The following is a 57,049-nucleotide window of genomic DNA, read 5'->3' as shown; positions in this document are numbered from 1 at the left end:
TGTCTTAGCCTATAATGACTTGGTAATAAGCCCAAGCCGCGGAAAATGGACGACTACACAAAAAAGAGTTAAAATGTCTTCTTAAAACGAAAAGTAACGTAAATGGATAGCATAAAAAAGCACACGAGATACTCTCGGTGCTTTTTGTTTGTCAAAAAATTAAGTCCGGCCATGGACTTGATTAGTGATTTGGTTATATTCTTGTTCACTTATGATGCCGAGCTTTCTAAAAACATATGAATACATGAAAATTCTCCGCTGCAATCGAGGGGTAATAAACATATGCATCATCCTCCTAATTTACTTTATTTATATTCTCCTCTTCAAACAAAGTTTCCTTCAACCAAAAAAAATTCTTCTGGTTAATATTTTAAACTGTTATCAAAATTCCCAATGAAATAATGCGACCGTCCAGGTCAAAATAGGGATATGGCTTAACTGCTCAGTCTCTCGACTCCATTTGACAGATTTAAATAGTATGGTAGTATATTATTATAGAAAAATACTTTAGTACTTAAAAGCGTTTAAGCAAAAAAGTTTAATAGGAGAAGATATGAAAAAAAATCATCAGAACTTACAAAAAGGATTATTATCAAGGCATGTCCAGTTTATTGCTTTGGCTGGTATGATTGGGACGGGGATATTTAAAGGCAGTTCCGATACATTAGCCATTGCTGGACCTAGTGTAGTCGTGGCCTATTTACTTGGCGGTCTATTACTATTTATCATAATGGCTGCCCTTGGGGAAATGGCCCTTGCTTTTCCAAATTTAAATGTACAGCATTTAGTAAACAAAGCATTTGGTTTCCAAGTCTCTTATATCGTCGGATGGCTGTACTGGATCAATTGGACTCTTGTTACGATTGTTGAATTACTAGCCGCGGGAAGTTTTCTACAATTTTGGTTTCCTACGATACCTTTATGGCTGTTAAGTTTCCTTTGTGCAGTTGTAATCGTTGGAATCAATTTAACTCAAGTAAAAAATTATGGGGAGCTTGAATTTTGGTTTGCAGGAATTAAAATCATTGCACTTGTGGCCTTTATTATCTTAGGCTTTTCACTCCTTTTTGGTATTATTCCCAGCTCGATTCAGGACCCACTCTCTAACTATACAGCTCATGGCGGATTTTTCCCGCACGGAATGGGTGGAATGTTCAGCGCATTTTTAGTGGTCATGTTTTCTTATGGCGGTGCGGAATTAATCGGGGTAGCTATAACCGAAACAAAGGATGCCGAGCGAGTATTGCCAAAAATTATTAAAGGTGCCGTATGGCGTGTCATGATTTTTTATATTTTACCCATTCTAATCATTTGTGGACTTATGCCTTGGGACAAAGTTACTGGTACAGACAGCCCCTTCGTTCAGGTCTTTAGCGCAACCGGGTTACCGGGAGCAGCACACATTATGAACTTTGTGCTTTTGACAGCTGTCCTATCGGCTGCAAATTCAGGAATCTATGCGACATCAAGAACGCTATTTTCGATGGCACAAAGTGGTGTTGCGCCTAAGGTTTTGGCAAAACTCTCTGCAAAGGGAATCCCATTAACAGGAATTTTCCTTACGAGTGTCTGTATACTAGCAGGAGTTTTTCTAGCTTATTTAACACCTAGTCAGGTTATCGGCTATCTTATGACCATTCCAGGATTTACAGTCATGTTACTCTGGAGTAGTATTTGTGCAGCGCAGTTAAAATTAAGACCACTTTACAAAAATCAACCAGCGTTCCAAATAAAATGGTTTCCATATACGACCATATTCGCACTTGTATCTTTAAGTATTATCTTTATTGGATTTGTGTTTAATCCAAATAATATTATTGGTTCATCGGTAAGCCTAACAATAATAGGCTTGCTAATCATCCTCTCATTTCTTGTTAGAAAAAATGGGTTGAATGAAATTACTGTTTAATATGAACTTAAAAGGCCACCAAATATTGGTTGGCCTTTTTGCTTTTTCAATCTCAATCCTTTGGATCCGTTGGGGTATCTTGATCATCTGACTCTACAAATAGCCTAAGTGCGGATAATTTATTTTCCCAAAATAGCTCAAAATATTGGAGCCAATCTTTTAATTCATATAACGGTTCTGGCTCCAGCTTGTACCTTGTTTCCCTGCCAGCTTTTCGTTCCTTAACCAGCCCAGCCTCCGCTAAAACACGAAGATGCTTAGACACGGCGGTACGGCTTATCGGGAAGTGTTCACTTATTACCGTTACATGCATCTCTTCTTTGCTAAGCAGTTTTAACAGCTTTCTTCTTGTTGGATCAGCGATTGCTTGAAAGACATCATGCTTTGCCGAGGAAGCCGCCATTTATGCCTCAACATATCCCTGCAATTTTTTCACAATACCTGCCCAGCCCTGATTCATATGATCACGGATTGGAGTATGCGGTTGACCAAATTCAGTGACTTTATTCGCGTCCCAACCTCCATGGATTAATGTTAACTCCGTTTTATCATCCAGTTCTTTTAATTCAAATGTTAGTGTCCAATCTTTCCCCCAATTAAAGGATAGACGGTTTGGAGGATCAACATGGGTGACCTTACATGGCGACATGCCAAATTGCGCTGCATTTAAATGAAACTCATGTCCCTCAACTGCCTGTAGATCATTTGGCATAAACCAGGCACTTAGACCCTCTGCAGTCGCTACTGCATCCCATACTTTTGCAATCGGAGCATTATAAACAACCGTATACTTTATATCCTCTAATGTTGCCTGTGACTCGTTACTCATATTAATTGCCTCCTCGAATTTTGCTGCGATATTTTTCAATACGAAACCATTTGGTTTCATATAAAAACTATATAACACCATTTGGTTTCACGTCAAGCGATTTTTTTAAGGCTGCTAACCTCTCCGTGACCTTCGTCTTTATTCTGACATGATTTAAGTCACGTAGACTCCTTCTACGTGACCTTCGTCTTAATCAATTATTTTTTGAGCCACCTAAGAACTGACCACACCTCTGTTCCAGTGACCTTAATATTACTGCTCCTTTTCCTGTTATTGAACAATATTTTTCCCATAAAATATTTCATCCATCTCTATCTTTAACCGCTCAGTGATTTCAATATGTTCTTCAGGTGTTAAAGTGTCTTTGCTATATCCAAATAAATAATTATTTAAATCGAATTCACGCAGTTTGCATTTCGTGTGAAAAATATGCTCCTGATAGACATTGACGTCAATCATATCGAATAGTTCACCAACATCTTCCGGGATATAATTCTGAATCGAATTGATTTCATGATCAATAAAGAGCTTGTGTCCCGATTTATCCCTTGTAAACCCGCGCACACGGTAATCAATTGTCATGACATCCGTTTCAAACGATCTAATTAAGTAATGAAGAGCCTTAAGCGGCGAAATCTCCCCGCAAGTGGAAACATCAATATCCGCTCTAAATGTACTGATTCCTTCATCGGGGTGAAATTCAGGATATGTATGAACCGTGATATGGCTCTTGTCTAACTGCATAACCACCGATTCTGGCAGTGGTCCCGGTGATTCTTCAAATGATTCATCTGGTGCATTCGCAACCGGCCCCTCAGAAACCAACAGGGTCACACTCGCCCCAGCCGGTTCAAAGTCCTGACTCGCAACATTTAATACATGGGCACCAATGATATCTGAAACATGCTTTAATATATTTTGCAGCCTTTCCGCACTGTATTGTTCATCAATATACTTTAAATAAGCTTCACGCTCTTCCCTCGTTCTCGTAAAACAAATGTCATACATATTAAAGCTTAACGATTTCGTTAAGTTATTAAAGCCGTGTAACTCAATTGCCTGCTCGTGTGTAAGTTTCATGACAGTTCCCCCTTAATATTAAGGTATCCTTTTCAAGTAAATATTATTAAGATACCCAGAGAACCGTATAGTTAATTATTTTTCTCATTATTTATAATTATTATAATTTAATATTTACTTTTAACTAATATGTGTTATAATTAATTCAGATAAGAAATTAGGAGGAATGTTAAATGACAGTCGAACAAATGCTCAACCTACAAATCGCTAACTGGAATGTCCTATATACTAAATTACATCGTTTTCACTGGTATGTGAAAGGTCCTCACTTCTTTACCTTGCACGGAAAATTTGAAGAATTATATGAAGAAGCAGCCGCTTCCATTGATGAATTTGCAGAACAATTATTAACGATTGGAGGCCGTCCTGTTTCTACCCTAAAAGAGTATCTTCAACTTGCAACGATTGAAGAAACGAACGAAACACTAACAGCTGAGGAAATGGTACAAGCAATCATCCATGACTTTTCTTTACTCATTGATGAGTTAAAAGTTGGGATGGAAGTCGCCGAGCAAAATGATGACGAAGTCACTAGCGACATGTTTTTAGGCTTAATTGGAAAACTTAAGAAACATAACTGGATGTTACAATCTTTTTTACAGGCTTAATACTGTAAGGACAAGCTATAAAAAGAGAAAAAGCAGCTTCAAATGAGGCTGCTTTTTCATATATAAGTCTATTTCACTTGATAATTTCGGAGTAACTCCACTTCTTCATCTGTTAGTTCTCGATATTCACCTAATTCAAGTGTCTCATCGAGTGGTAATGGACCCATCGAAATCCGTTGGAGATAGACTACTCTTTTCCCAACAGCTTCAAACATTCTTTTCACCTGATGAAATTTCCCTTCAGTAATTGTTAATTCAATGTCGGATCGGATTCCAGACTTTAAGATTTTCAATTCACCTGGCTTGGTTTCATAGCCATCATCCAAGGTAACGCCGTTAGCAAACGCTTCAATATCGTCCTCAGTCACTTCACGATCAATTACCGCAAAATACGTCTTCGGAACATGCTTTTTCGGAGAAAGCAAACGGTGGGCCAATTGGCCATCATTGGTGATTAGCAGCAACCCTTCAGTATCCTTATCCAATCGTCCAACCGGAAAAGGCTCATAAACTTGGTCTTCGAGTTCTAATAAATCGATGACTGTTTCGGTAGAACTATCTTCTGTAGCAGATAAGACTCCTTGTGGCTTATTCATCATCAAATAAATAAATTCTTTGTATTCGATAATTTCTCCGTTTAAGGTTACAGTTTGTGAGGATGGATCCACATGCTGTTTTGCATCTTTTACTACCACATCATCCACTTTAACCGCACTGCTTTTTAACAATTGCTTAACTTCTTTTCTGCTTCCATAGCCTAGGTTTGCAAGCATTTTATCAATTCTCAACGCTTCTCTTCCTCCCAGGTAATTTTAATTTGTTCATGATCCGATCAAGTTTATCCCCAAATAAACGGGTCGCAAGTCCTGATTTTAAGCCAAGATAAAAATAAATTCCAGCTCCCACTGCAGCACAAATAACAATTATTATAACGGATTGAACTTTTAATGCTGGAGAAAGGAATAACAATAATAGTTTGTACATTAATTCTGTGCCCACCCACATGAATCCAGCAAAGATAACAATTAACAAGCTTCTTCTCCATACAAGTCGGAATGGATAACGGGCATATATCTTAATAACAATAAAATTGATGAGAATGGCTGCAACATATCCAAGTGTTGTTGCTAATACTGCCCCTCTTGTTTCCATCATTTTTATTAACGGAATATTTAGAGACAGTTTAATTAATAATCCGACAAGTAAACTTAACACCGTAAATCGTTGTTCGTTGATTCCTTGTAATATGGCTGCAGTAACAGAATATAAGGAAAAAAGAATGGCTACAGGTGCGTATGCCCTTAATACTTCCGTACCAATTACATCATGCTGATAAAACGCTGTATATACAGGTTCTGCCAATAACGAAAGACCGATAGCTGCTGGTAATGTTAAAAATAGCAGGACCTGAAATGTCTGATTTAGCTGTTGGTTTAAGCTTGCTCCTTCCCCCTCAACGAAGGCCCTCGTTATACTTGGTACAAGCGTTAACGAAAATCCTGTTGCCAGAGATACTGGAATAATGACAATTTTATGGGATTCAAAGTTCAAAATAGAGAAAAAGGATTCTGCAAATTTCGCTTTCCCGATTTCTGCCATTGCCTGACTAAAGGTGAATTGATCAATCGCCTGAAATAAAGGGTTGGCAATCCCCACTAACACGAACGGAAACGCATAAATAAGAATTTCCTTATAGATATCCCTAAGAGAGATATCTATTGTGCCCTTATCATGTGAAAGGAGTTCGTCTAAATACGGTTTTCGTTTATACCAATACCAAAATAAAACAAATAAACCGCCAATGGCGCCAATAAAAGCAGCAAATGTCGCCACACTTACCGCTGTTACCATTTTTCCATTAAAAATGTGTAAGACGGCAAAAGCCCCTAGAAGGGTAAAGGCAATCCTGACAATTTGCTCCACGACTTGTGAAAGTGCAGAGGGGCCCATCGATTGATGCCCTTGAAAGAATCCTCGAATGAGGCTCATAAACGGAACAACAATTAACGCAAAGCTTACAGCTCGCATAACCGTGGTGACCGAATCTAAATTTGCCTTTTTATCACCAACACTCATTTCCGCTAATGTCGGTGCCGCAAGATACATCACTAAGAAAGCCATAATCCCTGTTAACATCATAATGACTAAACCCGATTTAAACAGCTTCCTGCCAACTGCATATTCCTCTAGAGCATTATATTTCGAAATAAATTTGGAAACGGCGAGCGGCACACCGGCTGTTGCAACGCTAATAAAAATCGTATACGGTACATAGGAAAATTGATAAAGCGTAGTCCCTTCCCTACCGACAATTTGAAAAAATGGTATAACATAAATTAAGCCGATAACCTTTGAAAGTATCGTTCCTAGCGTTAATATAAATGTTCCTCTTAATAGCTTAGACTGCATAAAATCCCTTCCTACCCGAAGAAATACGTGCGCTCTTTCACAAATATGAAAACTACTTTTTTTGCACACTATAGTAGTTTACAACTTCTTGTCCCCAGACGCTACTAACAACCAAGTGAAATTTATGAAAATATGGGCACATTCGTTTTATTTTGATGATAAATGTTTATAATGGAGTGATGGATTAATAAAAAGTTGGTGTAAATATGGAATATGATGTTATTGTCATCGGCGGCGGCCCATCAGGTTTAATGGCCGCTATTGCGGCTGGTGAAAAAGGCGCAAAGGTCCTTTTAATAGATAAAGGTGACAAACTTGGCAGAAAACTAGCGATATCTGGCGGCGGCCGCTGTAATGTGACCAATCGCCTGCCAATAGAGGAAATTATCAAGCACTTGCCTGGAAACGGGAAATTTTTATATAGTGCTTTTTCTATCTTTAGTAATGAAGATATTATTAAATTCTTTGAGAAATTAGGAATTGCCTTAAAGGAAGAAGATCACGGCCGGATGTTTCCAGTCTCTAATAAAGCACAGTCCGTTGTGGATGCATTACTAAATCAACTAGAAAAACTTCATGTACGTGTCTTTACAAATAGCCCTGTCAGCGAACTCATTTATGAGGATGAGCGTGTTTCGGCTGTGGTACTTAAGGACGGACAAACCATATCTGCTCAATCCGTCGTGATTGCTGTCGGAGGAAAGTCTGTCCCTCATACAGGTTCGACGGGTGATGGCTATGCCTGGGCTGAAAAAGCGGGCCATACCATTACTGAACTTTTTCCCACCGAGGTTCCAGTGACCTCGAATGAACCATTTATAAAAAACAAAGTCCTTCAAGGGTTGTCGTTAAGAGATATCGAATTAAGTGTCTTGAACCCAAAGGGTAAGCCCCTCATCTCTCATCGAATGGATATGATTTTTACCCATTTTGGACTAAGCGGTCCTGCTGTCCTTCGCTGCAGCCAGTTCGTGGTGAAAGCGATGAAGAAATGGAAGTTACAAGAAGTAACCATGAGCCTTAATGTCTTACCAGATAAGAAAGAGGAAGAAGTTTTTCAAGAAATTCTCTCACTTGTAAAAAGTGAGCCTAAGAAAAGCATTAAAAATACACTCAAAGGGCTCGTCCCTGAACGGTACCTCCTGTTTCTATTAGACCAAAATGGAATCGATCCTGCTGAGCAAGCTGGAACGATTTCTAATGAAAAAATACGCAGCTTTTCCAAGAGTTGTAAGCAATTCCTAATTAAAGTTAATGGCACCCTGCCTCTTGAAAAAGCGTTTGTCACGGGCGGCGGTGTGTCAGTTAAAGAAATTGAGCCGCAAACGATGGGCTCGAAACTTATGAATGGTTTATATTTTTGCGGTGAAATCTTAGATATCCATGGGTACACCGGAGGGTATAATATTACTTCTGCACTTGTAACCGGAAGATTAGCTGGAAGTAATGCAGCCATATATGTGAAAAATAAAAAGGTCTGACAAGTTGTCAGGCCTTATAAATAATCATCGCTGAAAAACAATAAATCTGTTCCTCTTCTTCTTCCTCTGCCATTGCTGCCACATTATATTTAATATCAAGCAGACTTGTTTCATCCAGTCCCTTTAAAAAACGATTCATTTCCTTTTCCAGATCCTTCTCATGCTCCCGATCAAACAACTTTACCTGTATCAATGTTCTCTCCCTCTCTTTTTTTACTACTATTCTTACCACTTTTCTGAAATTTTAAAAATTTAATCTTATCTTTATAAAAAGTTAAGATTATTTTGAGTGGAGGCTTTGATACAACTACTGGTGGTACTTAATGAATACCTACATTGTCACCAGCAGACTTGATTTGCCGCCGCACAAAAAAACCGATTCCATTGTGGAATCGGTTATTCTGTGTATTCTGTTTCACCAGTCCAAGCGAGCATGCCGCCTGCCATATTACGAACCTTATAGCCTTGATCCTGCAAATAATGGCAGACATTTCCGCTTCTTGCGCTGGAGCGGCAGATAAAGATATATTCTTTATCCTTGTCAAAGTAGTCGAGTTTATCAGGGATATCTCCCATGCGAATATGCTTTGCTCCTGGGATCATCCCGAAAACGACCTCATGATCTTCCCTTACATCGACTAGCTCAAGTTTTTCCCCTGACTCAAGCTTCTTTTGTAATTCTTCTGGTGTAATTGTTTGAATTTCTTCCATCAAGTCCATCCCCTTTAGGAAAAACAGCCCCGAAAAAGGGGCCATTCTATAGATTAATTTGCGACGATATTTACAAGCTTGCCAGGAACAGTAATGACTTTGCGGATTGTTTTCCCTTCAATTTGTTCCTTAATTTGGGCATCCTCCATTGCGATTCCCTCAAGGGACTCTTTGCTTGCATCCACTGGTACCAAAAGCTTTGCTTTTACTTTACCATTGACTTGGACAACAATTTCAACTTCATCATCTACTAGTTTTGCCTCATCATAGGCTGGCCATGCTTCGTAAGATATTGTTTCACTATGACCTAACTTCTCCCAAAGCTCCTCAGCAATATGCGGGCAAACAGGTGCAAGCATTTTAACAAAACCTTCAATATATTCTTTTGGCAGTACGGTTGCTTTATAGGCCTCATTTATAAATACCATCATCTGTGAGATCGCCGTATTAAATCTTAAGCCTTCGTAATCCTCAGTCACTTTCTTCACCGTTTGATGATAAACTTTTTCCAAATTTGAGGCTTCTTCATTTACTTGGATCTTTGGATTTAATTCCCCGTTTTCTTCAACCAATAAACGCCAGATGCGATCTAAGAAGCGGCGGGAACCATCCAGTCCATTTGTTGACCAAGCAATCGATGCATCAAGCGGTCCCATGAACATTTCATAAAGGCGAAGGGTATCAGCACCATGGCTGCCAACGATATCATCAGGGTTTACGACATTCCCTTTTGATTTACTCATTTTTTCATTTCCTTCACCTAAAATCATGCCTTGGTTAAATAGCTTTTGGAATGGTTCTTTGGTTGGAACAACACCAATATCATACAGGAATTTATGCCAGAAACGCGCATAAAGTAAATGTAAAACAGCATGTTCAGCCCCGCCAATGTAAATATCAACAGGAAGCCAGTGGTTTAATTTTTCCTGAGAAGCAAGTGCTTGATCATTTTTCGGATCAATGTAACGTAAATAATACCAGCAGCTGCCTGCCCATTGCGGCATTGTATTGGTTTCACGACGGCCTTTTTTACCTGTTTCTGGGTCCACCACGTTGACGAAATCAGAAATAATTGCAAGCGGTGATTCACCTGTTCCAGATGGTCGAATTTCTTTCGTTTTTGGTAACATCAATGGAAGCTGATCTTCAGGAACCGCAGTCATTGTGCCATCTTCCCAATGGATAATTGGAATCGGTTCGCCCCAATAACGCTGGCGGCTGAATAGCCAGTCACGCAAACGGAAAGTGACTTTCTTCGTTCCGATTCCCTTTTCTTCTAACCAAGCAATCATCTTTTGAATGCCTTCTGCTTTATCCAAGCCATTTAAGAATTCAGAGTTAATATGTTCACCATCGCCAGTATAGGCTTCTTTGTCAATATCTCCACCAGCGACAACGGCTTTAATCGGCAGGTTAAATTCTTTAGCGAATTCATAGTCACGCTCATCATGAGCTGGAACTGCCATAATTGCTCCTGTACCGTAACTTACTAATACATAATCAGCAATCCAGATTGGCATTTTTTCACCATTTGCAGGATTGATGGCATATGCCCCAGTGAATACGCCTGTTTTCTCTTTTGCAAGATCGGTACGCTCTAAATCGCTCTTTGTTTTCACTTTATCCAAATAAGCATCAACCGCAGCACGTTGTTCAGCTGTTGTAATTTTATCTACAAACGCATGTTCCGGAGCTAGCACAGCATAGGTAGCACCAAATAATGTATCGGGACGTGTTGTGAATACCGTAAAAGTCTCTTCATGACCTTCGATCGAGAATGTTACTTCTGCACCTTCCGAGCGGCCGATCCAGTTACGCTGCATTTCCTTTAAACTTTCCGGCCAATCAAGTTCTTCTAAGTCTTCAAGTAAACGATCACCATAAGCAGTGATTTTTAACATCCATTGCTTCATCGGACGGCGTTCAACGGGGTGTCCGCCACGCTCACTTTTGCCATCAATGACTTCTTCGTTTGCGAGAACTGTTCCAAGCGCCGGACACCAGTTTACCGCAACCTCATCAATATATGCTAAACCTTTTTCGAATAACTTTAAGAAAATCCATTGGGTCCATTTGTAGTATTCAGGGTCGGTAGTATTAACTTCACGATCCCAATCATAAGAGAATCCTAATGATTTAATTTGGCGGCGGAACGTGTTGATATTCTGTTCAGTAAATTCCGCTGGGTCGTTCCCCGTATCTAATGCATACTGCTCTGCCGGTAAGCCGAACGCGTCCCAGCCCATTGGATGAAGCACATTGTATCCCTGCATCCGCTTTAATCGTGAAAGAATGTCGGTTGCTGTATAGCCTTCAGGGTGCCCTACGTGTAGTCCTGCTCCTGATGGATATGGAAACATATCTAAAGCGTAGAATTTTCTTTTGTCATATTCCTCGCTTGTTTTAAATGTTTTTTCTTCTTCCCATTTCTTTTGCCACTTTTGTTCGATGTGATTATGATCGAAACTCATATCTGTTGCCTCCTTAAAATAAAGGCTGTGTTAACCTGTCTGTTGATTTCCGTTCCAGTCACTTCGCTTTCCGCAGGCGTGCCGGGGAGCCTCCTCGTCGCTTTGCTCCTGTGGGGTCTCCCCTGCCCCGTACTCCTGCAGGAGTCTTCGTGCCTTCCACTCCAATCAACAGAGTGCTAAAATCAACATTTAACTTTAACACAGCCAAAATAAAAAAACCCCTCATCCCAAAAAGGGACGAGAGGATTGTATGTATCTTCCCGCGGTACCACCCACATTAGTGTTAAAAACACTCGCTTCATTCATCCTTAACGCGGAATACGGCAAGCCTTACTATACTTTCACACTTGCAACTCAAAGGCGAGTTCATGATGTACCCGGTTGACTTCCACCAGCCGTCAACTCTCTATTTCGGGTGTGTACCACTACTACTCCTAATCACAGTCATTTCATTATTAAGTATTACGGTTATTGTAATAAATTTTCAACAAGTATGCAAGGCAAACAAACGCCTAAATTCAGGATAGACAAAATATCGGGATAATAAACAAAAAGACAAAGAAGAGTTACTTCTTCGTCCGCATGGAATGGACAAATAACTAGATTTGTCCATGGACGGTGCCTGACACCATTTTTGTTTTTAGACCTCGATCGTAAAGGAGTGTTGTGATGATTGCGATGAGGAATAACACTATTAGTACAATGAATAGTGCTGATATGTTGTACATGTCTACGATTATTCCGCCCATTAGGGGACCAATCATTCTGCCGCCTGTGGCCGTACTGTTGACGATTCCTTGGTAGAAGCCTTCACGTCCCTTCGGTGCCAGGCTAAAGGCAACTGTTGGAACTGCCGGCCAGATAAACATCTCACCAATTGTTAGGATAATCATCCCAACTAGAAACCCAGAAAACAGCGTTGCCTGCCCTGCAACTAAAAATGAAACAACGAAAATACCAATTCCAATAATCATTTGCAGTTTAAGTGATGCTCTCAGATGCTTCAGTACACCATTTAAGAACGGTTGGCCAATGACAATTAGGGCACCGTTGATCGACCATAATAGACTATACTGCGTTAACGAAATATTAATTTCCTGTGTATAGGTGGCAATCGTTGTTTGCCACTGTACATAGGCAACCCAGCAAAGCAAATACCCTGTACACAGTATTAATAAGGCATACAGTTTTTTTCTATTTTTTACAATAGGAACTTTTATATCGTTAGTTGCCGATTTTCCTGACTCTCCTGAAATTCCTTTATAGCCAAATAGCGCTATAAGCAAAAAGAGGACGTACATAATAGTATTGGCTAGGAAGATGAGTTGAAAGGAATAAGCGGCAACAATCCCGCCAAGGGAAGCACCCAAGGCTACCCCAAGGTTTTGGGCAACATAAATCGCGTTAAAGGCTTTCCTTCCACCTTCAACCCAAACGGACCCTGCCATTGCATACATCGACGGAAAAATAATACCGGTACCGAATCCAATAATGATTTGGAAGACAATATAGGCAGGCCAGCCATGCCAAAAAGTTAAACCAATGAGTGCTGCAAGAGTAATCGAGATTCCTATTAAGATAGATTTGTAGCCGCCTATTCTATCAAATAGGCTGCCGCCATATAGGTTACCAATCACACTTGCCCCTGAATTTAGCATTAGGACTATTCCAGCAATCGATAAGGACTTACCCAGGTGATCATGTATATAAATTGTATTTAAAGGCCACAGAAATGATGAGCCTGTGACATTAACGACCATCCCTATTATTAAGAGCCATAAGGCACGTGGCATGTATAAAACGCCCCTTTACATATTACAATTTCAATTACCAAGGATATATTCTATTATTTTTTCTTGGGGCGCGCAATGCTTTTTGTTTTCCAGTGCAATGGAGGAGGTGTGGAGGTGTGGTATTCCCTTTGAATTGATCCAGGATTCCGTCAAACTGGATTGGATTTCGCTGAATTGGTCCAGGATTTCGCCAAACTAGATTGGATTAATTGGCCCAGGATTTCGCCAAGTTTCCCAATTATTTCGCCAAATCTAAAGAAGATATCGCCAAACTCAATTTCTCCTTAAAAAAACCATAAGAAAAAAACACTGTAAATGAAACAGTGTTTTCCTGACCAAAATATTTAAGGTTTTTTCTTTGGTACTCCTGGTACTACCGGTGCTTGTGCAGGGAAATAACTATTCACTGCGGCATCTTTTTTCTTATCATTTTCTGTTTCGTCGAAAACAGCCTTTTTCACTTTTTCAATTTCCTTGTCTACCTCTTCCATGTCAACGCCTTTTTTAACAAGCTCTTCAGTTGCAAGCCGGACCGCTTTGTTGGATTGAACAACAGATTCTCTTAAGGAATCCATCGATCCCTGTGGATTATGGAAACCGGCCGAGTTTTCAGCTGCGATAATATCCCAGAACCATTGGCCCTTCCGAACAAATTCCTGCGCTTGCTTGACTTTCTTCTGATTTACACCTGAAGTAATCATTTTATTTACATAATAGTGTGATGTCGTGGAAATATCCTGTGCTTCGTGTAATGCACTGACATTTGCTTCTTGAATTTCAAGGACACGGTCCTTCAATTTATCTAAATCACGGTCGCCATGACACTGACCGCATGAAGTTTGCATGGTTTTAAGCGGTGAAGTCCACCAGTGTGAGCTGATTTTTCTTTTTCCATCGACACGCTCATATGGCATATGGCAGTCAGCACAAGATACATTCGCTTTGCCGTGTGTACCTGATGAATGTGTTTCATATTCGGGGTGCTGTGACTTTAACATCGGCGTCCCAGAAATATTACTAATCCAATCCTTCTCAAAACCTTTTTCTTTCGCAATGGTGCTGTAATACTCATACATTTCATCAGGCTTAAAACCTTTTGTCCACGGGAATGTTACTTCACTATTATCGGCTGCAAAATAATACTCCACGTGACACTGGCCGCAAACATAGCTGCGCATATCGTTTTTGGTTGGATTGGATGTATCTACGCCTTTCGCTTGTAATGCCTTATAGAAGCTTGGACGAGTGACACGCAAATCCATTGTTTTTGGATCATGACAATCCGAACAGCCTATTGGCGAGTGCCCCATCTCCTCCCCTTTTGGCCAAATATCTTTATTAAAATTAGCACCCCAGTAGTGGTCGCCCATTTCCTCAATCATCTTTGGAACAGCTGTCGATTTACAAGTGTAACACGAGCCAACCGATTTATCGGTAATCCGTTGAATACTGCGTATATCTTCTAAGGCGTATGTATGACCACGTTCTTCGTTATATTCCGTTGCAAATCCATATCCATTAAAGAGGATAGGTAACAGAGGCTCTTTATCTTTTTCAAATTTGCTGCGTTTTTCAGAACCGCCATAAGTAGTATCTTCCATCTTTTCATTCTTTTTGTAACTATTATATTGAAGTGGAAATAAGTCCTTAAACGCTTCATTACGAATTTCATCGGCTGCGAGTCCTGTAGTCTTCTTTCCTGCGGCAGACGCCGTTTTCTCAGTAGATCCATCGCTGCACCCAGTAATGATCAAAACCATCGCTAGCAGGAGAAGATATGCCCCATATCGAAAGCTTCCCATTTCTAAAATCCTCCCTTATTTTCTAATAACTCTCCTGAAACAGGTGGCTTATTATAACGATCATCTTTAAAGCCTTTCCCGTGTGGTACTGTTTTGTGACAGGAAATACACTTTTCCTTTGCATCATGCGATACATTGCTAAGTGTGCTTTTATGACAAGAAATACAGTTGTCATTCATAATTTTTTCAGTTCGTTCGGTCGCCTCAATCACATCCGGAATCTTCTTTGTTCCGAGTGTATTGAAATAAATATGTGTCATCCCTGCGCGGCCTTTAAAAAATAATTTCCCCACTTCACTTTTATGAGGCAGATGGCAGTCATTACACTGTAAATCCGAGTGAGTTGAATCCATAAAAGACTTATGTACGGATTTCATCGTATGACAGTTTTGACAAAAACCAGGAGAATCCAAGTAGGCCATTGTTTTTACAGTGGAAAAAGATAAAAACACACCAATCAGTAGCGCCAGCACAATTAAAAACTTTTTGTCCATTTTAAGGAATCTTTTTAACATTTCCTCACCTCCCATTCTTTTCTCTTTTAGTTTTTCTGCATCGTAATCCTGAGTGGTCTACACCCTTATTTAAACCATGATATAAAAGAGCAAAACTGTGATGTACATCACATATATATCACTACTTGTTACCGACCTGTGAACGAGCGTTTCCTTCTATTTTCAAGGTGTTTTTAATGTAATATTGTTATTCCAAGTGATTTTTTACACTTTTTTCAATAATTTCTGGAAAAATTATTTATAAAAAAGAACCCCTCAATTGAAAAAAATTGAGGGATTCTTCCTTGTTTTATGAAGATTGGTCTTTTTCTTGGTGGAATTTTGATTTTACAGGCTGCCCACCGGATTTTTCATAATTCTTCTTGGCTTGCTTAACAAGATCGAAATCTTGCCCCAACTCTAAATCTTGATTATTAATTCCATTTCGGGTTTTCTGTTCAGGATTTTGTTGCTTAGAACGCTTTTTCAAAGGTTTTCCCCCTCTAGAACCATGGTATTCTGAAGCTGCTGCAGCTGGAGTCTCATTCTATGGAGCTGTTCCCGTTGCTGCGAGTTTGCACTATGTGCCATTTTAGCAATGTCTTGATAAGTATCTTCAAGCTGCTGCAGCGCCTTTGTGTAATCATCGTCATTATAATGCTCTTGGAGACTACTTTGTTTGTATTGTTCTTGGGCAAAGCGAACTGTGTCCTCAACCTGTTGCATTAATTCGTCCATAGAGTCGCGAGTAGCCATTTAAGAACCCCTTTCTATAATAACTGGAAGCCCCGTGTGAGAAGCATAATGCTTCATTTCTTATTTTGTTCTCCATTTTCTTTCCTATAACATAAACAGTTGAATAATTATTACCAGCCAGTTCCGTAAATAATTACATTTGGATAAGCTAGCCACAACATGATAAAATTGATGTTATGCGCTTTTTATTTTTTATAAGGAGGTTTTCTGATTGGTTCAGATGAGACCTTTTATATATGCTTCTGATGATAAACGATACCATACTTGGAATTACCACTTGCGCCAAGAATTTGGTCATAAGGTGTTTAAAGTCGCTCTTGATGGAGGCTTTGATTGTCCGAACCGGGATGGCACTGTCGCACACGGAGGCTGTACGTTTTGTAGTGCGTCAGGTTCTGGAGATTTCGCCGGTAATCGAGTAGAATCCCTAGAAACTCAATTCAATAACATTAAAGAAAAAATGCACACAAAATGGAAAGATGGCAAATACATGGCCTACTTTCAGGCATTTACAAATACCCATGCACCAGTAGATGTACTTCGTGAAAAATATGAATCCGTTCTGGATCATGAAGGCGTCGTGGGTTTATCGATTGCCACGCGTCCTGATTGTCTGCCAGATGATGTGGTCGAGTATTTAGCGGAACTGAATGAACGAACCTATTTATGGGTTGAACTTGGTCTTCAGACAGTCCACGAACGGACAGCCTCGCTCATCAATCGTGCCCATGATTTTCAATGTTATAAAGATGGGGTAAACAAGCTAAGAAAGCATGGGATTCGCATCTGCTCCCATATAATTAATGGATTACCGCTTGAGAACTACGACATGATGATGGAAACTGCTCATGAAGTAGCCAAATTAGATGTTCAAGGAATAAAAATCCATTTGCTCCATTTGTTAAAAGGAACGCCGATGGTCAAGCAATATGAAAAAGGAATGCTCGAGTTTATGTCCCAAGATGACTATGTAAAGTTAGTATGTGACCAATTAGAGATTTTACCACCCGAGATGATTGTTCATCGGATAACAGGAGATGGTCCCATTGATTTAATGGTTGGGCCGATGTGGAGTGTGAACAAGTGGGAAGTCTTAAATGCCATTGATGCGGAACTGAAGAAACGAGGCAGCTGGCAGGGTAAATTTTATCAAGGTCAATTGGTGAAGTATTTATGAAAATAGACAAGGTTCTTCCGTTTGCGAAAAATCTACTTAAAAAAGCGGTTCAACCTGGCGATGTTGTGATTGATGCGACAGTTGGAAATGGCTATGATACAGTTTTCTTAGCAGAACTTGTTGGTGCCTCCGGTCACGTATTTGGGTTTGATATTCAAGAGAAAGCGATTGCCGCAAGCAAAGAACGTTTGATTAATCAAAGCCTGTCTGAGCGAGTTACACTGTTTCACTCTGGGCACGAACAGCTATCCCAATTGATTCCTAACAACTATCAAGGTAAAGTAACTGGTGCAATTTTCAACTTGGGATATTTGCCTGGCAGTGATAAAACGATAGTTACTCAACCTGAAACAACGATTAATGCTCTGCAACAACTACTGGAAATGATTGCTCCTGAAGGAATCATCGTTCTCGTTATTTATCATGGCCACAATGGAGGGGCTGAAGAACGTGATTCCCTGCTTGATTATTGCCAAAAAATTGACCAAAAAACAGCCCATGTGCTCCAATACCAATTTATCAATCAACAAAATAGTCCAGCTTTTATCATTGCAATCGAGAAAATATAAAAACCAGGCCTAAGCGCCTGGTTTTATTTTGAAATTAACCTTGTAACAAAAGCTGGGACTGATTTTTGCACTGAACGGTAGGCAAGACCATTGAAATAGAAGAAATAGCTAATCCAACCGCCCGTTTTAATCATACCTTTGGCTAATTTTCGCACGTTTTTCTGTTTGCGAACCTTGGCATCGGATAAATAAATACCCAGCAGACCACGATTAATCAAGCGATGAAAATTTTTGTGAGGGAGAAATTCCGTGTGCCGATCTGCTTCAATCATAAAATGATTCAAGCGTTGAAAAAGCATTTCCTCATTACGATAATAAGTACAAAAGTTTAAATCTCCCCCAATAAGGTCTTCTTCTTGATCAATAAAATAATCTAAAAGAATATGTAAGCCCTGAATATATGGAAAGTATCCATTTCGAATATTTTCCGCATCACTCAACTGAAAATCATCACGATGAGCGTAGGAAACTAGGCAAAAAATCCCTAAGGTAGAACCCGAACAAGCTGAAAATTCATACCATTCCATATCAGGTAAGTGAGGTTGGTTCTTTTGAAACCATTTTTCAAGACGTGGGACCCGCTCCTCATGGATGACATGTTTGTGAATTTGCAGTTCACAATAGTATTGGCATAGCTCAAGCAAATAATCTTTAATTCCTTCATAATTCTTAATTTCTCTCAGGACAGAGCGGCAGGTTTCCGATAAATCATTTAAATAATTATCATCGTCCTGGTCTTCACGGAGCCGGTAATAATTTTTCTTCTCTGCCTTAAGGACGAGCGCATCTGCCATGGATTCATGGAGCGCTGCAAAATCCTCAGGGTCTAGTGAGGTGGAACGGTCACAAAGATTATCCAAATAATCACTAATCGTTTGATAAGCAACGATAAATTTTATCGCTTTTTGATAATCCCCTTTTGCGGTTAGTGCAAGGATAGCACCACCCTCGCAATGGAACGTTTTATGATTGATACTTGCAAGGGCCTGAGTCCTCAGTTCCTCGTTCGGGATTTTTTCTGCACGGCTTTTCCAATAAGCCAATTCTTTGTGTACTGCTGGAAGTATTTTGCTGTATACCCTCGACATAAGGGTGATTGGCATCATTAAAACCGACAACCTTTCTAAACAATATAACCGATTGCTTTTAATTGACTATAAACAAAATCCTTTGCGTATTCAAATACCACTTCGCGCTCCGGTTCATTAAAAATCTCATGGTAGCATTTCGGCCATTCCTTAAATCTTTTTTCCGAAAGTGGTACATGATTAAACCACTCTTTTACGGTACTTTTATTGACTATTTTGTCATCGCCCGCCTGCATGACTAGCATGGGGATGTCTTGTGTTTTTTCAAGCGCCTGGAAGGCCTCTTTCATGGCACTCACTAATTCCCGATACCATCGAACCGATACCTTGGTTACATAAAGGGTATCATTCGAATCCGCTTCACGGACCTCTTCGTTTCTTGTTGCCATTTGGACCGATAATCCAGAATTGATCCGAAGTGAAGGAAAAACCACATTCAGACCATGCGATAGAATATCTAGAATTTTAGATGGGGTATGAACTAACCCTAAACACGGCGATGAAAGAATCACTCCAGCGACATTCAGCTTCTCTTCCTGTAAGAGCCGAATTGAAATTAATCCCCCCATACTGTGACCAAGTAAGAAAACTGGTAAATTATAGCGGTAGGCTGCCTGAATCCAATCCTTTACTTCAAAGATATAATCATCGAAGGAATGAATATGACCGCGGTTTGCTCTTGTTGTCATCCCTTGGCCCGGAAGGTCTGCCATAATCACATGGAATCCTGCAGAACGCCACATTTCGATTAGCCAGCCATAACGGCGATGATGTTCCATCGCACCATGGACCATCACTATGACTGCTTTCGCTTCCCCTTCTGCTTCCCACTTCCACATAAAGTTCCCCCCTAGAGTAGTTATAACCAATTAGTGAATGAATTCCAATGCACGAAACTTCACTAATTCAAAAAAGACGAATTATTTTTAATTGCTTCCTACTTCCGCTAAAATAATATCATCATGGAAAAGGAGCGAGAAGAATGATCTATCCTTATAAAGATAAGTATCCTCACATAGCGGATACTGCTTTTATTGCCGACTATGTGACAATTACTGGTGATGTTGTAATTGGCGATGAATCAAGTGTCTGGTTTAATACTGTCATTAGAGGGGACGTCGCCCCAACCATCATCGGTAAGAAAGTAAATATCCAAGATAATTCTATATTACACCAAAGTCCCAATAACCCGCTAATTTTAGAGGATGAAGTGACTATTGGACACCAGGTAATTTTACACAGTTGTATCATTAGAAAAAAAGCACTCATCGGAATGGGATCGATTATCCTTGATAATGCTGAAATTGGTGAAGGTGCATTTATTGGTGCCGGCAGTCTGGTTCCCCAAGGGAAAAAGATCCCGCCTAATACCTTAGCATTTGGCAGACCCGCAAAAGTTATTAGAGAATTAACACCTGAAGACATTAAAGATATGGTAAGAATCTCTAGAGAATATGCAGAAAAGGGACAATATTATAAGTCCATTCAACCTTAATAATAAAGCGCAAGCGCCCTGGTCAGCGGCGTATGGCCTCCTCGAAAGAGCTAACGCTCTTTCTTCGTGCGATGCTTATGCTGCCGAAGCCTTCCTTGTGGAGCGCTCCAACTGAGATAAAGGAAACACGAAGAGCGATAGCGATTCGATGTTGACTTATCGTAGGGAGGAGAGCGAAGGACAGTAGCCGCTAGGGCGCTGGAGCTAGACAGTAATCTAAGTTCAAAAACTTATACTATCTTATACTAAATAAAGCACCCAAGAAAACTGAACATATCCCTGTCAAGTAGACAGTAATAAAAATAAACACCCTTCTTCAGCGGCTTACAGGATAGTTGGATGAGGGGCCACTGTCAAGGAAAGCACTTGACAGAACCCCCTCATCCAACTGATTGGTCTGTAAGCTGAAGAAGGAACCAATTTAATCCAATTGTCTTCTAAGCAACTTTTGATTCCCTGTACTCCACAGGACTAAGGTTGCTTAATTTTTTTTGGAAACGCTCGTGGTTATAAAAATAGATATATCGATTGATTGCATTAATTACTTCCTCTTCGGTTTTAAATGAATTAAGATACATAACCTCAGATTTTAAATGGCCAAAAAAGTTTTCCATACTGGCATTGTCTAAACAATTTCCTTTTCTGGACATACTAGGAATAATCTTAAACTTCTTAAGAAGTTTGTGGTATTGGCGAGATGTGTATTGGAATCCTTGGTCACTGTGCAGAGTGACACCACGCACATCTTTCTTTTTTTTGACTTCTTTTATTGTGTTAACAACTAGGCTTAAATCATTGGTATCACTAATTTTAAAGGCAATGATTTCATTATTATATAAGTCTTTTATTGCAGATAAATATAAACGTCTTTGATTAAACATCAGATAAGTAATATCAGTAACCCACTTTTGATTTATATCTGATGCGGTAAATTCACGATTTAGGATATTAGAAACTACAATGTTCTCTTTCCCCTTTTTGTAATTTCCTCTTTTTCTTCTAATTTTGGCCCTGATTCCTAATTTTTTCATTAACCGGTATACTCTTTTGTGGTTTACTGCAATTCCATATTTACGGAAGAGCCAATATTTAACACGGTAATATCCATAAATACCATTAACCTCGTTGTAACACTCCATTATCAATGCTTGTAAATACTCATCTTCTACTTTTTTGAGAGTTATATTATGCTTTCGTTTTAACCATTTGTAATACCCACTTCTTGAAACACCAGCAAATTTACAAAGAAGCGACACCGGATAATCGCTGGATAACTCTTCAACAATAGTAAACAGTATGCCGATATCCTCCATTTTCACCTCCTTTGAAAAGCTCGTAACTTTTTTAAAAACTCATTCTCCATTTTTAAAATTCTATTTTCCTCTTCTAGAGACAATGGCCTGGTTCTAGGTCTGCCTTTAAAAGGGGAATTAGACTTTCCACGACGATCGTCAAGACCCGCTTCACCCAATTCCTTATATTTATTTACCCAACGACGTATATAGGAGTGGTCAGGTAAGCCAAGTTCCTTAGCCAAAGCCTTATATCCCATTTCACCTTCAAAATATTCTTTTACAGCAGCAAGTTTATACTCAAACGAATAGTTTATGAATTTTTGTCCTTTTTTAGCCAAAATAAATCCCTCCTATGTAGCAGTATGGGTTTTTTACATACTGTCTACACAGAAGGGATAATATCAAACTTGGGTGCTTTTATTTATTAATTTTTCGATGATTGCAATGCTTTTTCTAAAGAATAATCCCGTTGAAATGAATAGACATCCTCCACATACACTTGATGCCAAACCATAAACATCAGCACAGTCCAGATTTTCCTGCTGTTATCTGCTTTGCCTTGGCTATGATCTTCAAGCAATTGAAGCACATAGGTTTTATTGATCAAATGATCGGTGTTGCTTTCACGGATGATTTTTTTGGCCCATTCGTTCATTTCATCCTTCAACCAGTGACGGATTGGAACAGGGAAACCTAGTTTCTTACGGTCTAGCACATGGGCAGGCACGATGCCTTCAGCGGCTTTACGCAAGATATATTTAGTCGTTCCATGAGCTGTTTTCAGGCTAGTTGGGATTTTTGACGCCACTTCGAAGACCGCTTTATCGAGGAATGGCACACGTAATTCTAATGAATGAGCCATGGTTACTCTATCTGCCTTCAATAAAATATCACCGCGCATCCAAGTATGAATATCAATATACTGCATCCGATCAACCGGATCGTAGCCCCGCGATTCGGCGTAAAGAGGCTTCGTAATATCCTTATAATCTAATCCTTCACGGTAGACATTTAATAGTTCGCGTTTCTCTTCTTCCAAAAACATTTTTGCATTACCGATATAACGATCCTCCATTGGCGTTACACCACGTTCAATAAAGCTTTTTCCTCTCATTCCTTCAGGCATCATGCCTGCAATCCCTTTTAAAAGCACTTTTCCTGCTCTTGGGATTTTATTAAATACCTCTAATGATTGCGGTTCACGATAAATATTGTAGCCGCCAAATAATTCATCCGCCCCTTCACCAGACAGAACAACGGTTACGTGCTTTCTTGCCTCACGAGCAACAAAATATAACGGAACGCAAGCAGGGTCGGCAAGCGGGTCATCCATATGCCACATGATTTTTGGAATTTCATTCATGTATTCCTGAGGGGAAATCACATAACTGATATTTTCAACACCAAGTTTCTCAGCTGTCTCTTTTGCGACATCAATTTCACTGAAACCATTATGCTCAAAGCCAACAGAGAAGGTTTTAATGGCAGGGTGAAATTCTTTGGCAATGGACGCAATGATGGAAGAATCAATCCCGCCTGATAGGAATGAACCTACTGGAACATCACTGCGCATATGCATTTTGACTGAATCAAAGAGGACATCTTTAATTTCTTTTATAAAATCAGGCTCCGCTTTTTGAACCGGTTTAAAATGTGCCTTCCAATATCTTTTAATTTCCATTGGTGAGCCAATTTTTTTTGTAAAATAATGACCTGGTTCTAACTTCTTAATTCCATCAGATAAAGTGTTTGGTTCAGGAACAAATTGATAGGTTAAATAATGCTGCAAAGAATCATAATTGAGCACATCATTTTCAAGACCCAACAAAATACTCTTTTTCTCAGACGCAAAAAATGTTCGGTCACCATCTTCAAAATAAAAGAACGGTTTAATTCCAAAAGGATCGCGTGCCCCATAAAGACTTTGCTCTTGTTTATCCCAGATAACGAAAGAGAACATTCCACGCAGTTTTTCAACGGCCTTTTCCTTTAAATGGCTGTAAAGAGCAATAATAACCTCCGTATCAGAACTTGTTGCAAACGTTAAACCCTCAGCTAATAGTTCTTCACGCAGCTCAACATAGTTATAAACTTCACCGTTAAAGATAATCCAGTAGCGTTCATTTTCATAGGTTAACGGTTGATGACCGCTCTCAATATCAATGATACTTAAACGTCGGAATCCAAATTGAATATGATCATCATAATAAAAACCATCATCATCTGGACCACGATGAGTGATAATATCGTTCATATTTTTAAATTGTTGTTTTTGTACTTCACTATAGTTTTGTGTTGTATCGTGTACACAACCTATAAAGCCACACATTATGTACCTCACCTCTTCTAAATATCCCTAAATAAAGGATTTAATCCAAAAAACATACTCTCTAATACTACCACTTTTTTTTGAAAAAATGCACTGTGAACAATAGGTAAATTTACTATCCCCATTTTTCACTTCTTTTGACCTGTATAAACATTTCATTTTAGGCAAATACCGATTAAATGTACAGGTAATTAGACGTACAAATAAAAACGGGAGTTACATGTCATATGTAACCCCCCTCTTTATATTTTGCTGTGTTAAACTTGTCTGTTGATTTCCGTTCCAGGCACTTCGCTTTCCGCGGGCGAGCCGTGGAGCCTCCTCGTCGCTTTGCTCCTGCGGGGTCTCCCCTGCCTCGTACTCCCGCAGGAGTCTTCGTGCCTTCCACTCCAATCAATATTAACCTATAACACAGCCTTCTATTTAAATATTTGCTTGCGCTCGTAATGCCTCTACTTTATCCGTACGCTCCCAAGGCAGGTCAACATCTGTCCGGCCAAAGTGACCATAGGCTGCTGTTTGTTTGTAGATTGGACGACGTAGGTCCAGCATGTTGATGATTCCAGCAGGACGTAGGTCAAAGTTTTCACTCACTAGGTTCACTAGAATATCTTCGTTTACTTTACCAGTACCAAACGTATCCACAGCGATGGAAACCGGTCGTGCTACACCAATCGCATAGGCCAGTTGAACTTCACATTTTTCAGCAAGACCAGCAGCGACGATGTTTTTAGCAACATAACGTGCGGCATATGCAGCGGAACGGTCCACTTTTGTCGGATCCTTACCTGAGAAAGCACCGCCGCCATGACGAGCATATCCGCCATACGTATCAACTATAATTTTACGGCCGGTTAAGCCTGCATCCCCTTGTGGTCCGCCAATGACGAAACGGCCAGTTGGATTAATAAAATACTTTGTCTTCTCATCGATAAGTTCTTTCGGTACAACAGGGTTGATGACATATTCTTTTAAGTTACGTTGTATCTGCTCTAACGTTACTTCTGGGTTATGTTGAGTAGAAATAACAATGGTATCAATCCGTACCGGCTTATCATTCTCATCATATTCCACCGTTACCTGGGTTTTTCCGTCTGGTCGAAGGTATTCAAGAACATTGTCTTTCCGCACTTCTGTTAATTTACGAGCAAGCTTGTGTGCAAGTGAGATGGGAAGCGGCATAAGCTCTTTCGTTTCATTACATGCAAAACCAAACATTAACCCTTGATCCCCTGCTCCAATTGCTTCAATTTGCTCATCAGACATTTGGCCTTCACGAGCCTCCAATGCTTGGTCAACACCCATTGCAATGTCTGGAGACTGTTCATCAATAGATGTTAAAACGGCACATGTCTCGGAGTCAAATCCATATTTCGCACGATCATATCCTATCCCTTTAATCGTTTCACGAACGATTTTTGGAATATCCACATATGTAGATGTTGTGATTTCCCCTGCAACTAACACTAATCCAGTTGTTACTGAAGTTTCAGCCGCAACACGAGCATTAGCATCCTTTGCTAAAATAGCATCTAAAATGGAATCAGAAATTTGGTCACAGATTTTATCTGGATGACCCTCAGTAACTGATTCAGAAGTGAACAAACGCGCGTTTCTTGACATCTGAATTCCTCCTTTATTATGAGATCACGAGGATTTTTTTCGAAGGTTACAGGTATACTTCTTAAACCTCGAGAATTTGATACGGTACTCATTCCCTTAGTATGTAATAAACAAAGGATTTTTATTAGAGACTCATTTCATAAAAGGACTTATAAAAAAACAAAAAACCTTACCATAGAGGAAAGGTTGTTTTCGGGCCTTTCGCTCTTATCGTTCAAGGCATTAGCCTTGCGTCAGATTAGCACCTTCGCATTTGAAAAGGACCTTTTAATGTGGTTCATCTTTTCATACTGCAGGTTGCTGGGTTTCATTGGGCCTGTCCCTCCACCAGCTCAGGATAAGAGAGTATCCGTTCAACTTAGAATAATATCATACTGGGTAACAATGTCAATGTATTTTTTAGAAATATCTTCCTCATAAAATGGGAAAAATACGGTGTAAGTCATGAACCTTTTATAAAAATTTTTTATATCTTCATTTAAAGTTTTAAAATATATAAATTCAGATTAATAGGATACATTAATTCAACTAATGTGTTATACTTTTTGTATTATTAACAACATAAAACCTAGACAAAGGAAGGTCTCATTAAATGAATTCTGTTGATACTCCTAATGAATTAAATCAATTGTTGAATGAAAGTCATGTTCATGTACAATTATCTGTTCCACAGTTAGTTGAAAAAGTCTTAACCCGTCATGAAGGGGGACTAACTTCAACTGGGGCAATTAGTGTCGCTACTGGTAAATATACTGGCCGATCTCCACAAGATAAATTCATTGTTGTAGAAGATTCAACGAAAAATAAAATTGAATGGGGCACGACCAATCAACCAATATCAGAGCAGGTTTTCACAAAGCTTTATCAAAAGGTCATTAATTATTTACAACAGAAAGATGAAATCTTTGTTTTTAAAGGCTTTGCTGGTGCAGATAAAAAATCGCGTTTACCTATCAGGGTTATCAATGAATTAGCATGGCAAAATTTATTTGTACACCAGTTATTTATTCGCCCGACAGAAGAAGAGCTCCTTGAACATGATGCTGGTTTCACTGTTATTTCTGTCCCTAATTTCAAGGCAAATCCGGCAATTGATGGTACAAATTCGGAGGCCTTTATTATTGTATCATTTGAGAAAAGAATTGTTCTAATCGGTGGAACAGAATATGCAGGCGAAATGAAGAAATCTATTTTCTCAGTCATGAACTATCTGCTTCCGGAAAATAATATTTTTTCCATGCATTGTTCTGCCAATGTTGGTCTTGAAGGCGATGTTGCATTATTTTTCGGCTTATCTGGTACTGGAAAAACCACTTTATCCGCGGATCCAAATCGTCGATTAATTGGTGATGATGAGCACGGCTGGTCATCTAACGGTGTCTTCAATATCGAGGGAGGCTGCTATGCAAAATGTATTAATCTTTCTCGTGAGAAAGAGCCGCAAATTTTTGATGCGATCCGCTTTGGAACGGTATTAGAAAATGTTACCTTGAATCAAGAATCCAGAATCCCTGATTATGATGATGGCACATTAACAGAAAATACACGTGCTGCTTATCCAATTCATGCGATTGATAATATTGTTCAACCAAGTATTGCTGGACATCCAAACACTATCATTTTCTTGACGGCTGACGCTTTTGGTGTATTGCCTCCTATTTCAAAACTCACTAAGGAACAAGCAATGTATCATTTTTTAAGTGGTTATACTTCAAAACTAGCTGGAACAGAGCGTGGAATTACCTCACCACAAGCTACCTTCTCTACCTGCTTTGGTGCACCATTCCTGCCGCTGCCTGCAACTCGATACGCCGAAATGTTAGGTGAAAAGATTCTTGAGCACAATGCGAATGTATTTCTTGTGAATACAGGCTGGACCGGCGGTGAATATGGGGTGGGGAATCGGATGAAACTTTCCTATACCCGTGCTATGATCCAGGCGGCACTTGAAGGGGAACTAAATCATGTAGAAACAACCAAGGATAAAATTTTCGGCTTAAATATTCCTCTTCATATTGCGGGAGTACCAGATGAAGTTCTTCAACCTAGTAAAACATGGTCTGATCCGTTTGCTTATGAGAAGAAGGCAGAAGAATTAGCAGCACAGTTCCGAGAAAACTTCAAGAAATTCACAAATGTCTCAGAAGAAATTGAACAAAAAGGCGGACCTCTCGCGTAAGCGAAAAGCGCCCTATTTTTCAAAGCCCATATCAATTCGATATGGGCTTTCTTACTTCTACCGCTTCTGATTTATTTAATAAAGTAAACCGATAAGACAATCCTGTCCGAACTTCGGGCCTCTTCGGACTGCTTTCATAACTTCAAGGCTAATCGTGTCCGAACTTCGGTCTTCTTCGGACAGCTTTCGCAACTTCAAAGGCAATCGTGTCCGAACTTCGGGCCTCTTCGGACACCTTTCGCAACTTCATAGGCAATCGTGTCCGAACTTCGGTCTTCTTCGGACAGCTTTCGCGATTTCAAAGGCGGTCGTGACCGAACTTCGGGCCTCTTCGGACACCTTTCGTGACTTCAATGGCAATCGTTTCCGAACTTCGGGCCTCTTCGGACACCATTCGTGACTTCAATGGCAATCGTTTCCGAACTTCGGGCCTCTTCGGACAGCTTTCTCAACTTCAAAGGCAATCATGTCCGAACTTCGGGCCTCTTCGGACAGCTTTCTCAACTTCATAGGCAATCGTGTCCGAACTTCGGGCCTCTTCGGACAGCTTTCTCAACTTCAAATGCAATCGTGTCCGAATTATAATTCCTTCTGTAAATTTTTATGGTTAAATCGGTTCCAAAAACAACAATTATTCAAAAAGAAAAAGCAGGTGGCAAAACCCTGCTTAGTTCGTTGAATTTAATGAGATTAATTGGTAGGTGATGGTCGTGCTGTTATTCTGCAGCTCAACTTTTTTAATGATTGCTGTACCACTTGAATCACTATCCATTGTTTTTCTTACATCAATCGGAATCTCAATAGGATAAAGTCTATACCCTTCTTTTTCTAATGTGAAGACATTTTCCTCTACTCGTATCTCTCTTCCTTTTGTCACAATCATTGTATTTAACTCAAGAGGCATACCCATATCTTTGATCCGCTCCTCTGCTTGTTTTACCTTTATATTAACATCTTTTACGTTGACTTTTCATCCACTTTGATAGATCTGAAACGACTTTTCTATTTACTTCAGGAGGGAAGTAATGTGTAAACTCATCAAAATACCAGCAATCGACTGGCTTTTCTAATTCTCTCAACCTTCTTTCCAGGCGATAGGCATGCTCCACAGAGACATTACCGTCATTTACACCATGGATAATTAGGACTGGAGCAGTCAGTTTTTCTAAGGAATAGATTGGGGTTCTGTCTTGATAACGTTCCGGATATTTCTGTGGGGTCCCTCCAATCACACGTTTCATCATTCTTCTTAAATCCTTCCGTTCCATATAGGTAAGGGACATATCACTGACTCCTCCCCAGGTAACTACAGACGCGGTTTCAGGGAATTCGATCCCAGTCAAGAGTGCCATGACTCCACCACGCGAGAACCCAAAAATATGTACATTAAGAACCCTCGGCAAAGATTTTAACAGCCAAAAGGCCGCAAATGCATCTTCCCGATCGTTTCCGGCGAAATCCTCATTGCCCTCACCACCCTGATTGCCACGATAATAAGGCGCAAAAACAATAAAACCTTCAGCGGCAAATTGGGCAATCCGTGCGGGTCGAACTTTGCCCACATTTTTGATGCCTCCCCGTAAATAAAGGAATCCATCATACTCACCTTCCCCTATAGGTTCTGCCAACATTCCTTTGACTCTTAATCCATTGGAAAGGTAGGTGATGACCTTTAATTCAACAGATGGATTTGGAGAAGGAAACCGCATGATCTCAACGATTTTCCCTTCAATGCTTTGGTTCATCTGCACAACTTCCCTCTTTTTATCAAATTTATAACACTTTGGCATTCACACATTTTTCTTCCGTTCATACGATATCTTAGGCAATTAGCCCAGATTTTTTATGAAATATAAGGAGGCTTGCTTTATGAAAAAATCATTAAAATTCAGTTTCTCCTTTCTGCTCATCACTATACTTATGTTCTCACTAGTGGCTTGTAATAGCACCACAAAAAATGAAACCAAGAAACTTGAAAAGGTTCGAATCGCTGAAGTTACTAGGTCCATCTTCTATGCCCCGCAGTATGTTGCCATAGCAAAGGGATTTTTTAAGGCTGAAGGTTTAGATGTGACGCTAACAACAACGCCAGGCGGCGACAAAACCATGACTACATTAATTTCCGGAGGAGCTGACGTTGCTCTGGTTGGATCGGAAACCTCGATTTATGTATACGCGCAAGGCGCAAATGACCCGGTCATTAATTTTGCCCAATTAACACAGACAGATGGTACATTCCTCGTTTCTAGAGAGAAAATAGATAATTTCTCATGGGATCTCTTAAAAGGAAAAACCTTCTTAGGTCAACGTAAAGGCGGCATGCCGCAAATGGTTGGCGAGTTTGTTTTAAAGAAGCATGGCATTGATCCACATAAAGATTTGAACTTAATCCAGAACATTGATTTTGCTAATATTGCCAATGCCTTTGCCTCAGGAACGGGCGAATTTGTGCAATTATTTGAACCAACTGCGAGTATTTTCGAAAAAGAAGGCAAAGGTCATATAGTTGCTTCCTTTGGGAAAGAATCTGGCCATGTTCCCTATACCACGTTTATGTCCAAGGAGAGTTACATGAACAAAAATAAAGAAACAATTGAAAAGTTTACTAGGGCAATTTACAAAGCACAACAGTGGGTAGAATCCCACAGTGCCGAAGAAATTGCCAAAGCAGTCGAATCATTTTTCCCGGACACAGACCTAGCTATTATGACCACCGTTGTGGATCGCTATAAAAGTCAAGGTTCCTTTGCCACAGATCCAGTTCTCGACCAAGCCGAATGGGAGAATCTTCAAAACATCATGAATGAGGCGGGAGAACTTCCAAAAGAAGTAGATCATCAAACACTTGTAAACACAAAGATAGCTGAAAAAATTATTAACGAATAAAGGAAAGGGAGGCCGTCTCCATGAATTTTTTGTCCGTCCAAAATATTCATCATACCTATTTTACCAAAGCCTCGGCTGCCACGGCCCTCTCCGATATTTCATTAACCGTTGAGGAGGGGGAGTTTGTCTCCCTTCTCGGCCCTAGCGGCTGTGGTAAGACGACTCTGCTCTCCATTATCTCTAGTTTGCTTAAACCTACCCAAGGTACGGTCTTATTAGAGAATAAGCCTGTAACAACCACCAAAAACCAAATCGGTTACATGCTCCAGCAGGATTATTTGTTTCCATGGAAAACGATTGAAGAGAATATTCTGTTAGGATTGAAATTATCGAAGCAGTTGAATGACCAAACAAGAGCGAAGGCCATGAGCCTGTTAGAGCAAATCGGATTAACCGGTGTGGAAAAACAAATGCCTAGGCAGTTATCAGGGGGAATGAGGCAGCGGGTAGCGCTCGTCCGTACCCTTGCCACAGAACCAAAGCTGCTTATGCTTGATGAGCCCTTTTCTGCTCTCGATTATCAAACTAAATTGAAACTGGAGGACCTAGTCTCCCGCACATTAGATGAATTTGGCAAAACCGCCATTCTTGTGACACATGATATTGGTGAAGCGATTGCCATGAGTGATCGGGTCTATTTACTTTCTCCAAGTCCAGGCAGGATTTATAAAACATTTACGATGCCCGATGAACTAAGAAAGATCTCCCCGTTTGAAGCCAGGAATCATGAAGCATTTTCAAGCATCTTTCAAACCATATGGAAGGAGTTGGAGTCACTTGAGCGAGAAAAAGAATAAGCTGGAACTCCTCCATAGAAACTATATTCAATCGTTGATAGTGGAAAAACGTTGGGTTAGATTTTATCAAGCGATTATTTTTATCATCTTTTTCGCAAGCTGGGAATTTTCTAGTCAAAAACAGTGGATTGACCCGCTTCTTTTCAGTTCTCCATCAAAAATTTGGAACTTATTTTTGGAAAAGATTAACGATGGAACTTTAGTTAGCCATATTGGGGTCACCCTCACCGAAACTGTACTAGGATTTATTCTGGGCACACTGCTTGGTACAATATTGGCGGCAATCCTTTGGTGGTCACCAATGATTTCAAAAGTGCTTGATCCGTATCTTGTCATCCTTAATGCTATGCCCAAAGTAGCTTTAGGGCCGATATTGATTGTGGCGCTTGGCCCAGGATATCCATCGATTATTGCCATGGGTGCGATTATCTCCATTATCATTACCACAATCGTTGTTTATACTTCATTCAAAGAGGTAGATCCGAATTATCTAAAAGTGCTTCAAACATTCGGCGCCACCCGTTTACAATGCTTCAAGGAAGCAATCCTCCCTGCTAGTTTTCCGACGATAATATCTACCTTAAAGGTCAATGTCGGCTTATCATGGGTCGGTGTTATTGTTGGGGAATTCCTTGTATCCTCGAGAGGGCTTGGCTACATGATTATCTATGGCTTCCAAGTTTTTAATTTTACCCTCGTTTTCTTATCACTCATGATTATTGCCGTATTTGCCACTATTATGTATCAGCTCGTTGAATTATTAGAGAAAAAACTTATCAAGGAATAGCGGATTGGTTATAAGTACTTTCTGCTATTCTTTTTGTTCTTTTATCCTTTGGATGTGTTTCACACATTGCTCAACAACCTGGTCTTTCATAATAAAACTGTATGTATCCCCAAAGCGCTGAGATAATATATCACCTTGAACTAGCACGGGACCATCGGTTTCGTAATAACCAGACGTTTTTTCTATCCTTTTTACCTTCCCCCAAAAGACCGTTTTCACAAACGACTTCTCTGGATCGGAAATTTTATACTCAGCCAAAAATATAAGCTCAGTTAATATTGCGCCAGTCTCCTCAAAAGCTTCTCGTTGCGCTGCCTCTTCAAGGGTTTCACCTGATTCCATCTTACCTCCTGGAAATTCAAGGCCTCTTTGTTTATGGTTCGTCAACAGCCATTCATCTCCATGTTCGCAGATGACTAACACATGTTTGGCCTTCTCTTGAAATGAATTTGGTCTAAAAGACAGTTCAACTTTATTCCCATTTGCATCTAAAAAATGTATCATTCTAAATTCCGCCTCAATATTTGTTGCTCTTATTATAATCAAAAAAAGAAAAATCCTAAAGGAAGGATTTTTCTTATAAAATACTTTTTAAAAATAAATTTTTTTACCTTGGTAAAATATTTATTTTACTTTGGTAAAATATTCATGCTTTCAATGTGGCTTTTTGCTTCTTCATCACCCAGCTTATGCAGCATTCCATACACTTGTTGGAGTGTACTATCGTAAGCATCGTTTTCACGATCGTAATGATACTCGACATATGGTACGTGGGCTCGAAAGAAGTTCTTCCATTCGGTCGAATAATTTTGATTAAATAATTCACGGAGTTGCGTAATTTCTTCATCACTTGCCTGAATTTTATAACTCCATGTTGAACTTGTAGCACTTTGCGAAATTTCACCGCTCCCTACATCAATATAATAGGTTTTCTTTTGCTCATCCATTATGTCATCCCCTTTTACTCTTTAGTAATTTGCAAATAGAAAAAATTTATTCTCTGCCAAATTTCGATTCATTTTTTAGAAATGAATACGATATAATAAACATACAACAGAAGAAACAGATTTTTCTGTCAATTTACAAAAACGGAAGTTAGAATTATTTTATACTTAAAAGGGAAAAGAATATAACAAGGAGGTGTACTGAATGAAATTAGTCGATGAATTGTATGAAATGTACCGTAATAAGTTAACCGGTGACGAAGAGGATATCGATATGCTGGCATTTGCCTTTTTAGAAGAAATGTCACATGAGGATTTACTAGCGTTAATCCAAGACATGGATAAACAGGAATTATATAATCTAATGGGTATTTATTTAATTGAAAGTTTAAAAGGTAAATTTGCCCAAGAAGAGTACGGCCAGCATCGCACGAATACTTATCATCCTCGAAATATTCATTGATTATACATAATAGTGTAGAAACGGAAGCCAAAACAGAGGGCTTCCCTTTTTCTTTTCTCAATAAAACATCAAATCATGATACAATAGAGGAAAAAAGGAGGCAGTCTATACACATGTATGTAGTAGCCGTAATTTGTATTATTATTGTGTTTGTAGTTCTATTTCTAGCTGTGGGCACCACTTCTAAAGCCTATACTTATAAACATACGGTCGATCCATTAGAAAATAACCCGCATCTTGAACAGGAAAAAAATCAGGATGAAAACAAAGCTTAAAAAAATTCCTATTCACATCGAATAGGAATTTTTTTAAATCATCATGCAAAAACTTGCTTGAGGTCTTCTTTGCTTTGCTCGAGCCAGAAACGGATTAAACGCTTGGCACCTTCTAGGTCATGGAGTTTTGCTTGACCACATTGTCTTTCATTCGCAGCTGGAATTTCAATAATTTCAAGGGCATCTTTCATTGTATCTTCCATAAGATCAATGATTTCCTCCACAGTAGGTTCACCGCTAACGACCAGGTAGTAACCTGTTTGGCAGCCCATTGGTGAAATATCAATAATATCAAAGTGGTCATACTTCTCAGAATGCTTACGAAGATTAAAAGCAAGCAAGTGCTCTAATGTATGAATCACATCTGGTTTCATCGCCTGTTTATTGGGCTGGCAAAAACGAATATCATATTTATTAACAACACCGTCACTACCAACTTTGTGAACACCACAATGTCTCACATAAGGGGCTTTAACCGCGTTATGGTCTAAATCAAAGCTTTCAACTGAAGGCATCGATATCACTCCTTTTTTTATCTACTAGTATCATACAATAAATTCCGAGTTTTTTCATCTACTTACATTTATTTAACAATTTAGACGTTCCTTTTAAATTATGGTATGTTTTAGATAATTGTAATAAAGGAGTGTTCCAAATGGTAAAAAATTTTTTCCTTGCGATTATTCGTTTTTATCAAGTTGCTATCTCACCGTTAAAACCACCCACCTGCCGCTTTTATCCGACATGCTCTCATTATGGGGTAGAAGCCATTCAACGGTTTGGTGCCTTAAAAGGCGGCTGGCTTACGCTCAAAAGAATATCGAAATGTCATCCGTTTCATCCGGGAGGGTTGGATCCAGTTCCCGAAAAGGATTCACATTAATTTTGATAACCATCCACAATAAGATCCAGTTTTCCTGTTTTAGGGTCAATAACTAAACCATGCACAGGAACATCCTTCGGCATTAACGGATGATTTTTAATAATTTCTACGCTGTGTTCTACACTTTCGGTTACACTATCAAACCCATGCAGCCAATTTTTTATATCAATTCCGGAGTACGTAAGCGTATCAATTGTTTCTTGGGATATTCCACGTGCTTTCATACTTTCAAGCACTGGTTCTGCCTTTAACCCGCTCATCCCGCAATCATAATGAGCAATCACCAAAACCTCTTGAGCCTTTAATTGATACAGGGCAATTAATATACTTCTCATTACACTGCCAAATGGGTGTGAGAGCAGTCCCCCGGCGTCTTTAATTAATTTCGCATCACCATTTCCCAAGTTTAATGCTTTGGGTAATAGTTCAAGCAGCCTAGTATCCATACATGTTAGGATGACCATTTTTTTATTCGGATATTTGGTTGTTTCATACCTTTCATACTCATGGTTTTCCACAAATTTTTCATTATAGTCTAGAATCTCACTCAGCAATTTTGAGTTATTCAAGATAACCACCCTTCCTTTGTTTCTTTCTAAGCATACCTAATTTTTGATAGTTAGACAAAATTTTATACTTGCTTTTAAGGAAAATATTTTGTAAGATACTTATGGAAATCGGAATCGTTCCGTATTATGTAGTTATTATTTTTCAGAATTCAAAAAATTTTCGATAATAAATCGTAATAAATCCGATTTATAAACATATGAAGGAGTTCCTATGAAAAAAATCATCCTTTTCCTATCTATTCTATTACCATTAAGCCTACTGATGTCTGCGTGTTCAAATGGTAAAGAACAAGTACAAAAAAATAAGGACCAGTTAACCATTTATACCACTGTATTTCCACTTCAATACTTTACTTCGCAAATAGGTGGAAAATATGTAAATGTTAACACGATCTATCCACCTGGGGCCGATGAACATACATTCGAACCTTCCCAAAAGGATATGATGAGGTTAGCTGATTCAGACTTATTTTTCTACATCGGGCTGGGGCTTGAAGGGTTTGTAGAAAATTCAAAAGAAACATTGAAAAATGAGCATGTTAAACTAGTACCTACTGCAGAGGGCATTAATCTCCCAAAATCAACCGATACACATGATGAGGGGGAAGAGCATCATGATGCAGATGTCAATCCACATGTATGGCTTGACCCCATTTACTCTAAGGATATGGCTGCTGTCATCCGGGATGCATTAATTAAACAGATGCCGGAGCACAAAGATCTATTTAATAAAAATTTCCAACAACTTTCCCTCAAGTTAGATGAACTTAATACGAATTTTGAACAGACAATTACAAAGGCAAAGCATAAAAAGATCATCGTTACACATGCAGCGTTTGGATATTGGGAAAAACGATATGGAATTGAACAAATTAGTATATCAGGACTTTCGACTGCCAATGAACCAACGCAAAAGGAGTTAGAAAAAATCATTACCCTTGCGGAGGGCGAAGGATTACACTATATGCTATTTGAACAAAATGTCCAATCGAAACTTGGAAACATCGTTCAAAAAGAAATTGGTGCCAAAGCATTACCTATTCATAACCTTGCTATTTTATCAAAAGACAATATTAAAAACAAAGAAACCTATTTTTCGTTAATGAATCAAAATCTTGAATCATTAAAAACAGCTTTAAACAATTAAATCGATAAGAAAATGAACCAGGTCTTTAACTGGTTCATTTCAGACTGTCGACAAATCCGAAGGATTTCGGGTTTTAAATCGACAGTTTTTTTTGTTTGGCTACATTAAACTAGTCTGTTGATTTCCGTTCCAGGCGGCTTCGCTTTCCGCGGGCGGTTCGGGGAGCCTCCTCGACGCTTTCAGCGTCTGCGGGGTCTCCCCTGTCCCGTACTCCCGCAGGAGTCTTCGCCGCCTTCCACTCCAATCAACAGGGTTATAAAATCATTAATGACCTTATAAAAAGGCATTTGATTAAGCTCATCGAATGCCTTTTGTCTACAATTTGAAATGAACCAGGTCCTTAACTGGTTCATTTTTTTATTAACATCCTTCATCACTAAAAAGTAATGATATCCTTCCATTGCAAGACTTGCTGAAGTCGTTTCTCGTTAATCTCAAAACCGATCCCAGGACTCGATGGTACGGCTACAGAACCGTTTTGAACGTTAACTTCAGGAGTTATGATGTCCTCTTCCCAAAAGCGATTAGATGCAGAAATATCCCCTGGGATTGAAAAGCCTGGCAAGGAGGCAAGTGAAATATTATGGGCCCGTGATATACCGAATTCAATCATTCCCCCGCACCAGACGGGTATCCCCTTTTCAAAACAATAGTCATGAATACGTTTCGCTTCATTCAAACCACCCACCCTGCCCACTTTAATATTTATCACTTTGCAACTTCCGAACTCAATTGCTTTTCGGGCATCATCAAAACTGCAAATACTTTCATCTAAGCAAATCGGTGTTTTGATTTCCTTTTGAAGCAACGCATGTTCCAAGATATCATCATTGCTTAGGGGCTGCTCAATCATCATTAAATTGAAGTCATCGAGTGCTTTAATTTGATCCATATCAGCTAATGTGTAGGCAGAATTCGCATCTGCCATGATTGCCAAGTCAGGATACTCACGGCGAATGTCAGATAGGAAAGAATAGTCTAGTTTTGGATTAATTTTTACTTTAATGCGCTGATACCCTTCCTGAAGATATTGCTCAATCTGTCGGAGCGCCTTTGTGGTAGAATCTGTCGCCACCACGACACCAGAAGCCACAACCGAACGGGTACCTCCAAGGGTTATTGACAATGGCTGCGAAGTACTCTTAGCATATAAATCCCATAAAGCAGTTTCTAACGCAGCTTTTGCCATATTGTTCCTTCGTAATGAACTAAAAAGCTGAGATGATTGCGCCGGATGGTCGATTGGATTCTTTTGAAGAAGTGGAACTAGAAAATCAGTTAACATATGTAAAGATGTTTTAACTGTTTCTTCCGTATACCAGGGAGTCGAAAAAGCAACACCTTCACCAAAGCCTGAAACACCATCTGAATTGGTTATTTTAATGATTATCCCTTCACGAACCTTTACTGCGCCTAAATGGGTCAGAAACGGATCTTTTAACGGCATTTCAATGACATTTATTTCGATGGAGGTTATCTTAATCAACGGGTAAGCCCTCCTTCACCCATTCACGGAGCTCCCTGCGAAGTAGTTTCTTGGAGGCATTTCTCGGCAGTTCCTTCGTAAAATAAAATGCTTTTGGCACTTTATATTTGGCCAATTTCTGTTGGCAAAATTGTTTAAGTTCCTCACCAGAAAGGTCCGCTCCACTTCTTGTCACAATAAATGCTACCGGTATCTGTCCCCACTTCGCATCCTCTGTATGTGTCACACCTGCCTCGCTCACATTAGGGTGTGACAGTAATGCAGCTTCTATTTCTGCGGGATAAATATTTTCTCCCCCTGAAATGATTAAGTCTGAACGCCGGTCGAGAACAAATAGGAATCCTTCATCGTCTAGGTAGCCAATATCACCGGAATGAAACCAACCATTCCTAAGCTTCTCTTTTGTAACATCCGGACGAAATAAATAGCCTGGAGTAACATTGGGACCTTTAATGACAATTTCACCAGGAATACCCGGTAGAGCCGTATTTCCATCCTCAGTTATAATTTGAATTTGTGATGGAAACAATGGCTTCCCCGCCGAACCCAACCTAGTCAAACTGTATTCTGGTGCAAGGGTAACAATTTGTGAAGAAGATTCAGTCATGCCATAAGTTTGGAATACCGGGATCTCTTTTTCAACACATGCTTGAAGTAATGGGAATGGTGCGGGTCCCCCTCCAAGAAGCATACAGCGGAATTGTTTGGGAAGGCGTCGTTCTTGAAGAGCTTCAACGATTCTTGTCAACGTGGTTCCAACAACAGACATAATCGTCACACTCTTATCATTGATATCAGCAATTGTCCTTTCCACATCAAAATGGTCATGAAGGACTATTGGCATGCCATAAATGACACTGCGCATTAAAATGGAAAATCCGCTAATATGAAATAGTGGAACATTACAGAGCCAGCAATCGCCATCGATAAAGCCTAAATTTAAGGCTGAACCCACCGAACTCCACCAGTGATTACCATAGGTTTGGATGACCCCTTTGGGATTACCTGTGGTCCCTGATGTATACATAATGGTACATATATCGGCAAGCGATATCTCTTCAAGAATAGTCGGCTCGTGTGTGGCGCTTGAAAATATCTCGTCTATTGTTATGGTTTTCAGCGCAGGGATTTGGTTATTTATGAAAGTTTTTGTTTCAAAAAAAGAATTATCAAGAATGAATGATACCGCCTTTGAATCGTTAAGCTGCCAGGAAAGTTCCGATGGAGAGAGGCGGTTATTCAGTAACACGGATCTAACTCCTAATAACTGAAGGGCAAATAATATGACAACTGTATCAATATTGTTTTTTAATAATAGACCAACATAGTGGTCTTTTTGAACACCTAATCCTTGTAGTTTCCCAGCGGCCTGATAAGAACGTTGATAAAGTTCTTTAAAGGTTACCACTTCTTCCTGGAAATAGATAGCAGTTCGTGCAGGGGTTAGAAACGCTCTTTTCTTCAAAAAATTAGGCATCATTTCGTTCTGCATAACGGTTCACCTTTCTTCATCTGACTAACTAGTGCCTTTACTTACTTTCCTACGAAAAACAGCCTGATGGAATCATCCATCAAGCTGTTGTAAACTAACGATCAAGGAAAACGCGGGAATTTCCCAAAGTCAGGCTTACGTTTTTCTTTAAAGGAATCGCGCCCTTCTTTCGCTTCATCAGTTGTGTAGTAAAGCAAGGTTGCATCCCCAGCAAATTGTTGTAGACCAGCCAAGCCGTCTGTATCTGCATTCATAGCTGCTTTTAAGAAGCGCAGGGCTGTTGGACTTTTCTCAAGAATTTCATTACACCATTGAATTGTTTCTTCTTCTACTTTCTCAAGTGGGACAACGGTATTAACCAAGCCCATATCAAGTGCTTCTTGGGCATTATATTGACGGCATAAATACCAAATTTCGCGTGCTTTTTTATGACCAATGATTCTAGCAAGGTAACCAGAGCCATAGCCAGCATCAAAACTTCCAACCTTTGGTCCAGTTTGTCCAAACACAGCATTATCAGCAGCAATCGTTAGGTCACAAACGACGTGAAGAACATGTCCTCCGCCAATCGCATATCCTTTTACCATTGCGATTACAGGTTTTGGAATCACACGGATTAGACGCTGAAGGTCAAGAACATTTAGACGAGGAATCTGATCTTCCCCCACATATCCTCCATGGCCGCGTACACTTTGGTCTCCACCTGAACAAAATGCTTTATCTCCAGCACCTGTTAAGACAATAACCCCAATACTTGCATCATCACGCGCATAGGCAAATGCGTCAATTAATTCAGAAACTGTTCTCGGTGTAAATGCATTATGTACATGTGGACGGTTAATGGTAATTTTGGCAATGCCATTGAATGTTTCATATAATATTTCTTCATATTTGCGTCCTGCAATCCATTCTACTGTCAAAATAATCTCCTCCTTTATTTATTTTCATTCGACAAAAAGTCACTTACTATTGTACCAAACTTTTCAGGTTCTTCCACATGAATTGCATGCCCGCTATCTTCAATCACTACCCAAGAACTATTTTTTAGCTCCTCCATCATATGACTGGCAATTGAACAGAACTTATGATCCTCCGCACCTGTTAAAAGCAACACTTCACAAGTAAGTTCATTTAACTTGCCCCACCAGGATGATTGGGCCCCTGTTCCCATCCCAACTAAACTGTTGGCTAGGCCATTGGGCGAATTTTTCAAACGCTGTTTCCTAATCTCTTCTTGAGTTTCCCGCGGGAGGCCCTTCATGGTGACAAAAAGGGGAATCTCTTCCCAATAATCCACAAATGCAATGATTCCCTGTTCCTTAATAAAGTTAGCAAGTTCGGCATCTTTCATACGGCGATGTTGTTTTTCGTCCTCCGTCGCTAAGCCTGGTGATGCACTCTCAAGTATTAATTTTCGAACACGCCCTGGGTACAAAAAGGCGAAGGTTAATGCAAGTCTTCCACCCATGGAATAACCAAGTAGATCTACTTGCTCAATCCCCATATGATCAAGGATCGTGTTTAAATCAGAAGCAGCGGCATCCATTTGATATCGGCTAAGCTCCTGGGGAGACTCTGTTTTTCCGTGCCCAATAATATCAGGGATAATGAGCATTGTCGACTTTCCCCAGCATTCATGAAATGGAGCCCATGTGGTAGAGTCTCCCGTAAAGCCGTGCAGCAAAACAAGTGGAACCTGGCCAAGGCCGCCGTTACCGCAAACTTCGACATAGTGATGATTCCCATCGATAACGATATACATTTATTGTTCACCTTTGACAAAGTTTGATATTTCCTGGGAAACATTGCCCCAAAATTCGCGGTGTTCGTCACGATTCCTCTCTCTGTTGGTAACTATTTCATATACATTTATCCCTGTCGAATGGATGGATTTCCTTATTTCTACTCCAAAATGGTCCCAATCCTCAATCTTTATGTAATTACCATTAAACATTTTAACAGCATGCTCAAAATCAATTCCGAGCGGAGTGCCGAACAAAAGTTCAAAGTTTTTCGGATGCTCTGATTGCGGGAGAAAGGAGAAGATTCCTCCGCCATTATTGTTGATAAGAATAATATTAATATTTATATTGTACAGTTTTGCTGCAATCAGCCCATTTAAGTCATGGAAAAAGGTTAAATCACCTAGGACAAGGTACAAGGATGAGGAGTTTAATGCGGCACCCAAGGCAGTAGAAACGGTACCGTCAATTCCATTTGCCCCCCTATTTGCCATTACTTTAATTTGTTTATGATTGTTAAGAAAAAAGCTATCTAAGTCGCGGATTGGCATACTATTACCTACAAATAGTGCAGCTCCTTCAGGAAGCATTTCAGCTAATTGATAGAACAGCCTGCCTTCACTTAAATCCGTTATATCGCTAAGCGATATCATCGTATCTTTTGATAATTGGTTAACCCTTTTCCAAGCTGTTAGAAAATCGGAAGAGGATTTCTCTACTGTATATTTTTCTATTTTCTCGCAGAATAACGATTCATTACAGAAAATCATATTTGTGGATAACGATGCTGGATCACGCCAGCCACTGCCGCCATCAATCACATATTGTTCTGCGTTTCCATTTTCTTTTATAAAAATTGTTAATGCTTTTGAAATGGGCATTGCTCCAAATCTAAGAATAACATCCGGCTTTAAGTAGACTTTTGCATCATCGTTTCTTAAAAAGGTATCATAGGCTTCAATGATATTTTCAAAGCTATGTTTCCCGCTTCTTAACTGTGACAAGGGGTCAGCAATTATTGGGAAGTTTAGTTTTTCAGCTAGCCGTGTTACAGCCTCAGGAAAAATATCATCGACAATATTTCCACAAACAATAATTCCTCTTGTTGTTTTTGACAGTTTTTCGGCAATTTCTTTAAATTGTTCCTCCGCGATTGTCAAATCACCTGTATGGACTTTCACATAACCGTTTGGACGTTCACGAAGCTGGAAGAGGGCATCATCCAGCTTGGGTACTAATGGTTCCCTAAAAGGAAAATTCAAATGAACAGGACCAGAAGGCGCACTTTTCGCAATCGCTACCGCTCGCGCACAAATCGTACGCGCATAACGAATGATTTCATCACTTTTTTCAGGTAAAGCCATTTCGGAGAACCATTTTACATGTTTCCCATATAAATGGATTTGATCGATTGCTTGTGGAGCACCAACTTCTCTGAGTTCATGCGGCCGATCTGCCGTTAACACAATCAAAGGCACTCGTGCATAACGCGCTTCCACAATCGCAGGGAAATAATTCGCGGCAGCCGTACCTGACGTACAGAGGATTGCAACTGGCTTATTTAAAGACTTGGCTATTCCTAAGGCAAAAAAAGCAGCTGAGCGTTCATCTACATGTATATGAACATTAAGTTCTGGATGCTCTGCCATAATCATCGCCATTGGAGTAGACCGTGAACCTGGGCTGACAACCACATCAGTTACTCCCGTGAAAATTAGTTCTGAAACAATAGCTGCTATATAGGCTGTTAATGATTCTTGATGCTGCATATCAATTTCCTCCAAGGGCTCGGAGCATAGGTTTAAATTTCAAACTCGTCTCCAAATATTCACTTTCTGATTCAGAATCTGCTACTACTCCGCATCCTGCGAATAACGAAACTTCTTCCCCCTGAATAAGTCCAGAGCGAATGGAAACAGCAAATTCACCATTTTTCCTGTAATCCATCCAGCCTAATGGAGCGGCGTAGAAGCCACGATCCAGCTCTTCTACTTCTCTAATCTTAACAACTGCTTCCTCCTTCGGAAGTCCGCCCAGCGCAGGTGTGGGATGCAGTCTTTCCACCAATAACATTAATGAAGCATCCTTATGACATTTTCCGACCACTGGGGTATAGAGGTGCTGAATATCTCTTATCTTCATTAACTGTGGTTTTTCAGGCAGAATAATTTCTTCGCATGATTCCTCCAGAGCCTCTTTTATCATTTCCACAACAAAACCATGCTCTTTTAGGTTTTTTTTGTCATTTAATAACATCTGACCCAATTTTAGGTCTTCCTCTTCTGTTTTGCCACGTGAGATGGAGCCAGCAAGACAAGTGGAATACACTTCATTTCCTTGCTTTTTCACGAGTCTTTCTGGCGATGCACCAATAAAACAATCCCCATTTGATTCAAACGCAAATATAAAGCTTTCATGCTGCTGCATATACAAATTATTTAGGACATTCTCTGCCATAACTTGATCGTCAAACACAAGCCTCAATTCGCGAGCAAGCACAACCTTTTTTAGGGGACCATCTGTTAATTCCTTCACAACTCCATCAACAGTTTTCTTCCACCTTTCAGGTCCAATCTCTTTCATTTCTAGAAGTGCAGCAACCGACTTTTTGGGGTCACTTTGATGGAGAGCATTTAAAATTTCATTTCTCTCTTCACTTACCTTTTTAAATAAGTAAGGATCCTCATGAGGAGTACAAACCGTATTAGTTGTTAAGAACGTTTGACCATCAATGATACTTAATAAATATTTCGGCAGATGGAACAAAGAATTAGCGTACTTCGACCAAAGGACGGTTTTTTCTTTGCAGGGGTCAAACGAAAAGCCGCCGAACATGACTGGACCTATCCCCATTTCAGTATATGGATTGAAAATAAGGCAGTCCCTTAAAAATTTCTCCCATTCCTCTTCAACATGAAAAAAGCGGTCAGAATCCTGATCCGACTGAATCTGTTTAGAAATCCCGAGTCCAATAAGTACGGTTTCATCTTCTGGGTCCTTCCAAAAGAAGCGTTCACCGCGAAATTGTTCTTTTCCTATATTAAAAAATGATAGTGGGTTTATCGTGTCCATTTTATGAACTTCACTAATTAAAATGGGCCGGCCTAGTTCTTTTGCGCGTTTGACAGCCAAAAGACCTCGTTCCATTATTTCCAACTCTTGAATGGTAATCAAACAAATCCCTCCAAAACAGCCGAAATGACTGTTATCCATTCATATTAATGCAATTTTTAGCATACTACCTACATTGTAAAGAAGTCAGTATTACTTGTCACTAACAATCCTGCTTCATTCCCTATTATATCTTAAGATTTCACCTTATTGATAAAATCCGCTCTCTCATTGAATTTTTCATTTTTATCATTTTCCCACCAACCATTCAATAATAATCAAACAGGTATAATCTTCTAAATTTGATAGGAAAAATTAATTGACACTAATCCCTGAATTACATACACTTAGTTTTGGGCATGGCCCATTTAACATTGAACCTAACCTTTTATATAGAGAAAGAAACTTAAAAAGGGAGAGAAGAATATGCAACCAACAATACAGAAGAGTTCTGAACCTGCAGTTGAATCAAACCGCGGCTTTCAAGTATGGTGGCAAATGACCCGTCCCCATACATTAACTGCTGCATTTGTACCAGTTCTGCTTGGTACAGCCCTATCCCTTAAACATGGGAACATTCATTTTGGGCTATTTTTTGCCATGCTCATTGCGAGTTTATTGATTCAAGCTGCAACCAATATGTTTAATGAATATTTCGATTTCAAACGCGGGCTAGATACAGCTCAATCCGTAGGGATTGGCGGAACAATCGTTCGTGATGGAATCAAGCCAAGAACAGTCCTAAACCTTGCTTTTGTCTTTTATGGAATTGCCCTATTATTAGGGATCTATATATGCGCCAACAGCAGCTGGTGGTTAGCGGCTGTGGGGCTGATTTGTATGGCTGTGGGTTATTTTTATACTGGAGGTCCGTTCCCAATTGCTTATACACCATTTGGTGAAATTCTTTCAGGTTTCTTTATGGGGATGCTAATTATTTTAATCTCCTTCTTTATTCAAACGGGAACAGTCAGCACCACGAGCATTCTCGTCTCAGTTCCAAGTATGATATTAGTTGGGATGATTATGTTATCAAATAACATTCGTGACCTGGATGGAGACAAAGAAAACGGACGTAAAACAGTGGCCATTCTATTAGGAAAGAAACGTGCCATTTACTTATTAACAGGGATGTTCACTTTTTCCTTTCTTTGGGTCTTAGGTCTGATTATTTTCGGTGTTTTGCCAGTTTGGACAGCACTTGTGATCCTTAGCGCTCCAAAGGCAATTAAAGCAACTAAAGGCTTTATTGAAAACACGATTCCAATTAAAATGGCACCAGCCATGAAAGCAACCGCACAAACAAATACCATATTTGGGTTTTTATTAGCGATTGGAATATTCATTGGACACTATCTATAAGAAAAAAGCTTCTGCGTTGGCAGAAGCTTTTTTTTTTAATGCAGAGGCTTAATCCCCCATATATCATCAGCGTATTCCTTAATGGTACGATCGCTTGAGAAGTAACCAGCTTGGGCGATATTTCTTAAGCTCATTTGCTGCCAACGTAATCGATCAGTAAATGTTTCACCAATGGAACGTTGTATGTCCGCATAGGATGCAAAATCCTTTAAGACAAAATATTGATCATTTTCCTGAAGGAGCGAATCAAATATCGGTTCAAATTCATTATAGGCCCCAGGGAAAAATCCATTAACTAGTTGATCTACTGCTTGGCGAATCCGACTATCATGGTGGTAATATTCATCGGATTGATAACCGCCGAACTGGTAGTAGTGTAGAACCTCATCAGCCGTTAATCCAAACGTGAAGATATTGTCATTACCCACCAATTCACGAATTTCAATATTTGCACCATCTAAAGTACCTACCGTTAATGCACCATTAATCATAAATTTCATATTTCCTGTTCCAGAAGCTTCTTTACTAGCCGTAGAGATTTGTTCACTGACATCTGCTGCAGGAAAGATTTTTTCCGCAAGTGACACTCGATAGTTTTCCAAAAAGATCACTTTCATTTTATCGCCAATTACAGGGTCATTGTTTACCTTTTCCGCTACAGAATTTATTAATTTGATGATCTTCTTGGCATAATAATAGCCTGGCGATGCTTTGGCACCAAAAATAAATACTCTAGGGACAACAGGGTAGCTTGAATCTTCCTTGAGTCGGTTATACAGATGCATGATATGTAAAACATTTAAAAGCTGCCGTTTATAAGCATGCAGACGCTTTACTTGTACATCAAAAATAGCACCAGTATCTACCGCAGTTCCCGTCTTTTCGAGAATAACTTTCGCAAGTGTTTGTTTGTTTTCATTTTTTATTTTTAAGAGTTGATCCAAGAACGAGGAATCATTTTCATATTTAAGCAGTTGGGAAAGTTCTGTTGCTTGATAAGTCCAGTCGGAACCGATGGATTCTGTAATGAATGAAGATAATTTCGGATTTGCTTTTAACAGCCAGCGCCGATAGGCAATTCCATTTGTTTTATTGTTAAATTTCTCAGGAAACAATTGATAAAATTGATTCATCTCACGTTTCTTTAAAATTTCGGTATGCAGCTGTGCCACACCATTAACACTAAAACTTCCGACAATGGCTAAATGAGCCATTTTCACATAATTGTCTGCAATAATGGCGAGTCCCTTTATCCGGTCCCAGTCCCCTGGGGATTGTTCCCATAACTCATGGCAAAATCTTTCATTTATTTCTTCTACAATCATATAAATCCTTGGCAGCAGCGGTTGGAAAATATGTATCGGCCACTTCTCTAAAGCCTCAGACAATGTCGTATGATTCGTGTAGGAAATTGTTTGTTTGGTAATATCCCATGCCTGTTCCCAATCATATCCTTCTTCATCAAGCAGAATTCTCATTAGTTCTGGAATAGCTAAAACAGGGTGGGTATCGTTGATATGAATACAGATGTGTTCATGAAGTAGGTTCAAACTGCTGTGTTGCTTCCGATAACTCTTTAAAATGGATTGGATACTGGCGGATACTAAAAAGTATTGTTGTTTCAAACGTAAAATCTTTCCTTCATCATGGGTATCATCAGGATATAGGAACTCAGAGATCATTTCCGTTTCCCGCTTATATTTTAAGATATCCTTATGTAAGGAAAATTGGGATGGTTCGGCATTCCAGAGTCTTAATGTATTAATTGTTTTTGACTGATACCCAATAACAGGCATATCGTGAGGCACGGCCGTAACCGTTTCTGCATTTAGATGATGAAAAACAAGCCGGCCGTTTTCCATCTTCGCCTCTACCTTCCCCCAAAAGGGAATTTTAATAGAACTATCGGTTTTGCGTATTTCCCATACATTCCCATTCTTTAGCCATTGTTCCGGTAATTCAACTTGATACCCATCAACAATCTTTTGTTCAAATAAACCATGTTTATAACGAATTCCATGACCATGGCCAGGTAGACTTAGTGAAGCTAATGAGTCTAGAAAACAGGCGGCTAATCTTCCTAAGCCGCCATTTCCTAAGCCTGCATCTGCCTCAAATTCCTCTAACTCACCTAAATCTATACCTAATTCCTTCAATCCAACCTGCACGGTTTCTTCCACACCGAGATTGATCAGATTTTGTCTAAGTAATTTCCCCAATAAATATTCAATGGAGAGATAATAAACCTGCTTTCCCTTGGTAGCCAGATGTTTTTCGTTTGTAGTTATCCAATCACCACTAACAAATTCACTTATCATGGTCCCAAGGGTTTGATAATGGTCTCTGGCTGAGCTATCTGAGAAACTCTTTCCACATACCATTTCAATCCTTTTTAGAAAGGTTTCTTTAAATTCGACCGTATTAGAAAACATGTGTTTCACTCCTTGCAACGATCTCAGAATATAATTGATTATAGCTATATGCTGACTGTGCCCAGCTATAATCCATTTCCATTGCTTGTTTTACAATGGAGCTCCACGATTTTGAATCATGGTAAACATTTAGAGCGCGTTTAATCGTATAGAGCATATCGTGGGCATTAAAATTCGAGAAGGAAAATCCGTTTCCTTTTCCTGTAAATTCGTTCCAAGAGTTTATTGTATCATTTAAACCGCCTGTTTCCCTAACAATCGGGATAGCACCATATTTCATTGCAATCAATTGTCCAAGCCCGCAAGGTTCGAATTGGGACGGCATTAAAAACAAATCCGCTGCTGCATAAAGTTTATGGGCAAGCCCTTCATTAAATCCAGTATGAACTTTTAACTTTTCGGGATAAATCCGAGCCGCTTGTCTTAGATGTTCTTCATATTCATAATCCCCTGTACCCAATACAATTACCTGAAGGTCCTCCTGCAAAATTTCACGAAGAACACACTTAACTAAATCAAGGCCTTTTTGCTTTGTGAGTCTTGTAATCATCACTAACAAAGGTGTACGTGACGACTGTGGCAAACCAAAGTGATTTTGAATCTCACTTTTATTTACTGCCTTTTTCTGATGATGATTAACCGTATAGGTTTGATAAATTAATGGATCTTTTGCAGGATTATAAAAATCTTCATCAATTCCGTTTAGAATCCCAATCAAGTCCTCTTTTCTTGCTCTTAATAATCCATCTAATTTTTCACCATAGGCGGGAGTTTGAATTTCCTCTTTATAGGTTGGGCTAACGGTCGTAATTTTGTCCGCTGCAACAAGTGCACCCTTCATATAATTAATATTTCCGAAAAACTCTAAGTGACCGGAATGGAAGGAATTATAATCCATTCCTAACAAATCTCCTAATACCTCCCTCGGAAATATCCCTTGGAATTGCAGGTTATGAATGGTAAACACCGTTCGAATGTGACCGTATCCTTTTCGTTTATTATATTCTTTCCGTAAAAGGTATGGAATCATTGCAGTATGCCAATCATGGCAATGCAGAACATCGGGATAAAAATTAAGTTCCTCTATTGCTTCTAAAATTGCTCGATTAAAATAAGCAAATCTTTCCCCATCATCGAAATATCCATATAAACCTTCCCGTTTGAAATAATACTCATTATCAACGAAATAGAAGGTAACTCCTTGATAGGTAAGCTCCTCTATACCACAATATTGATTTCTCCAACCTACAGAAACGGTGAACTCTTTCACCTGTTTCATTTCACTCTTAAATTCATCTGCAATGGTTCCATACTTTGGCAGAATGACTCTAACATCAGTTCCCAAGCTCTTTAATTCTTTTGGAAGGGAACCTGCAACATCGGCCAATCCTCCCGATTTTGCAAATGGTCCACATTCCGAAACTGCAAATAATACTTTCACGAGTTCATCAACGCTCCTTGTTTGGTCCCTTTACGAATTACAAATGGTGATTGCATTGTGCCGGACAAATGAGTTCCGGCCTCTACTTTAACGTCTTTGTCTAAAATTACGGAATCAAGATAACAGTTCTCTTCAATTTGGCACTTCTGCATGATGATGCAGTTCTTAATAACTGCACCTTTGCCAATCTTTACTCCTCGAGAAATAATACTATTTTCTACCAAACCATTGATTACACAGCCATTGGCAATCATTGAATTTTTTACTTCAGACCCCTTTACATGCTTCGTTGGTGGTTCATCCTTAACTTTAGTAAAGATTGGCTGATCTTTTGGAAATAACTGTTGCCAAACCTCAGACTGCAATAAATTCATACTAGTAGAAAAATAGTTTTCAATTGAATCTATCATCACGGCATAACCGTCATATTCATAGTGACAAACAGAGTAAAGATTCTGAAGGTCATTAACCACGTCCTTCATACATGTATACCCCGTTTCATTTCGTGTTTCAATTAACTTAATTAGCAGGGATGTTTTAATTAAGTACATTTCCATTGAACCTCCATCTTTATGATGGATTTCCGTGATGTCACAGCCAGAACGACTATGCCAATCTAGGATTGGTCTAAAGTTCATGTTGAACACGGTATAACAATTAGAAATGATGGCGTACTCTTGTGTACTGCGATAAAAAAAGTCTAAATTCGCTGCAAAATTTTCAAACGAGCCGATTTTATTTCCATCAAAATCAACAATTGGTGAAGGGAAAAAGAAAAGACCATCCCGTTTTCTGTTTAAATCCCAATTCTTACCGGAACCCAAATGATCCATAAGCGAACGGTACTGCATTTTTGGAAATATAGCTACACTACGAATACCTGAATTCACCATATTCGACAGTACAAAATCAATAATCCGGTAACGTCCCGCAAATGGCAGGGCAGCGAGTGAGCGATGCGTTAATAAATCCTCTAAATCGTCATGATATGTTGTGGCGTCAATTACACCTAAAAGCTTTCTTTTCAATCAAAGTCCCTCCTGAATTTTATTAAAAAGCAGGGTATAGCCCGCTTAACATTTCATTAGTAACCAAAATAATCTCATCATCAAAAGAGCGAATAACGGTTCCATCTGGAACCTTTACATCTTCTTGAACAATCGCTTTCTCAATCAAACAATTACTGCCAATGATCGCATCAGGCATGATAACAGACTCTTTAATAATCGTTCCTTTTCCGACAGTCACCCCCTGAAAGAGAACAGAGTTATCAACTTCCCCCTCAATCGTACACCCTTCATTAATAAGTGATTCTTTTACAATTGCATCGGAAGAAATATATTGCGGCGGCTGGTTTGGATTGACTGAATAAATTCTCCAATCGTGATCAAATAAATCTAAATCACAATCTTCACTTAGCAAGTCCATGTTAGCTTCCCAAAGGCTTTTAACTGTACCGACATCTTTCCAATATCCTTTAAACGGATAAGCAAATAATTTCTTATTTTCCTCTAAAAGCATCGGGATTACATCTTTACCAAAATCATGACTGGAATCAGGATTTCGTTCGTCCATTTCTAAATATTCTTTAAGTATATTCCAGCTAAAAATATAAATGCCCATTGAAGCAAGATTATTCTTCGGATTGTCCGGCTTTTCTTCAAAATCGACAATTCTTAAATCCTCATCCGTATCCATGATCCCAAAACGGCTGGCTTCGTTCCATGGAACTTCTATTAAGGAAATGGTTACATCTGCTCTTTTTTCAATATGGTACTCCAGCATACTCTCATAGTTCATTTTGTAAATATGGTCACCTGATAGAATGAGAACATATTCAGGCTGGTATTGTTTGAGGTAATTAAGGTTTTGATAAATGGCACTGGCCGTACCCGTATACCATTTTACTTCTGATGATTCAGCATATGGTGGTAAAACAGTTACCCCGCCATCCTTTCGATCTAGATCCCAAGCACTTCCAATTCCAATATAGGAATTTAATAATAATGGTTGATATTGTGTTAACACCCCAACTGTATCAATATTAGAATTGGCACAATTACTTAATGGAAAATCAATAATCCGATACTTTCCTCCAAACGGAACTGCAGGTTTTGCGAGATCCTTTGTTAATGAGTTAAGTCTGCTCCCTTTTCCTCCTGCTAATAACATGGCTACGCACTTTTTCTTTGCCATTACCTTTTCTCTCCTTTCGCTTTTTAACCGGTCTGATGATTTGAAATCCAAACGCAGGAATTGCTATATTAATTGAATGCGGCTGGCCATGGTATGGCTCATCTGCAGCTATGATTGTCTTTTTATTAACTAATCCAGCCCCGCCGTATTCTTCATGATCACTATTGAAAATTTCGCGGTATTCACCACTTTTAGGAACACCAATTGTATAGACAGGATAACTAACGCCTGTAAAATTACAAATAACAACTAAAGTTTCATCTTCCTTTTTCCCTTTTCTTATAAATGAAAAGATAGATTGTTCATTGTTATTTGCATCGATCCATTGGAATCCTTCTTGCAAACAATCAAGTTCATAGAGGGCCTTTGATCGTTTATAAACTTTCGTTAGGAACTTAACATAGGCATTTAATTTTTGATGCATTTCATAGTCCAATAAGTTCCAATCAAGCTGCTCTTTATCTTTCCATTCAGCAAACTGTCCTAATTCAAAGCCCATAAACAGAAGTTTTTTTCCTGGATGAGCAAACATGTAACCTAACAAAAGCCTTAACTGTGCAAATTTTTCCCAATAATCTCCTGGCATCTTATCTAATAATGACTTTTTTCCATGAACCACTTCATCGTGTGAAAACGGAAGCATAAAGTTTTCTAAAAAGGCATATAAAAATGAAAACGTTACCTTAGAGTGAACATGTGACCGAAGAAACGGTGGTGTTTCCATGTACTCCAACATGTCATTCATCCAGCCCATATTCCATTTATAATCAAAGCCAAGTCCACCGTAACTAACAGGGGCTGTCACATTGGGATATTCGGTTGAGTCCTCCCCTATCATTACAAAATTGGGATCATGTTCATGGACTTGAGTATTTAATTTTTTCAAAAAGTTAATGCCAAATGGATTCTCTCGTCTTTCATTCGCGGCGTTTGGCCAGTATATGATATTTGCTACTGCATCCATTCGAAAGCCATCAATATGGAAATAATCAATCCAAAATAGTGCATTGGAGATCAGGAAACTTTGTACCTCACCTTTTCCCAGGTCAAAGTTTGCTGTTCCCCATACAGCATTTTCTCGATCACTTTCGGTTGAATAGGAATAAATGTGCGTCCCATCAAAACGGTAAAGTCCATGCGCATCCTTGCAATAATGACCAGGAACCCAATCAAGAATGACTCCAATCCCATGTTGATGCATTTGATCAACAAATTCTCTAAATTCATCTGGTGTCCCATATCTGGACGTTACCGAGAAATAACCAATTCCTTGATAGCCCCACGAGGCGTCCAACGGGTGCTCAACAAGCGGTAATATCTCAATATGGGTAAAACCATGTTCCAATACATATGGAATTAGTTCTGCTGCCAGTTCTAAATAGGTTAGATACTCCCCATTTTCTTTCTTTTTCCAAGACCCTAGATGCACTTCATAAATCACGGCCGGCTCTGAAAGAAGGGGCTTTTTTCCTCTTCGAGTCATCCATTGATTGTCATTCCATTTATAATTTTCTAATGAATAAACAATCGAAGCTGTATTGGGTCTTAATTCAGAATAAAAGGCAAATGGATCTGATTTAAGCAACTTCTCACCTGTTTGTGAGAATATTTCATACTTATAAATCTTTCCGGTTAGATCCCTGTTTACAATTAGAATCCATACTCCTTCATCGTTAACCCTTTGCAATTCATACCCTTTACCATTCCAGTTATTAAAATCCCCCGTTAGCCTAACTGCAGAAGCATTAGGGGCCCATACGCAAAATCGTGTATAAATTTTATCGGAATTCTTAAAGATATGAGCGCCAAAAAGCTGATGACTTTGAAAATAATTTCCTTCATGAAATAAATGCAACTGATAGTCAGTCGGAAAAAACGTATTCACTGTCATGGCTCTCCTCATCCTCAATGAAAATATGTATTTCAAAGTCCAATTATAAGTGTATTTAATCAATATTTCTCATAATACTTTTTTATCTTTTCTGACAATAATCGATACATTTTCCTATCAAAACACATCATTCTTCTTATTTCGACATCATTCCACAATATATCTATCATTAATCGCCAAAATATTATAAAAATTTTTTTATTATTTTCACAAAAAGTTATTTTAATTTTAATTCAAAATATGTCTAAAACACATAGTTGTAAGCGTTATCAACGTATTTTTTGGAAATTAGAATCGAAATTATTATTTCGATATAATTTTAAAGTCATAAGATATCCTTTTTCAGGTTAGTATATGGGACTCGTATTTGGGTAAATTTGGTTAGAAGATACAAGAATTAGATGAGAATTTTCAAAAGGGAAAATATAATATGGAGAGATTATTTCACTGGTTCTCTTTAAGGATGATTGGATTATGGTAAACATTTTACTGCTTTTTTCATATTAAAGTTAACAATAACAATTATAGACTGCATAAAATGGCCTTTTCTCCATATGGGCGTCAATAGACTTGATTGGCTACCTAAAGCGGCCTTGGTCCACCCTTACCGTCGTCAATAGCCTTGATTAGTTACCTAAACTGCACTTGTTCCCCTATTTCCGACGTCAATCACTTTAAGCTTGCAGCCTAGAGATTAAATTTGTTTGGCTATCTTTTAAAAGAATTTTACACAAAAAAAAGACTGATAACTTAATTGTTATCAGTCTTTTCGTATGACCCCTACGGGACTCGAACCCGTGTTACCTCCGTGAAAGGGAGGTGTCTTAACCGCTTGACCAAGGGGCCATAAGATATGGCGGAGAAGGAGGGATTTGAACCCTCGCGCCGGTTACCCGACCTACACCCTTAGCAGGGGCGCCTCTTCAGCCACTTGAGTACTTCCCCGTTTGGCTCCGCAGGTAGGACTCGAACCTACGACCGATCGGTTAACAGCCGATAGCTCTACCACTGAGCTACTGCGGAACAATATATGGTGGGCCTAAATGGACTCGAACCATCGACCTCACGCTTATCAGGCGTGCGCTCTAACCAGCTGAGCTATAGGCCCATATTGGAGCGGGTGATGAGAATCGAACTCACAACATCAGCTTGGAAGGCTGAGGTTTTACCACTAAACTACACCCGCATATAATAATTTATTATGGGGCGACTGATGGGAATCGAACCCACGAATGTCGGAACCACAATCCGATGCGTTAACCACTTCGCCACAATCGCCATAATAATATTGTTTTAAAACAAAAATGGTGGCTCAGGACGGAATCGAACCGCCGACACAAGGATTTTCAGTCCTTTGCTCTACCGACTGAGCTACTGAGCCAACATATGGCGGTCTGGACGGGACTCGAACCCGCGACCTCCTGCGTGACAGGCAGGCATTCTAACCAACTGAACTACCAGACCAATTGCGGGGACAGGATTTGAACCTGCGACCTTCGGGTTATGAGCCCGACGAGCTACCAGACTGCTCCACCCCGCGACAATAGAAATTATTAATTTTGGAGCATGCTCCATATCTTGTTTCTAACCGCTCCGATTTCAGAAAGCTTAATCGAGAAGCAGCTCAATCGTTGCGCTGAGGATGATTCGAAGAAGCATATTCGAACGTGCTCCACCCCGCGACAATAGAAATAAGTTATAATATTTATGGAGGAGGAAGAGGGATTCGAACCCCCGCGCGGTATGACCCGCCTGTCGGTTTTCAAGACCGATCCCTTCAGCCAAACTTGGGTATTCCTCCAAATTATATATAAAACTAGTGGTGGACCTTGTAGGACTCGAACCTACGACCGGACGGTTATGAGCCGTCTGCTCTAACCAGCTGAGCTAAAGGTCCAAGTTTAGATAATATTTGGTAGCGGCGGAGGGGATCGAACCCCCGACCTTACGGGTATGAACCGTACGCTCTAGCCAGCTGAGCTACACCGCCATACTATCATGTAAAATTATTGGTGGAGTCTAGGGGGATCGAACCCCTGACCTCCTGCGTGCAAAGCAGGCGCTCTCCCAGCTGAGCTAAGACCCCATTGATTATAAGAAGCATGGTCGGGAAGACAGGATTCGAACCTGCGACCCCTTGGTCCCAAACCAAGTGCTCTACCAAGCTGAGCTACTTCCCGTAAAAGTGCGCCCTGAGAGATTCGAACTCCCGACCTTTTGATTCGTAGTCAAACACTCTATCCAGCTGAGCTAAGGGCGCATATGAATTTAATTAACTTAAATGGTGCCGAGGACCGGAATCGAACCGGTACGGTAGTCACCTACCGCAGGATTTTAAGTCCTGTGCGTCTGCCAGTTCCGCCACCCCGGCATTAGTAGAGAGCGGAAGACGGGATTCGAACCCGCGACCCCCACCTTGGCAAGGTGGTGTTCTACCACTGAACTACTTCCGCATATCAAGGGAAGTTATTTTGCTATTGCAAACAACTTTGTTTATTTTACTTCGTAAAAAAACTTGGTGCGGGTGAAGGGAGTCGAACCCCCACGCCTTGCGGCGCCAGATCCTAAGTCTGGTGCGTCTGCCAATTCCGCCACACCCGCATATTCATTTAAATGGTGAGCCATGAAGGACTCGAACCTTCGACCCTCTGATTAAAAGTCAGATGCTCTACCAACTGAGCTAATGGCTCATACAAATGGTGCCGGCGAGAGGACTTGAACCCCCAACCTACTGATTACAAGTCAGTTGCTCTACCAATTGAGCTACCCCGGCAAATAGTATGGAAAAGTATTAAAGAAAATATGGTGGAGGATGACGGGATCGAACCGCCGACCCTCTGCTTGTAAGGCAGATGCTCTCCCAGCTGAGCTAATCCTCCATTTTTACAGCCTGGCAACGTCCTACTCTCACAGGGACGCATGTCCCAACTACCATCGGCGCTGAGAAGCTTAACTTCCGTGTTCGGTATGGGAACGGGTGTGACCTTCTCGCCATAATTGCCAGACCATATATTCGACACTATTTTATTATAATGTCTTTTTCATAT

General features: G+C 39.6%; 55 protein-coding genes, 21 tRNA genes, 1 rRNA gene, 1 riboswitch and 1 other annotated feature (1 of these 79 cut by a window edge). Of the genes, 16 read left to right on the top strand and 61 right to left on the bottom strand.

The features are described 5' to 3' along the window. Window positions 1–85, top strand: partial view of a DeoR family transcriptional regulator gene (locus ACE198_RS21235; RefSeq protein WP_081825309.1) — the 3' end only. 137 nt of this gene lie to the left of the window's left edge; the window shows 85 of its 222 coding nt (coding positions 138–222); its start codon lies off the left edge, out of view; the stop codon is at window positions 83–85. Window positions 86–159: 74 nt separating this feature from the next. Here the strand turns inward: ACE198_RS21235 and ACE198_RS21230 are convergent, their stop codons facing one another. Further along, on the bottom strand, window positions 160–282 hold the full coding sequence (locus tag ACE198_RS21230; RefSeq protein ID WP_375376938.1) for a hypothetical protein: 123 nt from the start codon (window positions 280–282) through the stop codon (window positions 160–162). A 271-nt stretch (window positions 283–553) separates the two neighbouring features. On the opposite strand from ACE198_RS21230, the gene ACE198_RS21225 reads away from it, so the two are divergent. Then, the gene (locus ACE198_RS21225; RefSeq protein ID WP_375376937.1) at window positions 554–1,909 is read left to right on the top strand and encodes an amino acid permease; all 1,356 of its coding nucleotides are present in this window, start codon (window positions 554–556) and stop codon (window positions 1,907–1,909) included. A gap of 52 nt (window positions 1,910–1,961) precedes the next feature. On the opposite strand, the gene ACE198_RS21220 is transcribed toward ACE198_RS21225, so the two are convergent. The 3 genes from ACE198_RS21220 to speD all read right to left on the bottom strand — a co-directional run bounded on the left by ACE198_RS21220 (window position 1,962) and on the right by speD (window position 3,818). Beyond that, window positions 1,962–2,312 (bottom strand): ArsR/SmtB family transcription factor, encoded by a 351-nt coding sequence (locus ACE198_RS21220; RefSeq protein WP_375376936.1) that lies wholly within the window; start codon window positions 2,310–2,312, stop codon window positions 1,962–1,964. Next, window positions 2,313–2,738, bottom strand: coding sequence for an SRPBCC family protein (locus tag ACE198_RS21215; RefSeq protein WP_098574566.1), 426 nt, complete (start codon window positions 2,736–2,738; stop codon window positions 2,313–2,315). It lies immediately after the preceding gene. 270 nt (window positions 2,739–3,008) lie between these two features. Then, the gene (speD, locus tag ACE198_RS21210) at window positions 3,009–3,818 is read right to left on the bottom strand and encodes an adenosylmethionine decarboxylase (protein ID WP_098574567.1); all 810 of its coding nucleotides are present in this window, start codon (window positions 3,816–3,818) and stop codon (window positions 3,009–3,011) included. 173 nt (window positions 3,819–3,991) lie between these two features. Here speD and ACE198_RS21205 point away from each other — a divergent pair, with 173 nt between their 5' ends. Further along, window positions 3,992–4,426, top strand: a complete 435-nt coding sequence (locus ACE198_RS21205; RefSeq protein WP_251460151.1) for a Dps family protein — start codon at window positions 3,992–3,994, stop codon at window positions 4,424–4,426. Window positions 4,427–4,494: 68 nt separating this feature from the next. Here ACE198_RS21205 and ACE198_RS21200 read toward each other — a convergent pair whose 3' ends face one another. Together ACE198_RS21200 and ACE198_RS21195 are read right to left on the bottom strand one after the other, a co-directional pair. Next, complete coding sequence (locus ACE198_RS21200) at window positions 4,495–5,214, bottom strand: 16S rRNA pseudouridine(516) synthase (protein WP_375376935.1); 720 nt, start codon at window positions 5,212–5,214, stop codon at window positions 4,495–4,497. Beyond that, window positions 5,204–6,835, bottom strand: coding sequence for a putative polysaccharide biosynthesis protein (locus ACE198_RS21195; protein WP_375376934.1), 1,632 nt, complete (start codon window positions 6,833–6,835; stop codon window positions 5,204–5,206). Before ACE198_RS21195 ends, ACE198_RS21200 begins: the two co-directional genes overlap by 11 nt. A 206-nt stretch (window positions 6,836–7,041) precedes the next feature. On the opposite strand from ACE198_RS21195, the gene ACE198_RS21190 reads away from it, so the two are divergent. Next, a complete protein-coding gene (locus tag ACE198_RS21190) occupies window positions 7,042–8,316 on the top strand; it encodes a BaiN/RdsA family NAD(P)/FAD-dependent oxidoreductase (RefSeq protein WP_375376933.1) in 1,275 nt (424 codons plus the stop codon). Window positions 8,317–8,323: 7 nt separating this feature from the next. Here ACE198_RS21190 and ACE198_RS21185 read toward each other — a convergent pair whose 3' ends face one another. The 9 genes from ACE198_RS21185 to ACE198_RS21145 form a co-directional block, all read right to left on the bottom strand. After that, on the bottom strand, window positions 8,324–8,509 hold the full coding sequence (locus ACE198_RS21185) for a sporulation protein Cse60 (protein WP_026563254.1): 186 nt from the start codon (window positions 8,507–8,509) through the stop codon (window positions 8,324–8,326). A gap of 203 nt (window positions 8,510–8,712) precedes the next feature. Continuing rightward, window positions 8,713–9,027: a rhodanese-like domain-containing protein gene (locus ACE198_RS21180; protein WP_375376932.1), complete on the bottom strand. Its 315-nt coding sequence runs from the start codon at window positions 9,025–9,027 to the stop codon at window positions 8,713–8,715. Window positions 9,028–9,080: 53 nt separating this feature from the next. Then, a complete protein-coding gene (gene leuS / locus ACE198_RS21175; protein ID WP_375376931.1) occupies window positions 9,081–11,498 on the bottom strand; it encodes a leucine--tRNA ligase in 2,418 nt (805 codons plus the stop codon). A 58-nt stretch (window positions 11,499–11,556) separates the two neighbouring features. Beyond that, a complete protein-coding gene (locus tag ACE198_RS21170) occupies window positions 11,557–11,706 on the bottom strand; it encodes a hypothetical protein (protein ID WP_375376930.1) in 150 nt (49 codons plus the stop codon). Window positions 11,707–11,728: 22 nt separating this feature from the next. Then, window positions 11,729–11,949 (bottom strand) — a binding site (T-box leader). Between the two features lie 148 nt (window positions 11,950–12,097). Next, entirely contained in the window at window positions 12,098–13,291 is a 1,194-nt protein-coding gene (locus ACE198_RS21165) for an MDR family MFS transporter (protein ID WP_375376929.1), read from the bottom strand. Between the two features lie 344 nt (window positions 13,292–13,635). Next, complete coding sequence (locus ACE198_RS21160) at window positions 13,636–15,093, bottom strand: ammonia-forming cytochrome c nitrite reductase subunit c552 (RefSeq protein WP_375376928.1); 1,458 nt, start codon at window positions 15,091–15,093, stop codon at window positions 13,636–13,638. 2 nt (window positions 15,094–15,095) lie between these two features. After that, window positions 15,096–15,608 carry a NapC/NirT family cytochrome c gene (locus tag ACE198_RS21155; protein WP_098574576.1) on the bottom strand — a complete coding sequence of 171 codons (513 nt, stop codon included), beginning with the start codon at window positions 15,606–15,608 and terminating at the stop codon, window positions 15,096–15,098. A 289-nt stretch (window positions 15,609–15,897) separates the two neighbouring features. Next, window positions 15,898–16,077: a glycogen biosynthesis protein GlgD gene (locus ACE198_RS21150; protein WP_251460135.1), complete on the bottom strand. Its 180-nt coding sequence runs from the start codon at window positions 16,075–16,077 to the stop codon at window positions 15,898–15,900. Further along, window positions 16,074–16,343, bottom strand: a complete 270-nt coding sequence (locus ACE198_RS21145; protein WP_098574578.1) for a YtzC family protein — start codon at window positions 16,341–16,343, stop codon at window positions 16,074–16,076. Before ACE198_RS21145 ends, ACE198_RS21150 begins: the two co-directional genes overlap by 4 nt. A gap of 211 nt (window positions 16,344–16,554) precedes the next feature. Between ACE198_RS21145 and mnmL the strand changes: the two genes are divergently transcribed. Beyond that, the gene (gene mnmL, locus ACE198_RS21140) at window positions 16,555–17,520 is read left to right on the top strand and encodes a tRNA modification radical SAM protein MnmL/YtqA (protein WP_375376927.1); all 966 of its coding nucleotides are present in this window, start codon (window positions 16,555–16,557) and stop codon (window positions 17,518–17,520) included. Continuing rightward, the gene (gene mnmM / locus ACE198_RS21135; RefSeq protein ID WP_375376926.1) at window positions 17,517–18,089 is read left to right on the top strand and encodes a tRNA 5-(aminomethyl)-2-thiouridylate-methyltransferase MnmM; all 573 of its coding nucleotides are present in this window, start codon (window positions 17,517–17,519) and stop codon (window positions 18,087–18,089) included. The genes mnmL and mnmM overlap by 4 nt, the downstream gene beginning before the upstream one ends. A 23-nt stretch (window positions 18,090–18,112) precedes the next feature. Here mnmM and ACE198_RS21130 read toward each other — a convergent pair whose 3' ends face one another. Beyond that, complete coding sequence (locus ACE198_RS21130) at window positions 18,113–19,195, bottom strand: tetraprenyl-beta-curcumene synthase family protein (RefSeq protein ID WP_375376925.1); 1,083 nt, start codon at window positions 19,193–19,195, stop codon at window positions 18,113–18,115. A 17-nt stretch (window positions 19,196–19,212) separates the two neighbouring features. Next, window positions 19,213–20,016, bottom strand: a complete 804-nt coding sequence (locus ACE198_RS21125; RefSeq protein WP_251460126.1) for an alpha/beta hydrolase — start codon at window positions 20,014–20,016, stop codon at window positions 19,213–19,215. Between the two features lie 143 nt (window positions 20,017–20,159). On the opposite strand from ACE198_RS21125, the gene ACE198_RS21120 reads away from it, so the two are divergent. Then, window positions 20,160–20,672 (top strand): gamma carbonic anhydrase, encoded by a 513-nt coding sequence (locus tag ACE198_RS21120; protein WP_098574583.1) that lies wholly within the window; start codon window positions 20,160–20,162, stop codon window positions 20,670–20,672. Window positions 20,673–21,109: 437 nt separating this feature from the next. Here ACE198_RS21120 and ACE198_RS21115 read toward each other — a convergent pair whose 3' ends face one another. The 5 genes from ACE198_RS21115 to metK form a co-directional block, all read right to left on the bottom strand. Continuing rightward, entirely contained in the window at window positions 21,110–21,985 is an 876-nt protein-coding gene (locus ACE198_RS21115) for an IS3 family transposase (RefSeq protein ID WP_375376924.1), read from the bottom strand. Between the two features lie 2 nt (window positions 21,986–21,987). After that, window positions 21,988–22,305: a helix-turn-helix domain-containing protein gene (locus ACE198_RS21110; RefSeq protein WP_375376923.1), complete on the bottom strand. Its 318-nt coding sequence runs from the start codon at window positions 22,303–22,305 to the stop codon at window positions 21,988–21,990. A gap of 86 nt (window positions 22,306–22,391) precedes the next feature. Then, complete coding sequence (asnB, locus tag ACE198_RS21105; RefSeq protein WP_375376922.1) at window positions 22,392–24,296, bottom strand: asparagine synthase (glutamine-hydrolyzing); 1,905 nt, start codon at window positions 24,294–24,296, stop codon at window positions 22,392–22,394. A gap of 223 nt (window positions 24,297–24,519) precedes the next feature. Beyond that, on the bottom strand, window positions 24,520–24,693 hold the full coding sequence (locus ACE198_RS21100; RefSeq protein WP_375376964.1) for a hypothetical protein: 174 nt from the start codon (window positions 24,691–24,693) through the stop codon (window positions 24,520–24,522). A gap of 26 nt (window positions 24,694–24,719) precedes the next feature. Beyond that, window positions 24,720–25,919, bottom strand: coding sequence for a methionine adenosyltransferase (gene metK, locus ACE198_RS21095; RefSeq protein ID WP_375376921.1), 1,200 nt, complete (start codon window positions 25,917–25,919; stop codon window positions 24,720–24,722). A 204-nt stretch (window positions 25,920–26,123) separates the two neighbouring features. After that, a riboswitch (SAM riboswitch) is annotated at window positions 26,124–26,263 on the bottom strand. 248 nt (window positions 26,264–26,511) lie between these two features. Between metK and pckA the strand changes: the two genes are divergently transcribed. After that, window positions 26,512–28,098 carry a phosphoenolpyruvate carboxykinase (ATP) gene (gene pckA, locus ACE198_RS21090; RefSeq protein ID WP_375376920.1) on the top strand — a complete coding sequence of 529 codons (1,587 nt, stop codon included), beginning with the start codon at window positions 26,512–26,514 and terminating at the stop codon, window positions 28,096–28,098. A gap of 667 nt (window positions 28,099–28,765) precedes the next feature. Here the strand turns inward: pckA and ACE198_RS21085 are convergent. Together ACE198_RS21085 and ACE198_RS21080 are read right to left on the bottom strand one after the other, a co-directional pair. Further along, window positions 28,766–29,008: a DUF2584 domain-containing protein gene (locus ACE198_RS21085; protein WP_098574589.1), complete on the bottom strand. Its 243-nt coding sequence runs from the start codon at window positions 29,006–29,008 to the stop codon at window positions 28,766–28,768. Window positions 29,009–29,045: 37 nt separating this feature from the next. After that, window positions 29,046–29,843 (bottom strand): alpha/beta hydrolase family protein, encoded by a 798-nt coding sequence (locus tag ACE198_RS21080; RefSeq protein ID WP_098574606.1) that lies wholly within the window; start codon window positions 29,841–29,843, stop codon window positions 29,046–29,048. Window positions 29,844–30,018: 175 nt separating this feature from the next. On the opposite strand from ACE198_RS21080, the gene ACE198_RS21075 reads away from it, so the two are divergent. Genes ACE198_RS21075 through ACE198_RS21065 form a run of 3 tightly spaced genes read left to right on the top strand, consistent with a single transcriptional unit; the run spans window position 30,019 to window position 32,568 of the window. Continuing rightward, window positions 30,019–30,984, top strand: coding sequence for an ABC transporter substrate-binding protein (locus ACE198_RS21075; protein WP_375376962.1), 966 nt, complete (start codon window positions 30,019–30,021; stop codon window positions 30,982–30,984). Between the two features lie 20 nt (window positions 30,985–31,004). Next, on the top strand, window positions 31,005–31,781 hold the full coding sequence (locus ACE198_RS21070) for an ABC transporter ATP-binding protein (RefSeq protein ID WP_098574591.1): 777 nt from the start codon (window positions 31,005–31,007) through the stop codon (window positions 31,779–31,781). After that, entirely contained in the window at window positions 31,762–32,568 is an 807-nt protein-coding gene (locus ACE198_RS21065) for an ABC transporter permease (RefSeq protein ID WP_375376919.1), read from the top strand. The genes ACE198_RS21070 and ACE198_RS21065 overlap by 20 nt, the downstream gene beginning before the upstream one ends. Before the next feature lie 24 nt (window positions 32,569–32,592). On the opposite strand, the gene ytkD is transcribed toward ACE198_RS21065, so the two are convergent. After that, window positions 32,593–33,072, bottom strand: a complete 480-nt coding sequence (gene ytkD, locus ACE198_RS21060; RefSeq protein ID WP_375376918.1) for an RNA deprotection pyrophosphohydrolase — start codon at window positions 33,070–33,072, stop codon at window positions 32,593–32,595. A 125-nt stretch (window positions 33,073–33,197) separates the two neighbouring features. Further along, the gene (locus tag ACE198_RS21055) at window positions 33,198–33,515 is read right to left on the bottom strand and encodes a hydrolase (protein WP_375376917.1); all 318 of its coding nucleotides are present in this window, start codon (window positions 33,513–33,515) and stop codon (window positions 33,198–33,200) included. A gap of 202 nt (window positions 33,516–33,717) precedes the next feature. On the opposite strand from ACE198_RS21055, the gene ACE198_RS21050 reads away from it, so the two are divergent. Beyond that, the gene (locus tag ACE198_RS21050) at window positions 33,718–33,975 is read left to right on the top strand and encodes a DUF6154 family protein (RefSeq protein WP_026563229.1); all 258 of its coding nucleotides are present in this window, start codon (window positions 33,718–33,720) and stop codon (window positions 33,973–33,975) included. A 113-nt stretch (window positions 33,976–34,088) separates the two neighbouring features. After that, the gene (ytzI, locus tag ACE198_RS21045; protein WP_098574595.1) at window positions 34,089–34,250 is read left to right on the top strand and encodes a YtzI protein; all 162 of its coding nucleotides are present in this window, start codon (window positions 34,089–34,091) and stop codon (window positions 34,248–34,250) included. Window positions 34,251–34,291: 41 nt separating this feature from the next. Here ytzI and ACE198_RS21040 read toward each other — a convergent pair whose 3' ends face one another. Next, window positions 34,292–34,765, bottom strand: coding sequence for an S-ribosylhomocysteine lyase (locus ACE198_RS21040; protein ID WP_375376916.1), 474 nt, complete (start codon window positions 34,763–34,765; stop codon window positions 34,292–34,294). 140 nt (window positions 34,766–34,905) lie between these two features. On the opposite strand from ACE198_RS21040, the gene yidD reads away from it, so the two are divergent. Next, window positions 34,906–35,133, top strand: coding sequence for a membrane protein insertion efficiency factor YidD (gene yidD, locus ACE198_RS21035; RefSeq protein ID WP_375376915.1), 228 nt, complete (start codon window positions 34,906–34,908; stop codon window positions 35,131–35,133). On the opposite strand, the gene ACE198_RS21030 is transcribed toward yidD, so the two are convergent. Further along, entirely contained in the window at window positions 35,130–35,702 is a 573-nt protein-coding gene (locus ACE198_RS21030; protein WP_098574597.1) for a beta-class carbonic anhydrase, read from the bottom strand. The genes yidD and ACE198_RS21030 overlap by 4 nt on opposite strands. 211 nt (window positions 35,703–35,913) lie before the next feature. Between ACE198_RS21030 and ACE198_RS21025 the strand changes: the two genes are divergently transcribed. Beyond that, window positions 35,914–36,849 carry a metal ABC transporter solute-binding protein, Zn/Mn family gene (locus ACE198_RS21025; protein ID WP_098574598.1) on the top strand — a complete coding sequence of 312 codons (936 nt, stop codon included), beginning with the start codon at window positions 35,914–35,916 and terminating at the stop codon, window positions 36,847–36,849. 376 nt (window positions 36,850–37,225) lie between these two features. Here the strand turns inward: ACE198_RS21025 and menC are convergent, their stop codons facing one another. From menC to ACE198_RS20995, 6 genes are all read right to left on the bottom strand, one after another. Further along, window positions 37,226–38,332, bottom strand: coding sequence for an o-succinylbenzoate synthase (gene menC, locus ACE198_RS21020; protein WP_375376961.1), 1,107 nt, complete (start codon window positions 38,330–38,332; stop codon window positions 37,226–37,228). Continuing rightward, window positions 38,328–39,827, bottom strand: coding sequence for an o-succinylbenzoate--CoA ligase (locus ACE198_RS21015; protein ID WP_375376914.1), 1,500 nt, complete (start codon window positions 39,825–39,827; stop codon window positions 38,328–38,330). The genes menC and ACE198_RS21015 overlap by 5 nt, the downstream gene beginning before the upstream one ends. Before the next feature lie 101 nt (window positions 39,828–39,928). Next, on the bottom strand, window positions 39,929–40,747 hold the full coding sequence (gene menB, locus ACE198_RS21010) for a 1,4-dihydroxy-2-naphthoyl-CoA synthase (RefSeq protein WP_098576401.1): 819 nt from the start codon (window positions 40,745–40,747) through the stop codon (window positions 39,929–39,931). A gap of 14 nt (window positions 40,748–40,761) precedes the next feature. Next, window positions 40,762–41,589 (bottom strand): 2-succinyl-6-hydroxy-2,4-cyclohexadiene-1-carboxylate synthase, encoded by an 828-nt coding sequence (gene menH, locus ACE198_RS21005; protein WP_375376913.1) that lies wholly within the window; start codon window positions 41,587–41,589, stop codon window positions 40,762–40,764. Then, complete coding sequence (gene menD, locus ACE198_RS21000; protein WP_375376912.1) at window positions 41,590–43,338, bottom strand: 2-succinyl-5-enolpyruvyl-6-hydroxy-3-cyclohexene-1-carboxylic-acid synthase; 1,749 nt, start codon at window positions 43,336–43,338, stop codon at window positions 41,590–41,592. A 1-nt stretch (window position 43,339) separates the two neighbouring features. Next, window positions 43,340–44,743, bottom strand: a complete 1,404-nt coding sequence (locus ACE198_RS20995) for an isochorismate synthase (protein ID WP_251460097.1) — start codon at window positions 44,741–44,743, stop codon at window positions 43,340–43,342. A 363-nt stretch (window positions 44,744–45,106) separates the two neighbouring features. On the opposite strand from ACE198_RS20995, the gene ACE198_RS20990 reads away from it, so the two are divergent. Further along, the gene (locus ACE198_RS20990) at window positions 45,107–46,042 is read left to right on the top strand and encodes a 1,4-dihydroxy-2-naphthoate polyprenyltransferase (RefSeq protein WP_098576404.1); all 936 of its coding nucleotides are present in this window, start codon (window positions 45,107–45,109) and stop codon (window positions 46,040–46,042) included. Between the two features lie 35 nt (window positions 46,043–46,077). Here the strand turns inward: ACE198_RS20990 and ACE198_RS20985 are convergent, their stop codons facing one another. The 27 genes from ACE198_RS20985 to rrf form a co-directional block, all read right to left on the bottom strand. After that, window positions 46,078–48,474: a glycogen/starch/alpha-glucan phosphorylase gene (locus tag ACE198_RS20985; protein WP_251460095.1), complete on the bottom strand. Its 2,397-nt coding sequence runs from the start codon at window positions 48,472–48,474 to the stop codon at window positions 46,078–46,080. Continuing rightward, a complete protein-coding gene (glgA, locus tag ACE198_RS20980; protein WP_375376911.1) occupies window positions 48,464–49,915 on the bottom strand; it encodes a glycogen synthase GlgA in 1,452 nt (483 codons plus the stop codon). The genes ACE198_RS20985 and glgA overlap by 11 nt, the downstream gene beginning before the upstream one ends. Then, window positions 49,912–50,943, bottom strand: a complete 1,032-nt coding sequence (locus ACE198_RS20975) for a GlgC family sugar phosphate nucleotidyltransferase (RefSeq protein WP_098576407.1) — start codon at window positions 50,941–50,943, stop codon at window positions 49,912–49,914. The genes glgA and ACE198_RS20975 overlap by 4 nt, the downstream gene beginning before the upstream one ends. 22 nt (window positions 50,944–50,965) lie before the next feature. Continuing rightward, window positions 50,966–52,111, bottom strand: a complete 1,146-nt coding sequence (locus ACE198_RS20970) for a glucose-1-phosphate adenylyltransferase (RefSeq protein WP_251460091.1) — start codon at window positions 52,109–52,111, stop codon at window positions 50,966–50,968. Continuing rightward, entirely contained in the window at window positions 52,053–54,002 is a 1,950-nt protein-coding gene (gene glgB, locus ACE198_RS20965) for a 1,4-alpha-glucan branching protein GlgB (protein ID WP_375376910.1), read from the bottom strand. Before glgB ends, ACE198_RS20970 begins: the two co-directional genes overlap by 59 nt. 774 nt (window positions 54,003–54,776) lie before the next feature. Continuing rightward, a tRNA-Glu gene (locus tag ACE198_RS20960) sits at window positions 54,777–54,848 on the bottom strand. A gap of 8 nt (window positions 54,849–54,856) precedes the next feature. Then, window positions 54,857–54,947: transfer RNA gene (locus tag ACE198_RS20955), tRNA-Ser, on the bottom strand. A gap of 3 nt (window positions 54,948–54,950) precedes the next feature. Beyond that, window positions 54,951–55,025, bottom strand: a tRNA-Asn gene (locus tag ACE198_RS20950). An 8-nt stretch (window positions 55,026–55,033) separates the two neighbouring features. Beyond that, a tRNA-Ile gene (locus tag ACE198_RS20945) sits at window positions 55,034–55,110 on the bottom strand. Window positions 55,111–55,114: 4 nt separating this feature from the next. Continuing rightward, window positions 55,115–55,188, bottom strand: a tRNA-Gly gene (locus tag ACE198_RS20940). Window positions 55,189–55,204: 16 nt separating this feature from the next. Then, window positions 55,205–55,280, bottom strand: a tRNA-His gene (locus tag ACE198_RS20935). Between the two features lie 27 nt (window positions 55,281–55,307). Continuing rightward, window positions 55,308–55,383: transfer RNA gene (locus ACE198_RS20930), tRNA-Phe, on the bottom strand. A 6-nt stretch (window positions 55,384–55,389) separates the two neighbouring features. Next, window positions 55,390–55,466: transfer RNA gene (locus ACE198_RS20925), tRNA-Asp, on the bottom strand. Between the two features lie 2 nt (window positions 55,467–55,468). Continuing rightward, window positions 55,469–55,542: transfer RNA gene (locus ACE198_RS20920), tRNA-Met, on the bottom strand. A gap of 168 nt (window positions 55,543–55,710) precedes the next feature. Next, window positions 55,711–55,803: transfer RNA gene (locus ACE198_RS20915), tRNA-Ser, on the bottom strand. A gap of 19 nt (window positions 55,804–55,822) precedes the next feature. Continuing rightward, a tRNA-Ile gene (locus ACE198_RS20910) sits at window positions 55,823–55,899 on the bottom strand. A gap of 16 nt (window positions 55,900–55,915) precedes the next feature. Beyond that, a tRNA-Met gene (locus tag ACE198_RS20905) sits at window positions 55,916–55,992 on the bottom strand. Between the two features lie 20 nt (window positions 55,993–56,012). Next, a tRNA-Ala gene (locus tag ACE198_RS20900) sits at window positions 56,013–56,088 on the bottom strand. Window positions 56,089–56,105: 17 nt separating this feature from the next. Then, window positions 56,106–56,182: transfer RNA gene (locus ACE198_RS20895), tRNA-Pro, on the bottom strand. A 6-nt stretch (window positions 56,183–56,188) separates the two neighbouring features. Next, window positions 56,189–56,262, bottom strand: a tRNA-Arg gene (locus tag ACE198_RS20890). A gap of 22 nt (window positions 56,263–56,284) precedes the next feature. After that, window positions 56,285–56,373, bottom strand: a tRNA-Leu gene (locus ACE198_RS20885). A 10-nt stretch (window positions 56,374–56,383) separates the two neighbouring features. Further along, window positions 56,384–56,455: transfer RNA gene (locus ACE198_RS20880), tRNA-Gly, on the bottom strand. Between the two features lie 63 nt (window positions 56,456–56,518). After that, window positions 56,519–56,603 (bottom strand) — tRNA-Leu (locus ACE198_RS20875). A gap of 13 nt (window positions 56,604–56,616) precedes the next feature. Then, window positions 56,617–56,692: transfer RNA gene (locus tag ACE198_RS20870), tRNA-Lys, on the bottom strand. Window positions 56,693–56,699: 7 nt separating this feature from the next. After that, window positions 56,700–56,775: transfer RNA gene (locus tag ACE198_RS20865), tRNA-Thr, on the bottom strand. Window positions 56,776–56,805: 30 nt separating this feature from the next. Continuing rightward, a tRNA-Val gene (locus tag ACE198_RS20860) sits at window positions 56,806–56,881 on the bottom strand. Window positions 56,882–56,890: 9 nt separating this feature from the next. After that, window positions 56,891–57,007: ribosomal RNA gene (rrf, locus tag ACE198_RS20855) — 5S ribosomal RNA — on the bottom strand. Window positions 57,008–57,049: the final 42 nt, after the last annotated feature.

The sequence above is a fragment of the Neobacillus sp. KR4-4 genome, from assembly GCF_042136325.1.
GTDB lineage: Bacteria > Bacillota > Bacilli > Bacillales > Cytobacillaceae > Neobacillus.
Note: the sequence above shows the minus strand (reverse complement) of the source record. Positions and strands in the feature narration are given on the sequence as shown.

What these genes read in the sequence shown, in the direction of transcription:
- ACE198_RS21220 (WP_375376936.1), bottom strand. Translation starts at nt 2,312, where the DNA reads ATGGCGGCTTCCTCGGCAAAGCATGATGTCTTTCAAGCAATCGCTGAT.
- ytkD (WP_375376918.1), bottom strand. Translation starts at nt 33,072, where the DNA reads ATGATACATTTTTTAGATGCAAATGGGAATAAAGTTGAACTGTCTTTT.
- ACE198_RS21125 (WP_251460126.1), bottom strand. Translation starts at nt 20,016, where the DNA reads ATGTGGAAGTGGGAAGCAGAAGGGGAAGCGAAAGCAGTCATAGTGATG.
- ACE198_RS21225 (WP_375376937.1), top strand. Translation starts at nt 554, where the DNA reads ATGAAAAAAAATCATCAGAACTTACAAAAAGGATTATTATCAAGGCAT.
- ACE198_RS21115 (WP_375376924.1), bottom strand. Translation starts at nt 21,985, where the DNA reads ATGGAGGATATCGGCATACTGTTTACTATTGTTGAAGAGTTATCCAGC.
- ACE198_RS21130 (WP_375376925.1), bottom strand. Translation starts at nt 19,195, where the DNA reads ATGATGCCAATCACCCTTATGTCGAGGGTATACAGCAAAATACTTCCA.
- leuS (WP_375376931.1), bottom strand. Translation starts at nt 11,498, where the DNA reads ATGAGTTTCGATCATAATCACATCGAACAAAAGTGGCAAAAGAAATGG.
- ACE198_RS21205 (WP_251460151.1), top strand. Translation starts at nt 3,992, where the DNA reads ATGACAGTCGAACAAATGCTCAACCTACAAATCGCTAACTGGAATGTC.
- ACE198_RS21180 (WP_375376932.1), bottom strand. Translation starts at nt 9,027, where the DNA reads ATGGAAGAAATTCAAACAATTACACCAGAAGAATTACAAAAGAAGCTT.
- ACE198_RS21025 (WP_098574598.1), top strand. Translation starts at nt 35,914, where the DNA reads ATGAAAAAAATCATCCTTTTCCTATCTATTCTATTACCATTAAGCCTA.
- ACE198_RS21215 (WP_098574566.1), bottom strand. Translation starts at nt 2,738, where the DNA reads ATGAGTAACGAGTCACAGGCAACATTAGAGGATATAAAGTATACGGTT.
- ACE198_RS21160 (WP_375376928.1), bottom strand. Translation starts at nt 15,093, where the DNA reads ATGGGAAGCTTTCGATATGGGGCATATCTTCTCCTGCTAGCGATGGTT.
- ACE198_RS21085 (WP_098574589.1), bottom strand. Translation starts at nt 29,008, where the DNA reads ATGGGTATGCCTCTTGAGTTAAATACAATGATTGTGACAAAAGGAAGA.
- menH (WP_375376913.1), bottom strand. Translation starts at nt 41,589, where the DNA reads ATGTATATCGTTATCGATGGGAATCATCACTATGTCGAAGTTTGCGGT.
- ACE198_RS21155 (WP_098574576.1), bottom strand. Translation starts at nt 15,608, where the DNA reads ATGTTAAAAAGATTCCTTAAAATGGACAAAAAGTTTTTAATTGTGCTG.
- ACE198_RS21050 (WP_026563229.1), top strand. Translation starts at nt 33,718, where the DNA reads ATGAAATTAGTCGATGAATTGTATGAAATGTACCGTAATAAGTTAACC.
- asnB (WP_375376922.1), bottom strand. Translation starts at nt 24,296, where the DNA reads ATGTGTGGCTTTATAGGTTGTGTACACGATACAACACAAAACTATAGT.
- ACE198_RS21040 (WP_375376916.1), bottom strand. Translation starts at nt 34,765, where the DNA reads ATGCCTTCAGTTGAAAGCTTTGATTTAGACCATAACGCGGTTAAAGCC.
- ACE198_RS21055 (WP_375376917.1), bottom strand. Translation starts at nt 33,515, where the DNA reads ATGGATGAGCAAAAGAAAACCTATTATATTGATGTAGGGAGCGGTGAA.
- ACE198_RS21120 (WP_098574583.1), top strand. Translation starts at nt 20,160, where the DNA reads ATGATCTATCCTTATAAAGATAAGTATCCTCACATAGCGGATACTGCT.
- ACE198_RS21145 (WP_098574578.1), bottom strand. Translation starts at nt 16,343, where the DNA reads ATGGCTACTCGCGACTCTATGGACGAATTAATGCAACAGGTTGAGGAC.
- yidD (WP_375376915.1), top strand. Translation starts at nt 34,906, where the DNA reads ATGGTAAAAAATTTTTTCCTTGCGATTATTCGTTTTTATCAAGTTGCT.
- ACE198_RS20990 (WP_098576404.1), top strand. Translation starts at nt 45,107, where the DNA reads ATGCAACCAACAATACAGAAGAGTTCTGAACCTGCAGTTGAATCAAAC.
- pckA (WP_375376920.1), top strand. Translation starts at nt 26,512, where the DNA reads ATGAATTCTGTTGATACTCCTAATGAATTAAATCAATTGTTGAATGAA.
- ACE198_RS21195 (WP_375376934.1), bottom strand. Translation starts at nt 6,835, where the DNA reads ATGCAGTCTAAGCTATTAAGAGGAACATTTATATTAACGCTAGGAACG.
- ACE198_RS21070 (WP_098574591.1), top strand. Translation starts at nt 31,005, where the DNA reads ATGAATTTTTTGTCCGTCCAAAATATTCATCATACCTATTTTACCAAA.
- ACE198_RS20970 (WP_251460091.1), bottom strand. Translation starts at nt 52,111, where the DNA reads ATGGCAAAGAAAAAGTGCGTAGCCATGTTATTAGCAGGAGGAAAAGGG.
- ACE198_RS21230 (WP_375376938.1), bottom strand. Translation starts at nt 282, where the DNA reads ATGTTTATTACCCCTCGATTGCAGCGGAGAATTTTCATGTATTCATAT.
- ACE198_RS21165 (WP_375376929.1), bottom strand. Translation starts at nt 13,291, where the DNA reads ATGCCACGTGCCTTATGGCTCTTAATAATAGGGATGGTCGTTAATGTC.
- ytzI (WP_098574595.1), top strand. Translation starts at nt 34,089, where the DNA reads ATGTATGTAGTAGCCGTAATTTGTATTATTATTGTGTTTGTAGTTCTA.
- ACE198_RS21075 (WP_375376962.1), top strand. Translation starts at nt 30,019, where the DNA reads ATGTTCTCACTAGTGGCTTGTAATAGCACCACAAAAAATGAAACCAAG.
- ACE198_RS21015 (WP_375376914.1), bottom strand. Translation starts at nt 39,827, where the DNA reads ATGCAGAACGAAATGATGCCTAATTTTTTGAAGAAAAGAGCGTTTCTA.
- speD (WP_098574567.1), bottom strand. Translation starts at nt 3,818, where the DNA reads ATGAAACTTACACACGAGCAGGCAATTGAGTTACACGGCTTTAATAAC.
- mnmM (WP_375376926.1), top strand. Translation starts at nt 17,517, where the DNA reads ATGAAAATAGACAAGGTTCTTCCGTTTGCGAAAAATCTACTTAAAAAA.
- ACE198_RS21080 (WP_098574606.1), bottom strand. Translation starts at nt 29,843, where the DNA reads ATGAACCAAAGCATTGAAGGGAAAATCGTTGAGATCATGCGGTTTCCT.
- glgB (WP_375376910.1), bottom strand. Translation starts at nt 54,002, where the DNA reads ATGACAGTGAATACGTTTTTTCCGACTGACTATCAGTTGCATTTATTT.
- menD (WP_375376912.1), bottom strand. Translation starts at nt 43,338, where the DNA reads ATGCAGCATCAAGAATCATTAACAGCCTATATAGCAGCTATTGTTTCA.
- ACE198_RS20985 (WP_251460095.1), bottom strand. Translation starts at nt 48,474, where the DNA reads ATGTTTTCTAATACGGTCGAATTTAAAGAAACCTTTCTAAAAAGGATT.
- metK (WP_375376921.1), bottom strand. Translation starts at nt 25,919, where the DNA reads ATGTCAAGAAACGCGCGTTTGTTCACTTCTGAATCAGTTACTGAGGGT.
- ACE198_RS21190 (WP_375376933.1), top strand. Translation starts at nt 7,042, where the DNA reads ATGGAATATGATGTTATTGTCATCGGCGGCGGCCCATCAGGTTTAATG.